We start from the raw sequence: 57671 nt of genomic DNA, 5'->3' as shown, positions 1-57671 counted from the left end.
GCACTGAAAGACGGCACCATTCACGCCGCCGGGCTGGATGTGTTTGAAGTCGAGCCGGTGCCGGCCGATGCGGAAATCCTCACGCTGCCGAACGTAGTCGCACTGCCGCACATCGGCTCTGCCACGCATGAAACGCGCTACGGCATGGCGCGCGATGCGGTCGACAACCTGATCGCCGCGCTGAGCGGTAAAGTGGAGAAAAACTGCGTTAACCCGCAGGTCCAGGCTTGATCCCACGGCTTTAGCCATTGCGCCTGCCGGTTGCGGGCGCTATGGTGGTCTTCCCCCTGATAACAATGTTTTTACCTCCTATGGCTTTTTCTCAGTTCGGCGACAAATTTACGCAACATTCCGGCATCTCTCGTCTGATGGAAGATATGGGCGAAGGGCTGCGCACGCCTGGCACGATCATGCTGGGCGGCGGTAATCCGGCGCAGATTCCGGCCATCAATGATTATTTCAGTCAGCTGCTGCTGCAGATGCATCAGGACGGCAAGCTGAACGAAGCGCTGTGCAACTACGACGGCCCGCGCGGCAAAGCGCTGCTGCTGGAGGCGCTGGCCACGCTGCTGCGCGAGGAGCTCGGCTGGCCGGTGACGCCACAAAATATCGCGCTCACCAACGGCAGCCAGAGCGCGTTCTTTTACCTGTTTAATCTGTTCGCCGGCCGCCGCGCCGACGGCAGCAAAAAGCGCGTGCTGTTCCCGCTGGCGCCGGAATACCTCGGCTATGCCGATGCCGGGCTGGAGGAGGATCTGTTCATCTCCGCCAAACCCAATATTGAACTACTGCCGGAAGGCCAGTTCAAATACCACGTCGATTTCGACCATCTGCCGCTGAATGATGAGACTGGCTTGATTTGCGTGTCGCGTCCGACCAATCCAACCGGCAACGTCATCACCGATGACGAACTGCTGCAGCTGGATGCGCTGGCACAGCAGCACGGCGTCCCGCTGCTGATCGATAACGCCTACGGCGTGCCGTTCCCCGGCATCATCTTCAGTGAGGCACGTCCGCTGTGGAACCCCAACACCATTCTGTGCATGAGCCTGTCGAAGCTGGGCCTGCCGGGCGCACGTTGCGGGATTATCGTTGCCGATGAGAGCACGATCAGTGCCATTGGTAACATGAATGGCATTATCAGCCTGGCGCCAGGCAGCATCGGTCCGGCGATTGCTACCGAGATGATTGTGCGTGGCGATCTGCTGCGCCTGTCGCAGGAAGTGATTAAACCGTTCTATCAGGCCAAGGTTAGCGAAACTATCGCGATTATTCGCCGCTATATCAGCGAAGATCGCTGCCTGATCCACAAACCGGAAGGCGCTATCTTCCTGTGGCTGTGGTTCCGCGACCTGCCGATCAGCACCGAAGCGCTGTATCAGCGTCTGAAAGCGCGCGGCGTGCTGATGGTGCCGGGCCACTTCTTCTTCCCGGGGCTGGAACAGGCCTGGCCGCACACCCATCAGTGCATGCGCATGAATTACGTACCGGACAGCGACAAGATTGAGCGTGCGGTACAGATTCTGGCGGAAGAGCTGGATAACGCCTGGAACGCTTAATTCGCGCTTAACGACAGCTGGCACCACTGCGCCAGCTGCTGAATCGCCTGTTCGACTTCGGCATTCCAGCCAAAACCGGCGTTGAGCCGGAAGCAGTGATCGTAGCGGTGATCGGTGGCGAAGATGTGCCCGGGCGCGATGCCGATGCCCGCGTTGCGCGCCTTGAGAAACAGCGCGCGCACGTTCAGCGCCTGTTGCGGCATCTCCACCCACAGCACGTAACCGCCCTCCGGATCCGACACACGCGTGCCCGCCGGGAAGTAGCGCAGCACCGCCTGGCGCATATGGTGGATCTGATTTTTCAGCTCGCGCCGCAGCTTGCGCAGGTGCGCATCGTAACCGCCGCTGCGCAACAGTTCGGCAATCGCCGCCTGCGACAGCACCGACGTGCCCATGCTGGTGGTGTACTTCAGCGAGGCGATTTTGCGCATGTACTTGGTGCTGTGCACCCAGCCAATACGGATGCCGGGCGCCACGGTTTTGGAAAAGCCGCTGCACAGGATGGCATTGGGGCTGAAGGCGCGCATCGGAAACGGCCGGCGCTCGCCGAAAGCCGTATCGCCAAAGATATCGTCCTCAATGATCACCACATCATTCTCATCGGCCTGGCGCGCGATATACGCCTTGTGCTCGTTGGGGATGCTTTTGCCCAGCGGATTATTGATGTTGTTGATGGTGAGATAGGCCTGCACCGCTTTACGCCGGAACAGCCCGGTGAGTTTCGCGACGTTGACGTAACCCTCCGGCCCGGCTTCCACTTCAATGACGCGCAGGTTGAGGTTGTGCAGCATCTGTAGCAGCACGAAGTAGCACGGCGACTCCACCGCCACGATATCGCCTGGCCGCGTGGTGGCGCGCAGCGCCAGCGAAATCGCCTCAATGCAGCCGTTAGTGACCAGGATGTCATCGGCGCTGATGTTGCAGCCATAATCCACCGCGCGCCGGGCAATTTCCGCCTTGAGCGGCGCATAGCCGGTGCCTTTCACCGTATTACCGAGCAGCGCCGGTTTGCTGTAACCCATCTGCCGCATCAGCAGGCCAATTTTTTTCACCGGATAGAGCGAGATGTCGCCGTTGGCCAGATCGAGCCGCACGCGGCAGTCCGATCCCAGCATCGCCAGGTGCAGTTCAGTTTGCTCATCCAGCGGCGCCACTTCGCGCGGCTGCTCGCTGAATACTGCCGGCACTTTTTTCTCTGTAGGACGCGGTGCGACAAAAAAGCCAGACTTCGGCCGCGCCACCGCGTAGTGCTCATCCTCCAGCGTGCGTAATGTTTTCAGCGCAGTGGTCATGCTGACGCGATACTGCGTCGCCAGCGTGCGCACCGACGGCAAACGGCTGTCGGGCGGCAGCGATCCGCTATGAATGGCCTGTTTTATCTGCTCAGCGATCTGACGGTAACGACTGCTCTGACTCTCCTGTTCCTGCGTTTCACCCGCCATCTGTTCCACCCCATATCGTGCTGATCTGTGCGTATTCATCAGATTACATTCAAAGTACTTTAGGCTGCATCTGTTAATTCAGCTTCACGCAGCACCTTCGTGGCCCGTTTTCCAGCCCGTTGTCGCCCGCACGGCAGCGGCGATTTTATTAGCCAAAGGATGAAGTGAAAAATGAATAATCTGTCCGCGATGATGAGTGAAATTGAAGAATACCTGACGCCCGCGATTCTCGATTCCGCCCAGCACTGTGCTCAGCGACTGCTCGCCGCCCTGCCCGATCCCGATCATCCCGAACGTAACCGCGTGCTGCTGGCCTATGGCGGCGGCAAAGACAGCAGCTATATGGTGGCCTACGTACGTTACATTCAGGGGTTAATCTGGCAACAGCGCAACAGCACGTTTCAGCTGCGCATCAGCACTAACCGCCATGCCGCCATGAACGACAGCGTGATGGAAAACATCGACCGCGTCTATCGCGCGCTGCGTATCCATGACGACGCGTTCACCGAGTGCCTGGTGACCGACGGGCTGCAGATTCGTCCCTTCGATCGCCATTTGCCGATGCCGCAGAGCGTGCGTCAGCAGAACCGCAACGATGTGCTGATGAATGGTCACCGCTTCCGTGCCGACGCGCGCTCCACCTTCTGTAACGCCTGCAACCTGAGCATGGTGAATTCGTTTGGCCTGGCGGCGCACTACGATGGCGGCGTCGATGTGATCATCACCGGCGATTCGCCGCAGGAACAGACCGCTTACCTTGCGTGGGCGCGCCACCTGTCAAAACTGTTTGATGCGCCAATGGCCGATAAATCGCGCGGCTTCAGCGGCTTTCTGCACACGCTTGACGGCGTGGCGGCGCGCTACTTCGCCGACATTTACGGCGCTGACCAGGTCACGCCGGCACATCGCATTACCTGGCAGCTGGCGCGCGACCCGCTGTTCTTCAACATCTATCAGGACACCGCTTATGAGGCTGGCGCGCACTGGGCGCTGCTGACCGAATTCATGCATTTCCGCTTCGACGAGCTGATGTTCAGCTTCTCCGAGTCGGACTGCGGCAACCCGACGTTAATGGCACATATTCGCGGTCTGCGTGCGGAGACGCTGTTGCAGCGCAGCTACGCCGAAGGCATTCGCGAATATGTGCGCTTTGCGCTCGGCCTGATGGTGCAGAAGGACTTTCCGCCGCAGCTGATCGATGAGATGGCCGCGCGCTATCAGGATGATGCCGCGATTGCCCGCGCACGCCAGCGCGCCGCGCAGTTCGCACTCGACGCTTTCGGCCTCAGTGAAACCCAGCTGGTATGCATGATCTATTCACCGTTTATCGCCGCCGGCCAGCAGCTGAAAGCCTGGCTGCTGCAGCTGCCGGCCGCGCCGGAGGAAGCCGCGGTGCGCGCCTTGCTGAGCGGAGAGAGCGAGGATGTGGCGCTGGCGCAGCAGCTCACGCAGCTGTCTGGCCTCAGCGTGGCGCAGATGCGGCACTGCTGGCGCAGCGCGGCGGTGAGTTCGCTGCTGGACGGCGCACGCGGCGATGCGCTGTCGCGCGTGTTGCGTTTCGACCCGCACAAAGCGGTGATTCAGGTTAAGAACGGTGCGTTACAGGACATCGTTACTGAAGTGATTTCCGGGCGTTAACCCGGTAAGGCGACGCGATGAGAAAGATTTTTCTGCAGATTGGCGCCACGCGCGACGGGCAAAATCCCTACTGCGCGGTGGCAAAACCCGAAGGCTATTTTACCGTACTGGCCGAAATGGGGGATTTTGTCGACTATCAATCGCTCAGCATCGCCCTGCCGTTCGATCTGATTGTGCGTCTCGATCGCCCGGAAAATCCGTGGGATGTCCTCAATGCCTGTCTGCACGCCGGTCTGCTGGAGCATCCACAGGTGGTGCTGGCCGGTTTTGAGGCTTACAACGCCAGCGCTGGCCGGGTGCGTGAACTGCTGGCCGGCCCGGATGCCGGTCCGGGCTTCATCCCGCCGGATAAATACGCACAGCGCATGGCGCTGCGCAAAGCCTGGCCGCGTTTTCCGCAGCCGGAGTTTCGCTTCTTTGCCTCACCGCTCAGCATTGGCGATGCGCGGGATGCGCTGCTTTATCCCTGCGTGATCAAACCGGTCGACGGCGGCGGCGGACTGGGCATCTGGCTGGTGGAAGAGGCCAGCCAGCTGGATGCGGTGATTGCCCGGCTGCTCGACACCATGAACTATGGCGGACGCGGCTTTACCGGCTTTATCGTCGAAAGCTGGCTGGCCGGCGACGAATATTCGCTGCAGGGCGTGGTGGAGAATGGACACGCGGTGGCGCTGACCTGCTGCCAGAAGGTGATTGAGCAGCATACCGAGGCCGACGGCTGTATCAGCTTTTACGAATCCGGCCATGTGGCGATGGCGGCGCAGCAGCTGCCCGCCGCCTTCACCAGCCTGATGAGCTTCTGCTGTGAAACCTTCGGCTACCGGCGCGGCGCGTTCCACATCGACTTTATTATGGTGAATGGCGAGCCGCACTTTCTCGAAATGGGCTTTCGCCTGTCCGGCATGGGCGTGGTGAACCTGGTGGAAGAAGTGACCGGCATCAACTGGGCCGAGGTGGCCTTTCAGGTTGAAGCCGGACGCGGCCTGCCTGAACTGCACTTCGCTTCACCGTCACAGGCCGTCGGCCGGCTGCGGTTGCGCCAGCGGCTGCAGTATGACGCCGCCGAGCGCTGGATTGCCGAGCACCAGCGCGGCCAGCTGTTGCCACCGCTCAATTTACCGGCGCTGGAGGTCTCGCCGCGCTCATCGCTGTACGCCGATCTGACGCGCCACGCCGGGATTCTCGCCACGCTGCGTCTGCCTGCCGCCAGTCGCGACGAAATTCTGGCGGTGTTTCACGCCCTTCTTGCTGTTCCCGCTTTGACCTCACGGAGAGATTTACTATGTGCAGAATGATTCTGGCACACGGCCAGTTTGACGCCGCTGCGGTACTGGACGCCGCACGCGCCATGAGCTGCGGTGAAACCGCCGCGCACGATGGCCCGATTAAACAACATCCCAACGGCTGGGGCTGTCTGTGGCTGGAGCACGGTCAGATCCGTACACTGCATGGCACCGGCACCTTTGCCGAAGCACTGCCAGGCATTGACGTCACGCGCATGCAGCACAGCCGCTTTCTGGCGGTGCACGTGCGTCACGCCACGCTCAGCAAAAACCAGGGCATTGCGTTCTCCCATCCGCTGCGGCGCACCAGCGGCACCACCCAGTGGTACATGATGCACAACGGCTTTTTGCCGACCGTCTATGCGCAGCTTGGCATGGCGCAGTCGCGCTTTGATTCCGCTGAATATCTGGAATATATCGTCGACCGCGTCACGCCCGCCGATTTCACCCGCGACTATCTGCGCGAAAAAATGGCCCGGGTGGCGCCGGGTGGCAGCGCGGCAAACGCCATTTTCGTCACCCGCGAGAAGGCCTGGGCGTGGCAATGGCATCCTGATGACACGCCTTACCCCGACTATTTCACCCTGCATCGTTGTCAGCAGAACAACAGCACCTTTATCTCCTCTGAACCTGTTTCAACACTGGGCACGGCGTCAGCATGGCACCGTATGAGCAACCATGAACTTCATGAAATTCCATTTGGAGAGTGAACCCATGGCCATTTTCAATCAGATTCGCGTCATTAACCCCAACATGTTCGTCGAAAGCACCTGGCTGGATGACATCGTCACCGCGCGCGTGCCGCTGCTGGTGCTGCGCAATTTCCTCACGCCAGAGGTGCGCAACGCGGTGGTGGCTGATCTCCAGCAGTGCCGCGAGCAGGTACGGGTTTCTCACTATCCAAATGGCGCGCTGACCACGCTCGGCCCGTATCTGGCGAAGCACACCGCCGCGCCGGAAAACTATTTCACCGAACTGCGCGACATCCAGCCGGCGCTGCCGGCCTCGCTGCACGCCCTGCGCGCGCAGATTTACCACTGGGTGCAGCATGCGCTGCGCCTTGAGAGTCTGCAAACCGCCACCGAACCGGCACTGGGTGATTACGCCGGCTCGATTGTGCGTTTCCACGCTGACGGCGTCGCTAATCCGCTGCATAACGACAACATCGTGCGCGATGCCGCTGGCAGCGGTCTGGCGGTGACGCACATTCTGCATCAGCTGAGCTGCGTCGTGTGCCTGCAGGAGTGCAACGCCGGCGGCGCGCTGCGCATCTTCAATAAGAAATGGCAGCCGGAAGACGAGCGCTTTAAAACGCCCGGCGAGCTGGGCTACCAGAGCGGCGTCATCGCCGGCAGCGAGACCTGTGAGTTCGCGCCGCGCAGTGGCGATATCTATCTGTTTAATCCCGCGTTTTATCATGAAATCGATCGCGTTGAAGGCGACACGCGCATCACCATGGGCTTTTTCTTTGGCCTGACCGACAAAAAAATGAAGCACGCCATTGCCTGGAGTTAATCCCGGCCTTAGACGAGGAAGACAGTATGACAACCTATGACAAAGTGATCGCGCTGCTGGATGCGCAGCAGGCCCGCTACCGCGTGGTGGAGCATGAGGCCATCGGCCAGACCGAGGTGATCAGCGCCATCCGCGGAAACGATCTCCAGCAGGCAGCCAAAGCGATGGTGCTGGAAGTCACCATGCCGGACGGCGCCGCGCCGCGCTATCTGCTGGCGATCGTACCCGGCGACTGCAAAATCAACTTCAAACACGCCGCGCGTGCCATTGGCGGTAAGAAGTCGACGTTTGCCACCCCTGAGCAGGCACAAGCGCTGACGCAGTGTGTGATGGGCGCGGTGCCGCCGTTTAGTTTTGATGACCGACTGGCGCTGCGCGTGGATGCGCGGCTGCGTGATGTCGGGACGCTGTGGTTTAACGCCGGTGCGCTGGACCGCTCGGTAGCTTTGGATGTGGATGATTATTTTCGACTGATCGGCGATGACTGCGGTGCAGAGATCGCCACACCGGTGACGGCAACCGCCTGATTGCCGCGCTGAGGAATGCGTATGTCCGTGAAAGATATGTTGTTAGCCCTGTGCGTCGTGGTGGCGTGGGGCGTAAATTTTGTGGTGATTAAGCTGGGTTTGCAGGGCATGCCGCCCTTTTTGCTGGCGGGACTGCGTTTTACGCTGGTGGCGTTTCCGGCGATCTTTTTCGTGCGTCGTCCGGCAATTCCGCTGCGCTGGCTGGTGGTGTATGGCATGACCATCAGCTTTGGTCAGTTCGCGTTTCTGTTCCTCGCCATCAAGCTTGGCATGCCAGCCGGGCTGGCTTCGCTGGTGCTGCAGGCGCAGGCATTTTTCACCCTGCTGCTCGGTGCGCTGCTGCTGGCAGAGAAGCTGCGCTGGAACCACATCGCCGGCATTCTGGTCGCCACGCTCGGCATGTTTATGCTGGCAACCGCCGGTATGGAGGGCCAGACAACCGCGGGCATCACGCTGACCACCATGATGCTGACGCTGGCGGCAGCGCTGTCGTGGGGGCTGGGCAATATCACTAACAAGATTATCCTGCGCAACCGCAAGGTGCCGGTGATGTCGCTGGTGGTGTGGAGCGCGCTGGTGCCGATTGCACCGTTCTTTGCCTGTTCGTGGTGGTTTGAGGGCGAATCCGCCATTGTCACCAGCCTGCTGGATATTTCGCTGCAGACGGTGCTGGCGCTGCTCTATCTGGCGTTTTTCGCCACCATCATTGGCTACGCCATCTGGGGAAATCTGCTCAGCCGCTACGAAACCTGGCGCGTGGCGCCGCTGTCGCTGCTGGTGCCGGTGGTCGGCATTCTCAGCGCCGCGCTGATCCTCGGTGAAACTCTGTCGGCACAGGAGATTCTCGGCGCGTCGGTGATCATTCTCGGGCTGCTGGTGAATGTGTTCGGCGGTATGGTGAGCCAGCGCCTGCTGGTACGTACCTGATGATGCAGCCATAAAAAAACGCCGCGTTGCAGCGGCGTTTTTCTTTACTTCGTTAGCCTTATTTCAGGATTTCAATCCGGCGTGGTTTCGCCTCTTCCGGGACGATGCGTTCCAGATCGATACTCAGCAGGCCCAGTTCGAGACGCGCATCGCGCACCACGATGTGATCGGCCAGCTGGAATTTGCGTTCGAAGTTACGTTCTGCGATGCCCTGGTACAGGTATTTACGTTCCTGCTGCTCTTCAGGGTGGGCGCCGCGCACCACCAGCATGTTGTCATGGGCGGTGATATCCAGTTCGCTCTGCGCAAAGCCGGCGACGGCAATGGTGATGCGATAGTGGTTTTCGTCTACCAGCTCGACGTTGTACGGAGGGTAGCCGCCGTTAGCCTGGTTTTGGTTGGACTCAAGCAGGTTAAACAGACGGTCGAAACCAATAGCAGAACGATAAAGTGGAGAGAGATCAAAGTTACGCATAATAAGACTCCTGATAATCAGCAAGTTTTGGCAACCTTCCACCATGGACAGGTTGTCCGGCCCGTCGGTGTCCCTGTCGGCGACCGCGTCGTGACCGTAGCTTAAGATGGGTGCGCTCAGGTCGCTTTCAAGGGGCAATGCGCTTTTTTTTGCAGCAATTCTGACGATATGGCATACACTCAGGGGACGCTTCGCCTGACGGGAAGGACATAACCACAGAGTTATGCGGATGTCAGGTGACACACTCCAGCCAGGGCCATGCCATGACTGTAGGGATGATGATGATGAAAATGATGAAACGCTTTCCACTCACCGGCCTGCTGGTCTGCTGCGCCTGTGCCACATCAGGCTGCTCCAGCGTGATGTCGCATACCGGTGCCAGCCAGGGTTACTACCCCGGCACGCGCGCCAGCGCAGAGATGCTGACCGATGACAATACCAGCTGGGCGATTAAACCGCTGGCGCTGATCGATCTGCCCTTCTCGGCGGTGATGGATACGCTGCTGCTGCCGTGGGATTACTTCCGCGCCGACGACGATAAAACCAAAGATTCGCCGCGCGAACGCGTGCTGCAGAGCGAGAAGATGGCTGGCACCCAGGCCAGCCTGGCCACCGCGGCGGCTATGCCGGCGGAATCGCACTGACGCAGAACAGCTGTCGCCAGCCGTCAACCTCGCGCATGTAGGCGATCTGCTTCCCGTCCGGCGACCACACCACCGCGTCGCCGCCCGGCGGTTGCGCGCTGCGCGCGGTAAGGCGCGTACACTGTCCGCTGGCTATCTCACAACGCATCACGCTGTTATCACAGATAAAGGCGATGGCTGCGCCGTCCGGCTGCCAGCTGAAAGCAGACTGAATGCTGCTGCGCAGTGAGGTGATCTGACGCGCCGCGCCACCGTTGGGTGAGACCGTCCACAGCTGCACAATACCCTGCTCGTCAGCCTGCAAAAAGGCGATCGCGCTGCCATCCGGCGCAGCGCGCAACCAGTGGCGCGGCTGCAGCGCCAGCCCTTTACTGTACGTGATCCGCCGCTGCTGCACGCCAGCCGGCGGTGCCGGCAGCTGCTCTGCCGTGCCCTGCAGCGGTGCATTGCCGGCTCTGGCATAGTCCGCCAGCGCCTCAGGCAGATCGACCACAAACACTTCCGGTACTTTTTCACTACTGGCATTGCGCGTATCGCCAATAAAGGCGATGGCCCAGCGCTGCCAGCTGCCGTCCGCTTTCTGATAGCCACGCTCACCGATCCAGCACTCTTCATAAGCGCGGTCAATCTGATCGCTGCCCGGTTGTGGATCGCGCCGGGTATGACTCACCAGCACGCAGTAGTGGCTGCCGTCATATTCGCGCGGATGCTGCTTCGGCGGGCACACCGGATGCAGCGGCACCGCCACGCCGACGTTGCGCAGGTCGTCACGCACATCGCGCTCATGCATCACGTGATCGTTATAGGTAAAGCTCAGCCGCGAGCCATCCGGACTGAACACATGCACGTGCGAGCCACCACGCAGCGCACCCGGCGTGTAGGGCGCGGTGATATCGCAGGCGTCGAGGTTCTCTGCGATGCCCTGCTGAACAATCACGCCGCGCCGGTGATGAAAGTCATAGTGCCAGTGCGCATCGGGATGCTCTGGCCCATGAATACAGACATAGCGCGGCGGCAGATCCGGACTCACGGTCACCACGCCGACGTGCGCGTCATCGCGCGCCTGATACAGCACCTCGACCGCGCCGCTGTGCACGTTGACGCGCTCAATGGTCAGGCTGGTAAACGAGGCGCCGGACGGCCGCACATCAAATGCCAGCCACTGGCTGTCGGCGGTCCAGACGTTGATATTGGTCAGCTGATGATGGCGCTGAGTAAAGGTGAGCTGTTTTTCTGACATGGGGCAACCTCAGATGTAACCGTTGCCGGACAAATTACGTGATGCCGTCCAGTTAAGCAAAAGCTGAGCAGCTAATGCGGGTGCGCAGGCATGCGCACCCGGAAGCTTAGCCCACGCGCTTCACATCCCCCACCAGCAGGATGTATGAGAGCGCGCCAATCAGCGCAACGGCGGAGATGTACACCAGCGCGGGCGCAAAGCCGTAATCCTGCGCCAGATACCCCACCACCAGCGGTACTGTGATGCCACCGAGGCCGCCGATAAAGTTAAACATGCCGCCGGTCAGGCCGATCAGGCGTACCGGCGCCAGCGACGAGACCAGCGACCAGGTGATGGACGCGAACCCGTTGCCGAAAAAGGCCAGCGCCATCAGCACCATAATCCACAGCGGATCGTTGGTGTAGTTTGCGCCCATAATGCAGGTGGAGATCAGCAGGCCGCAGATGATCGGCGTCTTGCGGGCAAAGCCGAGCGAGCGGCCGCTGCGCACCAGACGATCGGCCACCATCCCGGAGAGGATCACGCCAACAAAGGCGGCGAGAAACGGCACGGTAGTCATAAAGCCGGCCGTCAGCGCGGCAATATGTTTCTCCTGCGTCAGGTAGTTGGGGAACCAGGTAAGGAAAAACCACAGCGTTGAGGTCACTGCAAACTGGCCCAGATACACGCCGCACAGCTTGCGATGAAACACCAGTTTCCAGTCGGCCGCGGTGAGTTTAACGCGTGCTTTTTTCTCGCCGGGCGCATCGCCGTCGACCATCGCGCCACCGGCACGAATGTAATCCAGCTCGGCCTGATTGATGCCTTTGCTCTGGCTCGGCGCCTGATAAACCTTCATCCACACCAGCGACCAGATAATGCCAATCCCGCCGGTGATGATAAACACCCAGTGCCAGCTCAGCAGTTCCTGAATCCAGATCAGCAGCGGCGTGAGAAACGCCAGGCCGACAAACTGACCGGAGGTGTAAAAACCGACGGCCGAAGCGCGCTCCTGTTCCGGGAACCAGCTGGTAACCAGGCGATTATTGGTCGGGAAAGCCGGCGCTTCAAAAATACCGGTAATGGCGCGCAGACCTATCAGCGATAATAAGCCGCTGGCGAATCCCTGCAATAACGTCGCCACCGACCAGCCGAGAATAGCGATAAAATAGGTCAGGCGTGAACCTACGCGATCGAGAAACCAGCCGCCGGGAATCTGGCACAGCGTATATAACCAGGCAAAAGCAGAGAACACATACCCCATTTCTGCTTTGCTGATGCCAAATTCCTGCTGAATATGCGCCGAGGCCACGGCTAAATTAGCGCGATCGACATAACAAATGACTACCGTAATAAAAATCATCAGCAGCGTAATATAACGGCGACGCGTAGGTTTCGCCTGAACAGCAGAGAGATCCATGGTGTTTCTCCGTCAGGTGTCAGCTGGCAGACGTGCCGAAACACGCCGCAGCCAACGCAGGGTGAGGTTATCGAAGATAAAAGCCGCAGCAGCGGCAAACTGGCAGCGCGGTGAAAACAGGTTGAGCGCTACCCTGTGCCTTATATATTCCGCACATGGTTTAAATAGTCAGATGTTTAATCGCTTGGTAATCAGTGCTGTTATAAAGCGGTAAACGCAGCGACCGGGCGCAATACCACGGTTATTACCACTCGGCTACCGATCCATCCGGAAAGCGCCATAATGGGTTACGCCAGTCTGGCGCATTTTTACTGCGCGCAATCACCAGCTCTTCATTAATTTCCACACCGAGGCCGGGTTTATTTAACGGATAGAAATGGCCGTCATCCATTTTAAAATCATCTTTATTGATCACGTAATCGAGCAGTTCAGCGCCCTGATTATAGTGAATACCCATGCTCTGCTCCTGGAACACCGCATTACGTGACACGAAGTCGACATGCAGACAGGCAGCCAGCGCAATTGGCCCCAGCGGACAGTGCGGTGCCAGCGCCACGTCATAGGACTCGGCCATCGCCGCGATTTTGTAGCATTCGGTGATGCCGCCAGCGTGCGACAGATCCGGCTGCAGAATCGCCAGCCCACCGGCTTCCAGCACGCGCTTGAACTCGAAGCGGGAGAACATGCGTTCGCCTGCGGCAATCGGCAGGTGCGTCTGCGCCGCCAGGCGCGGATAGTATTCTGCCTGCTCGGCCAGCACCGGTTCTTCAATAAACAGCGGGCGATACGGCTCCAGCTCTTTGATCAGCACTTTGGCCATCGGCGCGCTGACGCGACCGTGGAAATCGAGGCCAAACTCAATGTCACTGCCAAAGGCTTCGCGGATCTGCGCTACGGTGTTAACAGCGGCATCGACCTGACGAGAATTGTCGATGATGCCCATCTCTTCACAGCCGTTGAGTTTGAAGGTGTCAAAGCCGATACCACGTAATTTCTTAATGCCATCAATCACTTCAGCCGGACGATCGCCGCCCACCCAGCTGTATGCTTTGATACTGTCACGCACCAGACCGCCCAGCAGCTGATACACCGGCACGCCCAGCGCTTTGCCTTTAATATCCCACAGCGCCTGATCGATACCGGCAATGGCGCTCATTAAAATCGGGCCGCCGCGGTAAAAACCGCCGCGATACATCACCTGCCACAGATCATTAATCCGCGCCGGATCCTGCCCAATCAGATATTCCGACAGCTCATGCACCGCCGCTTCGACGCTGCGCGCGCGCCCTTCAATCACCGGCTCGCCCCAGCCGATGATGCCTTCATCGGTTTCGATTTTCAGGAACATCCAGCGCGGCGGCAGGCGATAAGTGGTCAGTTTCGTAATTTTCATCGTACAGCGTCCTTATAGGCAGCAATAAATGCGCGGGCCTTCTCCACGGTGCGCGACAGCGGCTGACCGGCGCGATAGAGATCGCTGCCCAGGCCAGCCCCGACGCAACCGGCGGCGATAAATTCATGCAGGTTTTCCGGCGTAACGCCGCCCACGGCAAAGACCGGCACCTCCGGCGGCAGCACCGCTTTCAGCGCTTTGATGTAGCCCGGACCAAACGCCGACGACGGAAAAATTTTCAGCGCCTGCGCCCCAGCCTGCAGCGCGGTAAAGGCTTCGCTGACGGTGGCACAGCCTGCGGCAACCAGCATACCGTGCGCCACGGCCTGGCGAATCACCGCAGCATCGGTATTGGGCGTCACCACCAGCTTGCTGTTGAGCGCCGCCAGCTGATCGACCTGCGTCGCCTGCAGCACGGTGCCGGCACCGATCAGCGCTTTATCGCCGAAGGTTTGCACCATCGCGCCGATACTTTTCGCCCACTCAGGCGAGTTGAGCGGAATTTCAATCGCATCGAAACCGGCATCGATTAACGCCGCGACGTGCGCTTCAGCTTCATCCGGCGTGATGCCACGCAGAATGGCGATCAGCGGAAGTTTAGTGGGCCAGGACATGCGCAATACTCCTTATTCCGTGCTGGAAAGCGCGATCGCCCTCCAGCGTGACTGAATCTGTTCCGATAAAGGCCAGCGCCTGCTGATAACGCTGTGCCAGCGCGCTGCCGGCGATAATGACAATCGGCTGGCGGCTATGCGTTAACTGCTGCGTCATCTGCGCCACTTCATGGCCGATTAACAGGCCAGAGAGAAAATCACTGATATGGCGCCGATCGCGCGCGCCGAGCACGTGGGCGGCACGCACTTCAAACAGGCGCGCCAGAATTGAGCGGTCGTGGCTGCCAATCTGCAAACCGTCCCGGAACGCGTCCGGACTGGCTTCCTGCTCGGGTAAACCGGCGCCAATCAGCGACTGCTTCAGCAGTAAATGGTGCAGCTCGCCGGTCATCACGGTGCGGAAATCGATGACGCGATCCTGCTCCATCTGCACCCACTTAGCGTGCGTGCCCGGCATGACATACAGCGGCGCGGGCTGCAGCGTGACCGCGCCGAGCAGCTGGGTTTCTTCACCGCGCATTACGTTGTAGTTGTCGTCACGTTCGACGCTCAGTCCCGGCACAATCCACGCTTTTCCTTCCACGCAGGTCAGGCGATTGCTTAATGCATTGAGCGCCACCGGACAGGCGAGATAAGGCACTGCCAGCCAGCCAGCGTTGCTGCCCACCATACCGGCCATGATCACCGGGACTTCGGCCACCGGCCAGCCGTCGGTAATGGTGGCAAACACCTGAGCAGGCGTGCGGTCGCCGAGGCGCGTCACGCCCGCTTCCGAACGGCGCTCATCGACGCATTCACCGGCGCGGTAATACCAGGCGCGCAGGTTGGTGGAGCCCCAGTCAATGGCGATATAACGCGTCACAAAATCTCCTTGAGTCGGGCGGTTGAGCTGGCAATCATCGCCTTCGCCGCCTGTTCCGCCGCATCGCCATCCTGGTGGCGAATGGCATCGAACAGCGCTTTATGTTCGGCTAACGTGCGCGGCATGTTGCCGGAGTCCGCCATGTAGGTTTGCGCAAACACCGCTTTTTGCAGCTGGCTGATCGCCACATTGAGCTGCTGCAGCACCGGGTTATGCACCGAGGCCATCACCGCTTCGTGATAGCGGATATCTGCGTCGTTAAAGGCATCACGGTTGAGGTGGTTGGCCACCATCTCGTTGTAGGCCAGCTCAATCGCCGCCAGATCGGTCGACGTTGCCCGCTCGGCCGACCAGCGCGCAATCTGCGGTTCCACCAGCACGCGCACCTCGTTCATGGCCGCAATCAGGCGCGGATCGTGATCGTGCGCCAGCGCCCACTGCAGTACATCGCTGTCGAGATAGTTCCACTGGTTACGTGAAGTGACAAACGCGCCGCGATAGCGCTTCATCTCCATCAGGCGTTTAGCCATCAGGGAGCGATACACTTCGCGGATAATATTGCGCGAGGTTGAAAATCGCTCGCACAGCTCCGCCTCCGCCGGCAGCGCGGCGCCCGGCACATATTTTCCCGCAACAATCTCTTCACCCAGCGTCTGGATGATGCGCTCTGTTTTACTCAGTGGTTCCTGCGTCATCGTGTTCGATTCCATGAAAGGCGTGAGAAATCAGATTACTGCTTTCGTAGTGCAAAGCCCAATCCCTGACGCATCCTGTAGCGGCGATTGTAGTACCATATAGATTGTTTGTACTACAATGTGGATCACAAAACAGACAACCCATCGGCACACTGGCAGCAAAAAATTCAGCAGGGAAGTGACGGGCAGCAGAACGCCGCCCGCATCAAAGGAGGGTTACAGCACTAACTCTTCAATGGCGTGCGCGACGCCATCTTCCATATTGGTTTTCGTCACGAACTGCGCAATCTGCTTCACGGAATCAATCGCATTGCCCATCGCTACGCCGGTGCCGGCGTATTCAATCATCGCCAGATCGTTTTCCTGATCGCCAATCGCCATCACTTCTGACGGCTGCAGGCCGAGTTTCTCCGCCAGCATTTTTACGCCGTAGCCTTTGTTGACCAGCGGATTAAGGATTTCGAGATAGTAAGGTGCACTTTTCAGAATGGTATAACTGTCGCGGGCCCGCGCCGGTAAGGCGGCGATGGCTTTATCCAGTAGCTCCGGTTTATCGATCATCATCAGTTTCGGGAAGCGCGTCGCCGGGTCCATCTCTTCTACGGCGCGATAGCGCACCGGAATGCCAGTCAGGCTGGCTTCGTGAATGGTGTATTCACTGATGTCTTTATTTGGCGTGTAGAGGAAGGATTTGTCGAACGCCTGAAAATGTACCCCAAGGTCGCGCGCCAGTTGTTCCAGGTAGAGATAGTCATCAAAGCCAAGCGTCTTCTCAGCCACCACCTCACCGCTGTCCGCGCTGTGCGCCAGTGCGCCGTTGTTGCTGATGCAATACTGCCCCGGCTGGCGCAGATCCAGTTCCATCAGGTAGCGCTCCACACCAACAAACGGGCGTCCGGTGGCCAGCACGATCGACACACCTTTATCCCGCGCCCGGCCAATCGACGCTTTGACGCCCACCGTGATTTCGTGCTGCGGATTCAGCAGCGTGCCGTCCATATCGATCGCAATCAGTTTTATCGCCATAACGTCCTCGGTTAATTCAGGGTCTGGCTTTAATGCTAGCGCGATTCAGCTCACATTGACCAGTTAATCGGCAGCGGAAGATGCGTTGCGAACAAAGAGGTTGGTGCTCAGGAGGGAATTAATAACGGCAATTAAAACAAAAAACCCTTCCCGTTTGGGAAGGGTTTTGCGATATCAGATATCGATGTTGGCGGCTTTCAGCGCGTTCTCTTCGATGAAGGCGCGGCGCGGTTCAACCGCATCGCCCATTAGCGTGGTGAACAGCTGGTCGGCGGCGATGGCGTCTTTGATGGTGACGCGCAGCATGCGGCGGCTGTCCGGATCCATGGTGGTTTCCCACAGCTGATCCGGGTTCATCTCGCCCAGACCTTTATAGCGCTGCACTGACAGACCGCGGCGCGACTCTTTCACCAGCCAGTCAATCGCCTGCTCGAAGCTGGCAACCGGCTGACGGCGCTCGCCGCGCTCGATGTAGGCATCCTCTTCAATCAGACCACGCAGGTGCGCGCCGAGTGCACAGATTTTGCGGTATTCCGCGCCGTCAATGAACTCGCTGTCCAGCGGATAATCGGTATCAACGCCGTGAGTACGCACGCGCAGCACCGGCTCAAAGCGCTGCTGTTCGCGGTTTTCCCGCACCTGTGCCACATAGCTGCTTCCATGCGCTTCGCGCTCGTTCAGGTAAGCCACCAGGCTCTCCAGCCATGCGGTCACTGCCGTCTGATCGCTGAGATCGCTCAGGGTTGGATGATAAACCAGCGCGCGCAGCAGCGCAGACGGGAAGCGGCGCTCCATACGCTTGATCATCTTCTGGGTGCTGTTGTATTCCGCCACCAGGCTTTCCAGCGGCTCGCCGCCCAGCGCCGGTGCGCTGGCGTTGGTGTGCAGCGTTGCGCCGTCCAGCGCGATGGCAATCTGATACTGATCCATCGCGTCGTCATCTTTAATGTACTGCTCCTGCTTGCCTTTCTTCACCTTGTACAGCGGTGGCTGCGCGATGTAGACGTGGCCACGCTCGATGATTTCCGGCATCTGGCGATAGAAGAAGGTCAGCAGCAGCGTACGGATGTGCGAACCATCGACGTCCGCATCGGTCATGATGATGATGCTGTGATAGCGCAACTTGTCCGGGTTGTACTCATCGCGGCCGATACCGCAGCCCAGCGCGGTGATCAGCGTGGCGACTTCCTGTGAAGAGAGCATTTTGTCGAAACGCGCTTTCTCCACGTTAAGGATTTTACCTTTCAGCGGCAGAATCGCCTGGTTCTTACGGTTACGTCCCTGCTTGGCGGAACCTCCTGCAGAGTCACCCTCCACCAGGTAGATTTCAGACAGCGCCGGATCGCGCTCCTGACAGTCTGCCAGCTTGCCCGGCAGGCCCGCCAGGTCCAGCGCGCCTTTACGACGGGTCATTTCACGTGCACGACGTGCGGCTTCACGCGCACGCGCGGCATCGATAATTTTGCCGACCACAATTTTGGCGTCAGACGGATTTTCCAGCAGGTATTCGCTCAGCAGTTCGTTCATCTGCTGTTCCACCGCCGATTTCACCTCGGAAGAGACCAGCTTGTCTTTGGTCTGAGAGGAGAATTTCGGATCCGGTACTTTCACCGAAACTACTGCCACCAGGCCTTCACGCGCGTCGTCACCGGTAGCGCTGACTTTGGCTTTTTTGCTGTAACCTTCTTTATCCATGTAGGCGTTGAGCGTACGCGTCATCGCCGCGCGGAAACCGGCAAGGTGCGTTCCGCCGTCGCGCTGCGGAATATTGTTGGTGAAGCAGTAGATATTTTCCTGGAAACCGTCGTTCCACTGCAGCGCAACTTCAACGCCGATACCGTCTTTTTCGGTGGAGAAGTAGAACACATTGGGGTGAATCGGGTTCTTGTTGCGGTTGAGATATTCAACGAACGCTTTGATACCACCTTCGTAGTGGTAGTGATCGTTTTTATCGTCGCGCTTGTCTTCCAGGCGAATCGACACGCCGGAGTTAAGGAATGACAGCTCGCGCAGACGCTTCGCCAGGATTTCATATTCAAAATCGGTGACGTTGGTGAACGTATCGTGGCTCGGCCAGAAACGCACGCGCGTACCGGTAGCGTCGGTATCGCCGGTCACCGCCAGCGGCGCCTGCGGCACACCGTGCACGTAGGTTTGCTGATGCACTTTGCCGTCGCGACGAATGGTCAGTTCCAGCTTCTGCGACAGGGCGTTCACCACCGATACGCCGACGCCGTGCAGACCACCGGAAACTTTATAAGAGTTGTCATCAAACTTACCGCCGGCATGCAGTACGGTCATGATCACTTCGGCAGCAGAGACGCCCTCTTCCGGGTGGATACCGGTCGGAATACCACGGCCGTCATCCTGTACGGAGACAGAGTTGTCGGCATGGATGGTGACCACGATATCACTACAGTGGCCGGCGAGCGCTTCGTCGATGGCGTTATCCACGACCTCGAATACCATGTGATGCAGACCGGTGCCGTCATCCGTATCGCCGATGTACATACCCGGGCGTTTGCGTACCGCATCAAGCCCTTTCAGGACTTTGATACTTGAGGAGTCATAAGAATTCGACATCAACGTTTCTCGCTCATTTAATCTTCAGGTTGAACCGCTATTTTACCCTGTTCCACGCGGAACATCTTGCCCTTTTCGTCACTCATATCGATTACATGCTCGACACCAATGGCGCTGACAAACACCTGAGCCTGCGTGGCTTTCAGGCGTTCCGCCAGCAGGCGACGACGGGTGTCATCCAGCTCGGAGGCGAAGTCGTCAATCAGGTATAAACAGCGACGTCCGCTGCTGCGCGTCAGGTACTCGCCCTGCGCTAACCGCAACGCACACATCAGCAGCTTTAACTGACCGCGTGAGAGTAAATCTTCCACCGGCGTGCCTTCAGCACGAATCCGAAAATCGGCTTTGTGCGGACCGCTGGCGGTGTAGGTGAGCGCACGATCGCGCTCGAAGTTGCGCTCCAGCAGCTCGCCGAAGTCGCTCTCTTTGTCCCAGCCACGCTGGAAGGAGAAGCTCAGCGCAAACTCCGGTAAAAACTGGCTGCAGGTGACGGTGATTTCGCTGGCAATGGCTGCGCTGTATTCAGCGCGCCAGGCGCTGATCTGTTCTGCCAGCGGCACCAGCTCCTGATCCCATGGCCGGATCTGGCTGTAGCGCGCGACCTGGCGCAGCGCCGCGTTGCGCTGTTTCAGCAGGCGACGCAGATTGCTCCAGGCCAGAAAGAAACCGGGATAAGCATGAAAGCAGCCCCAGTCGATGTAGGCTCTACGGTATTTGGGGCCGCCGTTGAGCAAAGTAAACCCCTCTGGCGTAATCAGCTGCATCGGCAGCAGCTGCGCCAGCTCGGCGACTTTATGGCCGTCGCTGCCGTCGATGCGGACTTTGCTGTCGCCGGCGCGGTTTTTACTAAGGCCGACCGCCAGCTCGCGCTCGCTGCCTTCAATCCGCCCGTGCAATACAAACGCGTCCTGATCGTGACGAATTACGCGTCCGGCCTGCAAACTGCGGAATGCGCGGCCGTGGCCCAGTGTATAAATCGCCTCCAGCACGCTGGTTTTACCGCTGCCGTTGGCGCCCACAAGAAAATTAAAGCCCGGCGCCAGCGTGAGATCGGCCTGCTCGATATTACGAAAATCTTTAATCAGGAGGCGGGTTAAAGCCATGAATCAATCCAGCCAGAGGGGGTTGCCTAACATTAACAATCCAGGCCGTTGGCGGCGCAGGCAGTCTGGCCACGGCCAGCGCGCAGGCCCTGGGAGCATACTGAAGTATGTGACCAGGGGCGAGCACTGCCCGGGACCAGAATGGCAAGTAAGCCAGGCCGATATTTTCTATTACAAACGCATGGGCATCACGACGTAGGCCGCAGCCGGACTGGCTACATCTTCAATCTGCACGCTGGAAACCGAATCCGTCAGCAGCAGACGCACGTTTTCGCACTTCAGCGCGTTCAGCACATCCAGCACGTAGCTGACGTTAAAACCAATCTCCAGCTCGGTGCCGCTGTACGACACGTCCAGCATCTCTTCTGCTTCTTCCTGCTCCGGGTTATTGGCGGTGATGCGCAGCTGATTTTCGGTGATATAGATGCGAACGCCGCGGAACTTCTCGTTCGACAGGATTGCCGCGCGGGCAAAAGCCTGTTTCAGCAGATCACAGCCCGCTTCCAGTGCTTTGTCTGGATTCTTCGGCAACACGCGGCGATAATCCGGGAAACGGCCATCAACCAGCTTCGACGTAAAGATGAAATCGCCGACGTGCGCGCGAATGTTGCTGCTGCCAATCTGCACCTGCAGCGGCGTCTCACCGCCGTCCAGCAGACGGACCAGCTCAATCACACCTTTACGCGGTACGATCACCGAATGGTTCGGCAGCGCCTGTCCGACAGGCATCGAACAGACCGCCAGGCGATGGCCGTCAGTGGCAACGGTGCGCAGCTCTTCGCCTTCGGTCTCAAACAGCATGCCGTTGAGATAGTAACGCACATCCTGATGCGCCATTGAGAACTGCGTGGCTTCAATCAGGCGTTTAAGCGTGGCCTGCGGCAACGTGAATTCCACTTCGCTCTGCCAGTCGTCGAGATTCGGGAAGTCGCTGGCTGGCAGCGTCGACAGCGAAAAGCGGCTGCGGCCGGAGCGCACCAGCATGCGGTCACCTTCCAGCGTCAGACTGATCTCTGCGCCTTCAGGCAGACCACGGCAGATATCGAGAAACTTACGCGCCGGCACGGTCGTCGCGCCCGGTTCGTGCGGCTGGGTCAGCGCCACGCGCGCCACCATCTCCATCTCAAGATCGGTACCGGTCAGCAGCAGCGTGCCTTCATTCACCTGCAGCAGTAAATTTCCGAGGATCGGCAGCGTCGGGCGTCCGCCAAGCGGGCCACTCACCTGTTGCAGTGGCTTCAGCAACTGCTCACGTTCAACAATAAATTTCATATGCGTCAGGAAGATAATGTTCGAATGAGGTTAGAGAAATCTTCTTTGATGTCGTGGCTCTCTTCACGCAGCTGCTCGATTTTACGGCAGGCATGAAGCACGGTGGTATGGTCACGGCCACCAAACGCATCGCCAATTTCCGGCAGGCTGTGGTTGGTGAGCTCTTTGGCCATCGCCATCGCCATTTGACGCGGACGCGCCACCGAGCGCGAACGGCGCTTCGACAGCAAATCCGCCACTTTAATTTTGTAGTACTCGGCCACCGTCTTCTGAATGTTGTCGATGGTCACCAGCTTTTCCTGCAGTGCCAGCAGGTCGCGCAGCGCTTCGCGCACAAAATCGATGGTGATGGCACGGCCGGTAAAGTTGGCATTGGCAATCACACGATTCAGTGCCCCTTCCAGCTCACGCACGTTAGAGCGCAGACGCTTGGCAATAAAGAAGGCCACTTCGCCCGGCAGACGGATGTCGTTTTCGTCCGCCTTTTTCATCAGGATCGCGACACGCGTCTCCAGCTCAGGCGGCTCGATCGCCACGGTTAATCCCCAGCCAAAGCGTGATTTCAGACGATCTTCCACCCCGTTGATCTCTTTCGGGTAACGATCCGAGGTCAGGATGATCTGCTGATTACCTTCCAGCAGCGCGTTGAAGGTGTGGAAAAACTCTTCCTGCGAGCGCTCTTTATTGGCAAAGAACTGAATATCATCGATCAGCAGCGCGTCCACCGAACGGTAGTAGCGCTTAAACTCCTCGATGGCGTTGTTCTGCAGCGCTTTCACCATATCCTGCACGAAGCGTTCGGAGTGCATATAAACCACTTTGGCATTCGGCTTGCGCGCGATGATGCCGTTGCCCACCGCGTGCAGCAGGTGCGTTTTACCGAGGCCAGTGCCGCCATACAGGAACAGCGGGTTATAAGCGCCGCCAGGATTATCCGCCACCTGACGTGCCGCCGCGCGCGCCAGCTGGTTGGACTTACCCTCAACGAAGTTGTCGAAGTTGTGGCGGTTATTCACGTTCGAGCGGTAGGTCACATCAGCCGGTGCCGGAACCGAATCCCAGCTCGGGCGCAGCGGCTGTGCCGGTGCCGGACGATTCTCAGCCGGTGCAGGCGCGCTGACGCTGCTGGCCATGGCGGGTTGCGTAGCAGCCACCGGCGCAACCGGGCGCGTGCCGACCTCAAAACGCAGCAGCGGCACGTTCGCACCGCAGAATTCATTCAGCAGCCCATTGATACTATTGAGATATTTATCCCGAACCCAGTCGAGTACAAACCGATTTGGTGCATACAAGGCCAGCGTATTGTCGTTCAATTCAGCCTGCAGCGGACGAATCCACATGCTGAATTCGGTGGCAGGAAGCTCATCCTGCAAACGGGCAAGACACTGTTGCCAAAGCGTAAGTGACACGGCGGACTCCACTCGTACAAAATCGATAAGAATTTCAGGCGCTAATAATAGAAACTGTCTTTTTTGACACAGGCGGTCAGAAAGCGCCTGCGACCGCTATCCGCGGTAGTCATCCCCGGCGATCGCAAGGAGGATCGTCAGCGGAAGGGCGGATCATAGCGCAAAGCGCCTCAGAGATCTTCCCTTTCTACACAGTTTTGATCCATTTTATCCACAGGGTGTCCAGGCATGCATCAGTTTACGCCGTCTGCGGAAAAAGCGAGCGGGGATCAGGCTGAAAGCGAGAAATTTTCCACCGCGCTCGCATTTTTGCCGTTACGATCGGCGCGGCGATCGCAAGAAGATCCTGGACGATCCTTGCGCTTTCCTTTATAGCCCGTATAATTCCCCACCCGGCATTGGCGCGTGAAGCTTTGATGCCCGGAATTAGCGGGCTGTATCAGAGTTTTCAGGTCTCGCGCCCAGCGAAGTAAATTGACTCCGGACTGTACAATTATTACAATCCCGCCTCTTTATTAAAGACACATTGAGGCGTCGGTCGTTTTACTGGCCCGAAAACGCGTCACCCAGTGAAATTTTTCAAGTTTAGGTAGAAATCGCCATGAAACGCACTTTTCAACCGTCCGTACTGAAGCGCAACCGTTCTCACGGCTTCCGTGCTCGTATGGCTACTAAAAATGGTCGTCAGGTTCTGGCACGTCGTCGTGCTAAAGGCCGTGCTCGTCTGACCGTTTCTAAGTAATAAAAGCTAACCCTCGTGGTTAAGCTCGCATTTCCCAGGGAGTTACGTTTGTTAACTCCCGCTCATTTCACTTTCGTCTTCCAGCAACCTCTTCGGGCTGGCACGCCGCAAATCACCATCCTCGGCCGCCTTAATTCGCTGGGGCATCCCCGCATCGGTCTTACCGTCGCCAAGAAGCACGTGAAACGCGCCCATGAACGCAACCGGATCAAGCGATTGACCCGCGAAAGCTTTCGTTTGCGTCAACACGAGCTGCCGCCGATGGATTTTGTCATCGTGGCGAAAAAAGGGATTGCTGACCTCGATAACCGTGCACTGACGGAAGCGTTGGAGAAATTATGGCGTCGTCACTGTCGCCTGGCGCGCGGCTCCTGATCGCCCTGATACGCGTTTATCAACGCGCCATCAGCCCACTGCTGGGACCTCATTGCCGGTTCCATCCCACCTGCTCGCAGTATGGGGTGGAAGCTGTACGCCGCTTCGGCATGTTAAAAGGCAGTTGGTTGACGATTAAACGCGTATTAAAATGCCACCCTTTGAACCCGGGTGGCGACGATCCGGTGCCGCCAAAAACCTTTGATACCAGAGAACATTAACGATGGATTCGCAACGCAATCTCTTTCTCATCGCTTTTCTGTTCGTGTCTTTTATGATCTGGCAAGCCTGGCAGACGGACCACGCTCCGCAGCCACAGCAGACCCAGACCACGCAGAACACAAGCAGCGCAGCGGGTGATGCCGCCTCTTCCGGCGTGCCGGCTAGCGGCCAGGGCAAAACGATCACCGTTAAGACTGATGTCCTGTCACTCAACATTAATACCCGCGGCGGTGATATCGAGCAGGCACAGCTGCTGACTTACCCGGACAAACTGGGTTCAGACGCACCGTTCCAGCTGCTGGAAACCACCCCGGCCTTCGTTTATCAGGCGCAGAGCGGCTTAACCGGCCGTAACGGTCCGGATAACCCGAACAACGGCGCACGTCCGCTGTATACCGCTTCCCAGGATCACTTCGAGATGGCCGATGGCCAGACCGAGCTGCGCGTGCCGCTGAGCTGGACCGGTGAGAACGGCGTGGTTTACACCAAAACCTTCGTGTTCAAACGTGGCGAATTCGCGGTTAACGTCGACTACAACATCAATAACGCCTCGCAGCAGCCGCTGGAAGTGGCGATGTTTGGTCAGCTGAAGCAGACGATCGATCTGCCGAAGCATCGCGATACCGGCAGCAATAACTTTGCGCTGCACACTTTCCGTGGTGCCGCTTACTCGACCAGCGATGCGAAGTATGAAAAATACAAATTCGATACCATCGCTGATAACGAGAACCTGAACACCACCACCAGCAACGGCTGGGTGGCGATGCTGCAGCAGTACTTTGCGACCGCATGGGTGCCGCGCACTCAGGGTAACAATACGCTGTACACCAGCAATCTCGGCAATGGTGTGGCGGCAATCGGCTATAAGTCGGCGCCTGTGACCATCGCCGCCGGCGCGCAGCAGGATCTCGGTGCCACCCTGTGGGTCGGTCCGGAAATCCAGGACAAAATGGCCGCTATCGCGCCGCACCTCGATCTGACCGTGGATTACGGCTGGCTGTGGTTCATCTCTCAGCCGCTGTTTAAGCTGCTGAAGTTCCTGCACAGCTTTATCGGTAACTGGGGCTTCTCCATTATCGTTATCACCTTCATCGTGCGTGGCATCATGTACCCGCTGACCAAAGCGCAGTACACCTCGATGGCCAAGATGCGTATGCTGCAGCCGAAGATTCAGGCTATGCGTGAGCGTCTGGGTGATGATAAGCAGAAGCAGAGCCAGGAGATGATGGCGCTGTATAAGGCGGAGAAAGTGAACCCGCTGGGCGGCTGTCTGCCACTGGTTATCCAGATGCCAATCTTCCTGGCGCTGTACTACATGCTGTCCGGTTCCGTTGAACTGCGTCATGCTCCGTTTGTACTGTGGATCCATGACCTGTCCGCGCAGGACCCGTACTACATTCTGCCGGTCATCATGGGTATCACCATGTTCTTCATTCAGAAGATGTCACCGACCACCGTGACCGATCCGATGCAGCAGAAGATCATGACTTACATGCCGGTTATCTTTACCGTGTTCTTCCTGTGGTTCCCGTCAGGTCTGGTGCTGTACTACATCGTCAGCAACCTGGTAACCATTCTCCAGCAGCAGCTGATTTATCGCGGGCTGGAAAAGCGTGGTTTACACAGCCGCGACAAGAAGAAAGCGTAACGCCCGGCAACGCTGAGCAGGACGCAACATCTCCAGGGGCGGCATTTATGCCGCCCTGTTTTTTTTTGGAAGAAGGTACTTATGAGCCACAGTGACACTATTGTTGCCCAGGCGACGCCTCCCGGCCGTGGTGGCGTCGGTATTCTGCGTATTTCCGGTGGCAAAGCCGCTGAGGTGGCGCAGGCCGTGCTGGGCAAGCTGCCAAAGCCGCGCTACGCCGACTATCTGCCCTTTAACGATGCTGATGGCAGCGTGCTGGATCAGGGCATCGCGCTGTGGTTCCCGGGTCCGAACTCCTTTACCGGCGAAGATGTGCTGGAGCTGCAGGGCCACGGCGGTCCGGTGATTCTCGATCTGCTGCTGAAGCGCATTGTGGCGCTGCCGGGTGTGCGCATTGCGCAGCCGGGCGAGTTCTCGGAACGCGCCTTTCTGAATGACAAGCTCGACCTGGCGCAGGCTGAAGCGATTGCCGATCTGATTGATGCCAGCTCCGAGCAGGCCGCCCGCTCCGCCGTCAACTCGCTGCAGGGTGCCTTTTCACTGCGCGTTAATGCGTTAGTGGAAGCACTTACTCATCTGCGCATCTATGTGGAAGCGGCGATTGATTTTCCGGATGAGGAGATCGACTTCCTTTCCGACGGCAAAATCGAAGCGCAGCTGAATGCGGTGATCGGCGATCTCAACGGCGTCCGCGCCGAAGCGCGTCAGGGCAGCCTGCTGCGTGAAGGGATGAAAGTGGTGATTGCCGGTCGTCCCAACGCCGGGAAATCGAGCCTGCTCAACGCACTGGCTGGACGCGAAGCAGCGATCGTCACGGATATCGCCGGCACCACGCGTGACGTGCTGCGCGAGCACATCCACATCGACGGCATGCCGCTGCACATCATCGATACCGCCGGTTTGCGTGAAGCCAGCGACGAAGTGGAACGTATCGGCATTGAACGCGCCTGGCAGGAGATTGAGCAGGCGGATCGCGTCCTGTTCATGGTGGATGGCACCACCACTGACGCCACTGAAGCCGCCGCCATCTGGCCTGATTTCGTGGCGCGCTTACCAGCCGCGTTGCCAATTACGGTGGTACGTAATAAAGCGGACATGACCGGTGAAACGCTGGGCCTGACAGAAGTAAATGGCCACTCACTTATTCGCCTGTCGGCGCGCACCAGTGCTGGCGTCGATACGCTGCGCGAGCACCTGAAACAGAGCATGGGCTTCGCCGGCAATATGGAAGGCGGCTTCCTCGCGCGTCGCCGCCACCTGCAGGCGCTGGAGTTAGCAGCCACTCACTTACAGCAGGGCAAAGAGCAGCTGCTGGGAGCCTGGGCGGGCGAACTGCTGGCCGAAGAGCTGCGGCTGGCGCAGCAGGCGCTGAGTGAAATCACCGGCGAGTTTACCTCCGACGACCTGCTGGGCCGGATTTTCTCCAGCTTTTGTATTGGTAAATAGTCGCCGTCACAGGTCGCCATAAATGGCGCCCCTTATATCCCGATCATTCTCCTCCGGGTATGATGATCCCCGACTGATCATCGGGAAGTTGCTGGTGAGATGGGGGCGCCCCCTGGGCATAAAGCCTGCTTCGTAGATTCATCCCCGGCAACTTAACTCCCGCCTTCAAGACCGGACGGTATCCTGTGCCCCGAGCACGCATCCATAAGGATGGTCATGGCGGTTTCCCTGTGCTGTTAAGGAGAATCTATGCAAACCCGTATGCCTGTCGGCATTGATGTTGCCTCCGGAAAGTTTGATGTGGCCGTCTGGAAAGGCGACACGTCTTACAAAACCAAAGTCTTTCCCAACACCCCTAAGGGCTTTATCGCCCTGAAAAAATGGCTGGAGCCGTTCGGCTGCTGCCATATCTGCATGGAGGCTACCGGCGCGTACAGTGAGCCGCTGGCCACCTTCCTGCACGACGAAGGCTATGATGTCAGCGTGGAAAATCCCGCGCGCATCAGGCGCTTCGGACAGGCGGAGCTGAGCCGTAACAAGACGGATAAAGACGATGCGCGCATGATAGCGCGCTACTGTAAACTGCACGGCCCGTCGCTGTGGCAGCCGGCGCCGCTGAATGAACGCAGGCTGAAGGCGCTGGTGAAGCGCCTGACGAATCTTCAGGAAATGCGGCAGATGGAAGAGAACCGGCTGGAGGTCTCGGATGCGGTGGTGCAGCCCTCAATCCGCGTGGTCATTGCGGCGCTGGATGCGCAGATAGACGAAACGAAGCGGGCAATAAACGACCATATCGACAATGATCCGGGCCTTAAAAAGAACAGGGAACTGCTGGAGTCCATCCCGGGCATCGCGGGCGTGCTGAGCAGCACGATGCTGGCGTATCTGGGGGACATGTCGAGGTTCAGCAGCAGCAAGGCGCTTGTGGCGTGGGTGGGTCTGAATCCGATGCGGCAGGAGTCCGGTGAGTGGAAGGGCAAAAGCAGGATATCGAAGATGGGCAACAGCGCGATGCGCAAGGCCCTGTACATGCCTGCGATAGTGGCGATGAAGTGGAATCCGGCGGTGAGTGCGCTGAAGAAACGGCTGGATGCGGGTAAGAAAACGGGAAAAGTCGTGGTGTGCGCGGCGATGAAGAAGCTGCTGCAGCTGGCTTATGGCGTGCTGAAATCGGGTCGTCCGTTCGATGCCGAAATATGTCTTGCCAGGTAACCGGCAAGACGGTATCTACAGGGGATTCATGTGATGCTGTAGGGTGCGCATTTAGGCGCACCGGAATCGCTACCAACATACATCTTTGTTATTTGGCGCGCCCTCGCCTTTGTCGTATAACGGTTGAGGGTCGCCGCGTAAACGCAGCGGCCCCATCCATTATTCATGCTAAAAATCAGGCGCAGGTTGTTGCCTGAACAGGAGAGAAACATGAGTACACCGCTCGACAGCGTGGCGCTGAATGCGCTGTTTACTGAAGCCCGCACCCATAGCTACTGGCAGGATAAACCGATTTCGCAGGAGGTGCTGAAGCAGCTCTATGCGCTGACGGCGCTGGGGCCGACCTCAGCCAACTGCTCGCCAGGCCGCTTTGTGTTCGTGACGTCTCAGGAAGGTAAAGAGAAGCTGAAACCGGCGCTCTCCTCAGGCAATGTGGATAAGACTATGGCGGCACCGGTGACGGTGATTGTGGCGTGGGATCCGACCTTTTATGAAGCACTGCCAAAACTGTTCCCGCATGGCGATGCACGCAGCTGGTTTACCAGCAGCCCGGATTTGGCCAAAGAGACCGCGTTTCGCAACAGCAGCCTGCAGGCGGGCTATCTGATTCTGGCGGCCCGCTCGCTGGGACTGGATGCCGGCCCGATGTCCGGTTTTGATCCGGCTAAAGTTAACGCCGCGTTCTTTAGCGAAAATAACTGGCAGGTCAATTTACTGATCAACCTCGGCTATGGCGAAGCCAGCAAGCTGCATCCGCGCCTGCCGCGTCTGAGCTTTGACGAAGCCAGCAAATTTGCCTGATGCGTTAAGCCGCGCAGCCGCCCGACGCGCGCGCTGCGCCATGACTTAGCCCAGCGAGTGAAAACCGCTGTTGAAGTAGACCATCGGCGCTGTCGCTTCGCCCGGCAGCGCAATACCCACGATACGCGCCAGCAGCACGCTGTGGGTGTTCCACTCCACCGTTTTTTCCAGCTGACAATCGAAGCTCACCAGCGCATCAGCCAGCACGGGCGCGCCCGTATTAAGGGTTTGCCATTCACCGCTCTGGAAACGCTCAGCGCGGCGCGTCGGCGAGCTGAATTGCGCGCACAGGTCATCGTGCTGCTCGCGCAGAACGTTCACGGCAAAGTAGCCCGCCTGCAGAATGGCATCGTGGCTTGATGCGCTGCGGTTAACGCAGACCAGCAGGCTGGGCGGTTCCGCTGCCAGCGAGCTGACCGAGGTGGCGATCAGCCCGAACTTTTCTCCGCTGGATGAGGTGGTCACCAGCGAGACACCGGCAGTGAGACGGCGCATGCCGTGACGAAATTCATCCAGCGAGATCGATTCCTGGCGAGCAAGAGAGGTAACAGACATAACAACTCCGACGTGCATGGTTTGCGATGCGCACGATTGGCAGATAGGTGAATAATTTAAGCACTTCATTGTGCAGCTCTTTCCTGTCCAAATCCTACACCACATCCGCCGCTTCGGCACCCCATCCGACACCAATGTGCAAAAGCCTCATATTCAATTGCAGCTCATGGCAATGAGATTCGCCTCGTCCTTATCTGAATTTACTGGCTATCCAGCGTAAGCGGGATGCAAACCCATGAGAAAATTCTTACAATAGCCCTGATGATTATCCGACCATTTTCACGGAGCGACAGATGGCTAGTCATTTTGTTCGTTGGGTGGTTAACCCGCCCCTCACCCCAGAGACCATGCGGGTTCCACAGGATGTGATGACCAGCGCCGGGCACCTGCCTGATAAGCGCCGCGGCCGCTTTCTTGCCGCACGCGCGCTGCTGGCCCAGCTGATGCTGCGCGTCTATGGTATTCGTGACCTGCCGCCGCTGATCGCCAGCAGCAGCGGTCGCCCCTGCTTTGCCGATCCTAATCTGCCTGACTTCAGTATCTCCTATGCCGGTAACATGGTCGGCGTGCTGCTGGCGGAAGAAGGCGGGCGCGCTGGCCTGGATATGGAAATCGTCCGGGCGCATAGCCGTCAGGCGCAGGATGCCCTCACGCAGGGGCTGTCATCGGGTGAAAAGGCGTGGATTAACGCCCAGCAGGATTTTATGGAAGCGGTGACGCAGATCTGGACGCTACGCCAGAGCATCCTCAAACTGACCGGCGAAGCCAACAGCGGTATTGATGCGCTGCGGCTGCATCCGGCGGCCGGCCGGCTGCGATCCAGCGTCTATCCCGATATTCAGGCGGTGTGTGATGCCGAGCCGACGCTGGTGTGGTCCTGCGCGCTGTCGCCCGGCACTGAGCGTTTACGGCTGTGGGAGATTGATGCGCAGCAGCAGTGGCAGTCGCTGCGCGATGTGGAGATGAGCAAACCCAACATCGGGCCGCGCACCCTGCGCCTCACCAGCCTGCCCGGCGAGCGTGTCGCCAGTCAGCCGGAAGTCAGGCATCCCGGATAACCAGGCCGCACCCGCGGCCTGTTGCGTTTAGTGCGCGTCGATAAAAGCGATTTTCAGCACAAACAGCAGCGCCACCACCACCACGCACGGGCTGATTTCACGCCAGCGTCCGGTGCCGAGTTTCATCACGCAGTAAGAAATAAAACCGAGCGCAATACCTTCGGTGATCGAGAAGCTGAACGGCATCATCGCCGCCGTGACAAACGCCGGCACCGCTTCGGTGAGATCGTCCCAGCGCACGCGCGCCAGCGAAGCCGTCATCAGTACGCCGACATAAATCAGCGCGCCGGCCGCCGCATAGGCGGGCACCATAGCAGCCAGCGGCGACAGGAACATCACCAGCAGGAACAGGATGCCGGTCACTACCGCCATCAGGCCGGTACGGCCACCAATCGCCACGCCGGATGAGCTTTCGATGTACGCCGTCACCGAAGAGGTGCCGATCAGCGAACCGGTGACGGAGCTGATGCTATCCACGTACAGCGCCTGTTTCATGCGCGGAAAAGTACCTTTCTCATCGGTCAGGCCCGCTTTATCAGTTACGCCAATCAGCGTACCGGATGAGTCAAACAGATTGACCAGCATGAAGGCGAAGATCACGCCCGCCATGCTCACGTTGAACGCGCCTTTGATATCGACCTGGCCGACCACCGAGGTGATGGCCGGCGGCGCGGCGAACAGCCCGGTAAACTTCACGTCGCCCAGCAGCAGACCGATCGCGGTGGTCACTACAATAGAAACCAGCACCGCCGCGTGGATGTTGCGCGACGCCAGAATCGCAATGATAAAGAAGCCGAGCGCGCCGAGCAGCACGTTGTGCGAGGCCAGGTTGCCGACGGTCACGATGGTGTCCGCGTTGGGCACAATAATGCCGGCGTTTTTCAGCCCCATCATGGCGATGAACAGACCAATACCGGCGGTGATGCCCACGCGCAGGCTGAGCGGAATATTGGCGATCATCCAGTAGCGTACGCGCAGCAGCGTCAGGATCAGCAGCCCCAGCGCGCCCCAGAAGATCGCGCCCATACCAACCTGCCACGAGTAGCCCATCGCACCCACCACCACAAAGGCAAAGAAGGCGTTGAGGCCCATGGCCGGTGCCAGCGCCACCGGCAGATTGGCCACCAGCCCCATCAGGATGCTGCCGAACGCAGCAATCACGCAGGTGGTAACAAACACCGCCTGGGTGTCCATGCCTGCGGCACCAAGAATCTGCGGGTTAACGAAGACGATGTACACCATCGTCAGGAAAGTAGTGAAACCGGCAATCACTTCGGTGCGCGCGGTGGTTCCGTGTTCCTGCAGCCTGAAAATACGCTGCAAAAGGCCCTGCTCGTTCATTTCGCTGTTCCGATGAAAAATTTATCGCCGCGTATCCTATAGACTTTAGCGCCGCAAAACACTGATTTTTCGCAACCGGTTGCCTGGGGTCGCTTTCTGCGCTGAGTGCGCTAGAGTGACAGCTTATTGTTTACTAAAAGGATGAGGCGCGATGTCAGTTGAATGTATCTTTTTTGATTGCGATGGCACGCTGGTCGACAGCGAAGTGATCTGCACGCAGTCCTACGTCAACACCTTTGCCCGTTACGGTATCGAACTCTCGCTGCAGCAGATGTTTGAGCAGTACAAAGGGGTGAAGCTTTACGACATCATCCGCGATGTGACGGCACAGCATCAGGTGACACTGCCGCTGGCTGAGGTGGAGAGTGCCTACCGCGCGGAAGTGGCGCGCCTGTTTGATCTTGATCTGCAGCCGATTGCCGGCGCCAGAGCGCTGGTGGAGCGCGTGAAGGTGCCGATGTGCGTGGTGTCGAACGGTACGGTGAAGAAGATGGAGCATTCGCTGGGGCTGACCGGCATGCTGCCGTATCTGAGCGGACGCCTGTACAGCGGCTATGACATTAATCACTGGAAGCCGGATCCGGAGCTGATGTATCACGCGGCGGAACAGATGCAGGTGCCGATTGAAAAGTGCATTCTGGTGGATGATTCAGAGGCTGGCGCGCGGGCTGGCATCGCCGCTGGCATACCGGTGTTTTACTACTGTGCCGATGCACACAATCCGGTGATTGATCACCCGCTGGTGACGCGTTTTGACGATATGGCGCAGCTGCCAGCGCTGTGGCGTGCACGTGGCTGGGATCTGGTCAGGTAAGTGCGCGCAGCCCCCTCATCCCAGCCTTCTCCCGCCAGCGGGAGAAGGGGCCGATCGAGCGGGTGTTAAGGTGAAGCACGGGTTTGTAAAACCGCACTGAACGGTTCCCTCTCCCGTTTGCGGGAGAGGGTTAGGGTGAGGGGAAAAAATCACCCAATCGCGCCCAGCGAATCCTCATTGCCCTGGCTTTTTGGCAGCAGGAACAGCGTAGCGACAATATCCAGCAGGTAAATCAGCGCCAGCAGCGTAATCGCAGCGGTGAAAGAAATATGCGTGGCCAGCATGCCGATCACCAGCGGACCGAAACCGCCGACGCCGCGGCCGAGGTTGAACAACACATTCTGCGCGGTGGCGCGCGCCTGCGGTGGGAAAGTGTCCGAGATCAGCGCGCCGTAGCCGCCAATCATGCCGTTAACAAACATCCCCATGATGGCACCGGTAAACAGCATCACCGTCGGGTCGCGCAGCTGGGCGTAAACCACCACCATCGCCACGGCACCAAACTGGTACAGCAGGAAAATCTTCCAGCGCGCAAAGCGGTCCGCCAGCACGCCGAACAGCCAGATGCCGAACGTCATGCCCACCACCGTAACGGCCGTCCACAGGCCGGATTTGGTCAGTCTGAAGCCGAAGCTGGAAGAGAGATAACTTGGCATCCAGATCATCAGGCCGTAATAGCCAAAATTCTGCACCGAACAAAGAATCAGAATGCCGAGGCTGGCTTTGCTGGTGGCGCGATCGGCAAACAGCAGTTTAATGCGCGCGGAAAAGGAGAGATGCGGGGCTTTTTCCACATGGCGGGTGAAGGCTTCCGGCTCGCCCATGCTGCGGCGAATCACAAACGACACCAGCGCCGGCAGCAGGCCAACCAGGAACATACCGCGCCAGCCAATCACGCTCAGCAGCGGCGGCGTGATAAAGGCCGCCAGCAATACGCCGAGCTGCCAGCCGATACCGACCCACGCCGAGGCGCGGTTACGCTTCTCCTTCGGCCAGGCTTCGGCAATCAGCGCCATGCCGATGCCAAATTCACCGCCCAGTCCCATGCCGGCCAGCGTACGATACGCCAGCAGATCCCAGTAGCCCTGCGCCACGGCGCACAGCCCGGTGAACAGTGAGAACATCAGGATCGTCACGGTCAGAATGCGGATGCGGCCGTAGCGATCGCTCAGATGACCAAACACAATGCCGCCGACCACCGCGCCGATCAGCGTCCAGGTCACCAGCGAACCGGCCTGCGACGCATCCAGCGCCAGCGACACGCTGATCGCCGGCAGCATAAAGCCCAGAATTAGCAGATCAAATCCATCCATGGCATAGCCGCTGACGGCAGCCACCATTGCTTTCGCCGGCGTAACGGCGGTTTTGTTGTTATTTGCAGAGGACATAAAACAGCACCTGGCAGAAAAATGTGCGCCAAGTATAAAGAGAGCGGCAGGTTGAGAACAGGCAGAAATCAAGCGCACTGCCTGTCAGCCTCAGCGCTAACAGGCAGTCATCACGTCAATCAGGAGGGTTTATTGCTGCCGTCGTCGCCCGACAGCAGTTCATCCAGCTTGTCACCGCCAACGTGACGGAAATCCTGACCTTTCACGAAATAGAAGATAATTTCGCAGATGTTCTGGCAGCGGTCACCGATGCGCTCGATGGCGCGCGCGCAGAACAGCGCGGTGAGCACGCTGGGAATGGTGCGCGGATCTTCCATCATGTAGGTCATCAGCTGGCGCACAATGCCTTCGTACTCTTTATCCACCTTTTTGTCTTCGCGGTAGATCTTGATGGCTTCGTTGAGATCCATGCGCGCGAAGGCATCCAGCACGTCGTGCAGCATCTGCACGGTGTGATGCCCGAGCGACTCAAGGCTCACCAGCAGCGGCAGGTGCTGCTGACCGAACTTCTCCAGCGCGGTACGGCTGATCTTCTCCGCCACGTCGCCGATGCGTTCCAGCTCCGAAATGGTTTTGATGATCGCCATCACCAGACGCAGGTCGCTGGCGGTAGGCTGACGCTTGGCGATGATGCGCACACAGGCTTCATCGATCTCCACTTCCATCATGTTGACCTTCTGGTCACCATCGATCACCCGGCGCGCCAGTTCGCCATCCTGGTTATGCATCGCGGTGATGGCATCGGTAAGCTGCTGCTCCACCATGCCACCCATGATCATCACCTGAGTACGAATGTGCTCCAGCTCCGCGTTGAACTGACCGGAGATATGTTTGTTCAGATTTAAATTATCCATGTTTCTCTCCTGAATCAGCCGTAACGACCGGTGATGTAATCTTCTGTCTGCTTCTGCGCTGGCTTGGTAAACAGCGTGTCGGTGTCGCTGAACTCAATCAGCTCGCCCAGATACATAAACGCCGTGTGATCGGAACAGCGCGCCGCCTGTTGCATGTTGTGGGTCACGATGACCACGGTGTAATCCTGCTTCAGCTCGGTGATCAGCTCTTCGATGCGTCCGGTAGAGATCGGATCCAGCGCCGAACATGGCTCATCCAGCAGCAGCACTTCCGGGCGAATCGCGATGCCGCGCGCGATGCACAGGCGCTGCTGCTGACCGCCGGAGAGACTGTAACCGCTCTGGTGCAGCTTGTCTTTGGTTTCATTCCACAGCGCGGCTTTGCTCAGCGCCCACTGCACGCGCTCGTCCATATCGGCACGCGACAGCTTCTCAAACAGCCGCACGCCAAAGGCGATGTTGTCATAAATCGACATCGGAAACGGCGTCGGCTTCTGGAACACCATGCCGACGCGCGCGCGCAGCAGGGCGATATCCTGATGCGATGCCAGAATGTTGTCGCCATCCAGCAGAATTTCACCCTCAGCACGCTGCTCCGGATAGAGCGAGTACATTTTGTTGAAGGTGCGCAGCAGGGTGGATTTGCCGCAGCCCGACGGACCGATAAACGCCGTCACCTGGTTTTTGGCGATATCCAGATTAATGTTCTTCAGCGCGTGGAACTTACCGTAGTGGAAGTTCAGATTGCGCACCTGAATTTTACCGGCAGAAGGAGTTGCCATACTCATTGCTCATCTCTCATGTGCAGCGCCGCCGAAGCCGCGCCGGAAAATTAGTGTTTGCCTTTGGCGAAAATCACGCGCGCCACGATGTTCAGCAGCAGCACGCACAGCGTAATAATCAGCACACCGGCCCACGCCAGACTCTGCCATTCGGCAAACGGGCTCATGGCGAATTTGAAGATGGTCACCGGCAGGTTGGCCAGCGGCTGCATCATGTCGGTGCTCCAGAACTGGTTCGACAGCGCGGTGAACAGCAGCGGTGCGGTTTCACCGGCAATGCGCGCAATCGCCAGCAGCACACCGGTAATGATGCCGGAGACCGAGGCTTTCAGCGTAATCGCCGAGATCATCTTCCACTTTGGCGTGCCCAGCGCATAAGCCGCTTCACGCATGCTGTCCGGCACCAGCCGCAGCATGTTCTCGGTGGTACGAATCACGATGGGCACCTGCAGCAGCGCCAGCGCTATCACACCGGCCCAGCCGGAGAAGTGCTGCATCTGCGCCACCACGATGGTGTACACGAACAGGCCGACCACAATCGACGGCGCGGACAGCAGGATGTCGTTAATGAAGCGAATCACTTCCGCCAGCCAGTGCTTGCGGCCATATTCTGCCAGGTAGATACCCGCCAGAATGCCCAGCGGCGTGCCAAAGAAGGTGGACCAGAAAATCAGCAGGCCGCTGCCCGCCAGGGCGTTCGCCAGACCACCGCCCGCGGTGTTGGGTGGCGGCGTGGATTCGGTAAACAGCGTCCAGCTCAGGCCGTCGATCCCTTTCGTGACGGTGGTGAACAGAATCCAGATCAGCCAGAACAGGCCAAACGCCATGGTCAGCAGCGAGAGCGTCAGGGCAATTTTGTTTTTGGTGCTGCGCCACGCCTGCATTTTACGGCGCGAGGCTTCCAGCTCGGCGCGCGCCTGCATTTCAATTGCTGTCATGAACGGGCTCCTTCACTCTTCGCCAGACGCAGGATCATCAGTTTGGAGATCGCCAGAACGATAAAGGTAATCACGAACAGAATCAGGCCCAGCTCCATCAGCGCCGCCACGTGCACGCCGGATTCGGCTTCGGCGAACTCGTTCGCCAGCGCTGAGGTGATACTGTTGCCGGGCATAAACAGCGACGCGCTGTCCAGCTGGTAGGTATTACCGATGATAAAGGTGACCGCCATGGTTTCGCCCAGCGCGCGGCCGAGACCCAGCATCACGCCGCCGATCACGCCGTTTTTGGTGAACGGCAGCACGATGCGCCAGATCACTTCCCAGGTGGTGCAGCCGATGCCGTAGGCCGACTCTTTCATCATTACCGGCGTCTGTTCGAACACATCGCGCATCACCGAGGCGATGTAAGGGATGATCATGATGGCGAGGATCACGCCCGCCGCCAGAATGCCGATGCCGAAAGCCGGACCGGAGAACAGCGCGCCGACGATCGGGATATTTGCCAGCACCTCGCCAACCGGCGTCTGGAAATACTCCGCGAACAGCGGAGCAAAGATAAACAGGCCCCACATGCCGTACACGATGCTGGGAATGGCCGCCAGCAGCTCAATCGCGGTACCCAGCGGACGGCGCAGCCAGTTTGGCGCCAGTTCGGTCAGAAACAGGGCGATACCGAAACTCACCGGCACCGCGATGATTAAGGCAATCAGTGAGGTTACGAGGGTGCCGTAAATCGGCACCAGCGCACCAAATTCTTCGTTTGGCGCATCCCAGATTTTGGTCCACAGAAAGGAGAAGCCAAATTTCTGGATGCTCGGCCAGGAGGAGAAAATCAGGGAGACGATAATGCCACCCAGTAGCAGTAACACGATCAGCGCGGAGAGCTTCACCAGCGCGCCGAATATCATGTCGCCCTGCTTGCCCGGTGCTTTAAACGTCGGCTTAGTGGCAGCCATAGAATTCTCGATCTCAGAGGGTAATCAGGGCGGCAACGAGGCCGCCCATCAGGCTGGCCAGCGCGGGCGCTGGCCGGGTCATACATTTACTGGTACAGCGCTTTACCGGAACTGTCTTTGATGTTGGCTTTCCAGGCAGCACGAATCTGATTCGCTACGCTCTCTGGCAGCGCTGCGTAATCCAGCGCCGTAGCCGTTTTGCTGCCGCCTTTGTACGCCCAGTCAAAGAACTTCAGCACTTCACTGCCCTTCTCCGCATTCGCCTGCTCTTTGTAGATCAGGATGAAGGTGGTTGAGGTGATCGGCCATGCATCGTTGCCTTTCTGGAAGGTCAGATCCTGGGCAAAGGTTTTGCTCCAGTCAGCGCCTTTGGCGGCGTTAGCAAAGCTGGCTTCGCTCGGTGCCACTGGCTTGCCATCGGCATCAACCAGTTTGGTGTAAGTCAGGTTGTTCTGTTTGGCGTAGGCGTACTCTACGTAGCCAATCGAGCCTGGCAGACGCTGTACAAACGCGGCCACGCCGTCGTTACCTTTACCGCCCAGACCGGTTGGCCAGTTGACGGTGTTGCCTTTACCGATTTTGCTGTTCCAGGTCTCGTTCACTTTAGACAGGTAGCTGGTGAAGACGAAAGAGGTGCCGGAACCATCCGCGCGGCGCACCACGTTGATGTTGGTGTCTGGCAGCTTCACGCCCGGGTTCAGTTTGGTGATCGCCGGATCGTTCCACTTTTTGATGGTGCCGAGATAGATGTCGCCGACCGTTTTACCGTCGAGCGTCAGCTCACCGGATTTAACGCCGGGAATGTTCACCGCCAGCACCACGCCACCGATCACCGTCGGGAACTGGAACAGGCCATTTTTCTGCAGATCTTCTTCTTTCATCGGCGCATCGGACGCACCGAAATCCACGGTTTTGGCAATGATTTGCTTCACGCCACCCGAGGAACCAATACCCTGATAGTTGATTTTGCTACCGGTGGCTTGCTGATACTCTGCGGCCCACTTGGCATAAACCGGTGCCGGGAACGTCCCGCCTGCGCCTGTCAGGTCGGTGGCTGCAAAAGCAGAAACCGCGCTTACTGCGAAGGTGGCGGCGAGAATTCGGGCTACGGTGCTACGCATCAGTGTCATGTTCCCTCCAGGGGATTAAAAATCAGGCTTGACGCCGTTTTAGTAAGAGTCATTGATTGCTGCTGGAGGCAAAATAGGACAGTTTGATGACAGTGAAATGTACGAATTGTGACAGTTATATGACAGCCGGGTCGGCTGGCTAATCAGAGGTAATTAATGAAAACCACCGTGCTGCCAGTAAAGTTACCGGGACTGGGGGTTGTTGAGGAGAGCGTCGAAATCAGCGTGAACGGCGTTGTCACGTTAGCCCGCACTAATTGCGGTTTATTCAGGCTCCCGTTAGCCAGTGATAACAGCGTACTGATGTTGTTGCTCAGTTTGAGGATATTGATCCCACCGGCAAGCGCAAAACTGATATTCACATCACGGTTGCAGAAAAGCGAGAAGTTAACGCTGGCTTTGGTGCCATTAACGGCGGCCGGGGCCAGCGTACCATGATTAATATTCAGCGCGGCTCCGCTTACCGAACAGGATACCGGCACCACCGGAATGTTGACGCAAGGTGCCCAGGGCGCAACCATTCCGGAATAGTCAGTTACGGTCGCGGAGGCTGTCACAAAACTGCCGCAGTATGAACTGTAATAACGGGTATCTGAGTTACGCAGAAACTTGCCACCCCGACCATTAAAACGGATAAAACGTTCAGCCACCGAGGCCAGGCTCTCGCCCTGATCAACGTAAATTTGCGGCCCGCCCGCAGCGCTGAATACGGTGCCATGCCCGATAAACCAGGCGCTGACACCGATGCCTGCTGCGCAGGTTCTCTCTGAAGAGTTACAGCGGGCATAGCCGGATATCATACCGACATCCACCACTGACCAGGTAATTTCAACCTGGCTTGCGTTGACCCAGCGAATGCCATCCACGCGCGGGGCTTCCATCGCTTGCGCTGAAAAGAACAGCAGCAGGCCAGCGAAAAAAGCCAGATAGCGGAAAACAAGCCCTGTTAGCATTGGTCTAATCCTGTGGTTGCGTCAACGCCGATCATCTACTGGTACTCAACCACCAGCGCAGCAAAAGCAGAAAAGTCACCGCTGGTTAACACCGCGGCGTTTTTTTTCACCGGTACCACCTGAATGACGGGCAGCGCAGGAAAGGTAAACGGCAGCCAGTTATTCAGTGCCAGGGCATTTTCGCCATTTTTACCGCTTAATATCTGAATCGCCAAATCACGCTGGCTGGTCGCCAGCAAAGCAGAATTAAATGCGCTTCCGGTGCCACTGATTTGTACACGCATACTCTTATCGGGATTATTGCTACAGGTTAACGTCCAGGAGACAGGTTTTCTGTAGCTGTCGCCATTGATTTGGGAAATAACCACTGAACCAAACTCCACCATAATTGGCTTTTCGCCGTTAATCTGACATAACGGCGGCTCGATAAGTTTTCCACTGAAGTTAGCCTGCACGCTGAAAGCAGCCACTGCGTTATACTTCAGCATAGCGGGCAGCAATAGTGCCATTAACCACGTACGTTTCATTTATTGCAGTTCCACTACCAGTGTTGCCGCTGAAGTAAAACTTCCACCCGTTAAACTGCTGCTGTTATCTTTCACCGGGACGGCCGTAATAACCGGCAGCGCGGGATAAGTAAAGTTTACCCAGCTGGTATTAATATTTAACCTTTCAGCGTTAGACTTAAAAAACGCAATACCTAAACCGCTGACTGATGCGCGTAACGCACCGCTATCAAAGCTGGCTGCATTCCCCTGTAGCTGGAGTTTAAGCGCATTAGAGGGAAGATTAGTGCAGGAAAGCGTAAATGACACAGGTTGCTGATACGCTTTCCCATCTATTTTATCGGTGCGCACATCGCCGAAATTAACACTAATCGGCATACCATTATTTATTTTACAGTCGGCAGGTACCATCACGTTACCGGAAATATTCACACTGAATGACGATGCCAGTGCATCGGATAAAAGCATCAGACACAAAAAAGTAAATATGAAATAACGCGCCATAAATTCCTACATGCAGAGAACGAGTTTGGCTTGCTACATGCATCAGAAAGCTTATGACTGAAAGGTTAAATTAAAGTTAAACAAAACAGAAGTGAAGGACAGCCAGCGAATTATGAAAGTTGATTTCACATATCAGGGAAAAATTAATTCACAACGTTCACAGAATTCACGATTAATTTAATCGGAACAACAATGAGTTAAAAAACCCGGCCTGTTTCCAGACCGGGCTACGCTTATTCCACCGTAACCGATTTCGCCAGGTTACGCGGCTGGTCGACGTCGGTGCCTTTGATCAGCGCCACGTGGTAGGAGAGCAGCTGCAGCGGCACGGTGTAGAAGATTGGGGCAATGACCTCTTCGACGTGCGGCAGCGGGATGATTTTCATGCCTTCGCTGTCGCTGAAACCGGCATCCTGGTCGGCAAACACATACAGCAGACCGCCGCGCGCGCGCACCTCTTCGATGTTGGATTTCAGCTTCTCCAGCAGTTCGTTGTTCGGTGCCACCACAATCACCGGCATATCGGCATCAATCAGCGCCAGCGGACCGTGTTTCAGCTCGCCCGCCGCATAGGCTTCGGCGTGGATGTATGAGATCTCTTTCAGCTTCAGCGCCCCTTCCATGGCAATCGGATACTGATCGCCACGGCCGAGGAACAGCGCGTGATGCTTGTCAGAGAAGCCTTCGGCGAGATTCTCGATCACTTTATCCTGCGCCAGCATCTGTTCAATGCGGCTCGGCAACGCCTGCAGTGCATGAACAATCTCATGCTCGGTGTCAGCGCGCATGCCGTGCAGACGGCCCAGCTTCGCCACCAGCATCAGCAGTACCGTCAGCTGAGTGGTGAATGCTTTGGTCGAGGCCACGCCAATTTCGGTGCCGGCTTTAGTCATCAGCGCCAGGTCTGACTCACGCACCAGTGACGAACCGGCCACGTTGCAGATGGCCAGCGAACCGAGATAGCCCAGCTCTTTGGACAGGCGCAGCGCTGCCAGCGTATCGGCGGTTTCACCGGATTGCGACAGGGTGATCAGCAGGCTGTTTTTACGCACCGCCGATTTGCGATAGCGGAATTCGGAGGCGATTTCCACGTCACACGGGATGTTGGCCAGCGACTCAAACCAGTAACGCGACACCATGCCGGAGTTGTAAGAGGTGCCGCAGGCGATGATCTGGATATGTTCCACCTGGCTCAGCAGCGTTTCCGCATTAGCGCCCAGCTCGCTGAGATCAACAATGCCGTCATGGAAGCGGCCGGCCAGCGTGTTTTTGATGGCGTTCGGCTGTTCGTAGATCTCTTTCTGCATGTAATGGCGGTAAACGCCTTTATCGCCGGCATCGTACTGCGCATTGGATTCGATCTCCGCGCGCTGTGCCTGGTTACCGTGGCGATCAATAATCGTCACTTCGCGGCGGGTAATTTCGGCAATATCCCCTTCTTCGAGGTAGATAAAGCGGCGGGTCACCGGCAGCAGCGCCAGCTGATCGGAAGCGATAAAGTTTTCGCCCACGCCGCGGCCAATCACCAGCGGGCTGCCGGAACGCGCAGCCACCAGCACCGACGGATCGCGGCTGTCCATGATCACCATGCCATACGCCCCGCGCAGCTGCGGGATCACCCGCAGTACCACTTCGCGCAGTGTACCGCCCTGTTTCTGCTCCCAGTGCACCAGGTGCGCCACCACTTCGGTATCAGTTTCGGAGGCAAAGCGGTAACCGCGTGCGATCATCAGCTCACGCAGCGGTTCGTGGTTCTCAATGATGCCGTTGTGCACAATAATAATGTGCTCTGAGACGTGCGGATGCGCATTGGCTTCCGACGGCTCACCGTGCGTCGCCCAGCGGGTGTGCGCGATGCCGGTTCCGCCAATAAGCGGCTGCTGCTCCGCCGCTTCTGCCAGATTGGCCACTTTACCCAGACGACGCAACCGCGTCATGTGGCCCTGGCGATCGACAACCGCCAGACCGGCAGAGTCATAACCGCGATACTCAAGACGACGCAGCCCTTCCAGCAGAATTTCTGCGATATCACGCTGCGCTACTGCACCAACAATTCCACACATAGTAATTTCCTGACGTCATGGCTTTCGGCCATTGCGTTGTCATCTGACCTGATTGTTCCCCGAGCCTTGTAGAGAGTGGGGGATAGCCCTTCATATTCCAGGTTGCAGGTGCGTTAGCTGCCTGAAAGCCGGTATATTTCGGGTTTTTAATACCGGGCCGATCTTTGCCAGCCCTTACATTTATTTTTTCTTAACCGGACGCTGCCAGCCAGACTTCTGATTTTGCTCTTTGCGGTTATAGACCAGATCGGCAGCGGTAACGTCTTTCATCACCGTCGTGCCGGCTGCGATGGTGGCGCCCGCCGCCACGCTGACCGGGGCCACCAGCTGGGTGTCCGAGCCTACAAACACGTTGTCACCGATAATGGTTTTAAACTTGTTGGCACCGTCGTAGTTGCAGGTGATGGTGCCGGCACCGATATTCACGCCCGCGCCAATCTCCGCATCCCCGAGATACGACAGATGGCCGGCCTTAGAACCTTTACCCAGCGTCGCTTTTTTCATCTCGACAAAGTTGCCGACGTGCGCCTGTTCAGCCAGTTCGCTGCCCGGACGCAGGCGCGCAAACGGCCCGACAGTGCAGGCGGCGGCCAGCGTGGCATCTTCAATCACCGAATAAGGGCTGATTTCGCAGTCATCTGCAATCACGCTGTTTTTGATGATGCAGCCAGCGCCAATTTTCACCCGATGGCCCAGCGTGACGTTGCCTTCAATGATCACGTTGGTATCAATATCGACATCACGACCGTGCTGCAGCGTACCGCGCAGATCGAAGCGCGCCGGATCGCGCAGCATGACGCCAGCCAGCAGCAGCTTTTCTGCCTGCTCACGTTGATAAGTGCGCTCCAGAGTGGATAGCTGCAGACGATTGTTCACGCCGTCGGTTTCGCTGATACGCGCCGGGTGCACTGCGTTGATCACGCGGCCTTCCTGATGCGCCATGGCGATGATATCGGTGATGTAGAATTCGCCCTGCGCATTGTGGTTGTTGAGCTGCGCCAGCCAGCGCTTCAGGTCGGCACCGTTGGCGATCAGGATGCCGGTGTTGATCTCCTGAATCTTCAGCTGTTCGGCTGACGCATCTTTTTGCTCCACGATGCCGGTGATGGTGCCGTTTTCGCGCACGATGCGTCCGTAGCCGGTGGGGTTATCCAGCACCACGGTGAGCAGCCCGATGCCGCCAGCGGGTTTGGCGTCGCGCAGACGCTGCAGGGTTTCCTGGGCGATCAGCGGGACATCGCCGTACAGCATCAGGATATCTTCGTCATCGGCGAAGAACGGTGCCGCCTGCTGCATGGCATGGCCGGTGCCGAGCTGTTCCGCCTGCAACACCCAGTTCAGCGGGTTATGCGCCAGTTTCTCCTGCAGCAACTCACCGCCGTGGCCGTAGACCAGATGCACATGCTGTGCGCCGAGGCCGGTAGCGGCATCAATAACGTGTTGCACCATCGGTTTACCTGCCAGGCTGTGCAGCACCTTAGGCAGATCGGAATACATGCGGGTGCCTTTGCCAGCGGCGAGGATCACCACGCTCATTGCGCTTGTCGACATAACTATCCTGACTCAATTTAGCTTTCGAAAGTGTAAGGTTTACCCCTGAGATTACTACATTTTTCTCCGTGCGAAATTAGCGGAAGAGGATGAGCGGCGGCGAGTGGCCAGCACGGGTCGCCGCGGAGGGCATAAGGTAAGGGCGTTGCGCCATTTTCGGTCGCCATAAATGGCGCCCCTTATATCCCGATCATTCTCCTCCGGGTATGATGATCCCCGACTGATCATCGGGAAGTTGCTGGTGAGATGGGGGCGCCCCCTGGGCATAAAGCCTGCTTCGTAGATTCATCCCCGGCAACTTAACTCCCGCCTTCAAGACCGGACGGTATCCTGTGCCCCGAGCACGCATCCATAAGGATGGTCATGGCGGTTTCCCTGTGCTGTTAAGGAGAATCTATGCAAACCCGTATGCCTGTCGGCATTGATGTTGCCTCCGGAAAGTTTGATGTGGCCGTCTGGAAAGGCGACACGTCTTACAAAACCAAAGTCTTTCCCAACACCCCTAAGGGCTTTATCGCCCTGAAAAAATGGCTGGAGCCGTTCGGCTGCTGCCATATCTGCATGGAGGCTACCGGCGCGTACAGTGAGCCGCTGGCCACCTTCCTGCACGACGAAGGCTATGATGTCAGCGTGGAAAATCCCGCGCGCATCAGGCGCTTCGGACAGGCGGAGCTGAGCCGTAACAAGACGGATAAAGACGATGCGCGCATGATAGCGCGCTACTGTAAACTGCACGGCCCGTCGCTGTGGCAGCCGGCGCCGCTGAATGAACGCAGGCTGAAGGCGCTGGTGAAGCGCCTGACGAATCTTCAGGAAATGCGGCAGATGGAAGAGAACCGGCTGGAGGTCTCGGATGCGGTGGTGCAGCCCTCAATCCGCGTGGTCATTGCGGCGCTGGATGCGCAGATAGACGAAACGAAGCGGGCAATAAACGACCATATCGACAATGATCCGGGCCTTAAAAAGAACAGGGAACTGCTGGAGTCCATCCCGGGCATCGCGGGCGTGCTGAGCAGCACGATGCTGGCGTATCTGGGGGACATGTCGAGGTTCAGCAGCAGCAAGGCGCTTGTGGCGTGGGTGGGTCTGAATCCGATGCGGCAGGAGTCCGGTGAGTGGAAGGGCAAAAGCAGGATATCGAAGATGGGCAACAGCGCGATGCGCAAGGCCCTGTACATGCCTGCGATAGTGGCGATGAAGTGGAATCCGGCGGTGAGTGCGCTGAAGAAACGGCTGGATGCGGGTAAGAAAACGGGAAAAGTCGTGGTGTGCGCGGCGATGAAGAAGCTGCTGCAGCTGGCTTATGGCGTGCTGAAATCGGGTCGTCCGTTCGATGCCGAAATATGTCTTGCCAGGTAACCGGCAAGACGGTATCTACGGGGTGATTGTGCGGTTTTGGACAGCATGCGCATTTATGCGTACCGACATTTGGTCGCCATGAATGGCGCCCCTACGGGGTGATTGTGCGGTTTTGGACAGCGTGCGTATTTATGCGCACCGACATTTGGTCGCCATGAATGGCGCCCACTAGCATAGCTATTCGTAGGGTGCGCATTTATGCGCACCGGCAGCAGGCAAAAAAAATGCCAGCCCGGGGGCTGGCATTTCGTGACGCATAAAGCCTGATTACATCGCTTTTTTGGTCAGCTCGATGACGCGCAGTTTCGCGATAGCTTTCGCCAGCTCCGCAGAGGCCTGAGCATAGTCCACGTCGCCGTGGCTGCTGTTCATGTGCTCTTCTGCTTTACGTTTCGCTTCCAGCGCGCGCGCTTCGTCGAGGTCTTCACCGCGAATTGCAGTGTCGGCCAGAACGGTCGTGCTGCCCGGCTGTACTTCCAGCACGCCGCCAGAGAGGTAGATATACTCCTCTTCGCCGTGCTGTTTAACGATGCGAATCATACCAGGCTTGATGGCAGTCAGCAGCGGGGCGTGGCCCGGGTAAATACCCAGCTCACCTTCGCTACCTGACACCTGGATACGCTGCACCAGACCGGAGAACATTTGCTGCTCCGCGCTGACCACGTCCAGATGATAAGTCATAGCCATACCACTCCTCCTGGGAAACCGTTATTACAGTTTCTTCGCTTTTTCGACAGCTTCTTCGATCGCGCCGACCATGTAGAACGCCTGCTCTGGCAGGTGGTCGAATTCGCCTTCCATGATGCCTTTGAAGCCACGGATGGTGTCTTTCAGCGTCACGTATTTACCCGGAGAACCGGTGAAGACTTCTGCTACGAAGAACGGCTGAGACAGGAAGCGCTGAATCTTACGCGCACGTGCCACCAGCAGTTTGTCTTCTTCAGACAGCTCGTCCATGCCGAGGATGGCGATGATGTCTTTCAGCTCCTGGTAACGCTGCAGCAGCGACTGAACGCCACGCGCGACGTCGTAGTGCTCCTGACCGACGATCAGCGGATCCAGCTGACGGCTGGTAGAGTCCAGCGGGTCAACGGCCGGGTAGATACCCAGTGACGCGATCTGACGGCTCAGCGTAACGGTTGAGTCTAAGTGAGCAAAGGTGGTTGCTGGTGATGGGTCAGTCAGGTCATCCGCAGGAACGTAAACGGCCTGTACGGAGGTGATTGAACCGGTCTTGGTGGAGGTAATACGCTCCTGCAGCACACCCATCTCTTCAGCCAGCGTTGGCTGATAACCTACCGCCGATGGCATACGACCCAGCAGTGCAGAAACCTCTGTACCGGCCAGGGTGTAACGGTAGATGTTGTCGATGAACAGCAGAACGTCACGGCCTTCATCACGGAATTTTTCCGCCATGGTCAGACCGGTCAGTGCTACGCGCAGACGGTTACCCGGCGGCTCGTTCATCTGGCCATACACCAGCGCTACTTTGTCGATAACGTTGGAGTCAGTCATTTCGTGGTAGAAATCGTTACCCTCACGAGTACGCTCACCCACGCCAGCAAAGACCGAATAACCTGAGTGCTCAGCCGCGATGTTACGGATCAGCTCCATCATGTTTACGGTTTTACCCACACCCGCACCACCGAACAGACCGACTTTACCGCCCTTCGCGAACGGACACATCAGGTCGATAACCTTGATGCCGGTTTCCAGCAGTTCCTGCGAGTTTGACTGATCTTCATAAGAAGGCGCTGCGCGGTGAATAGAGGAAACCTCTACAGCGCTGCCGTCTTCTTCTTTCAGGTCGCCTTTCATGTCGATTGGCTCACCCAGCACGTTCATGATACGGCCGAGTGTTGCTTTACCAACCGGAACCTGGATAGGTTTTTTCAGGTCGGTGACTTCCAGACCGCGCTTCAGGCCGTCAGAAGAACCCATGGCGATGGTACGCACCACGCCACCGCCCAGCTGCTGCTGAACTTCCAGCACCAGACGAGCATCACCATTTTTTACCTCGAGAGCGCTGTATACCTGCGGTACCGCGTCCTGAGGGAATTCGACGTCAACTACGGCGCCGATAATCTGGACAATCTTTCCAGCTGCCATCTTGAATCCTCTACCTAATACGAGAATATCCGGCCGCGCTCGCGCGACGGGATATATGCCTGGTTAAACCGCGGAGGCTCCCGAGACGATCTCGGTAAGTTCCTGAGTGATGCTGGCCTGACGAGCTTTGTTGTACACCAACTGCAGCTCTTTGATCAGGTTTCCGCCGTTATCGGTTGCCGCTTTCATGGCCACCATACGTGCAGCCTGCTCACTGGCCAGGTTTTCCACCACACCCTGATAAACCTGCGATTCGACATAACGACGCAGCAGGGTATCCAGCAGCGCTTTCGGATCGGGTTCGTACAGGTAATCCCAGGTCTTCGCCTTCATCTCTTCTTCACCTTCCGCTGGCGGTAACGGCAGCAGTTGGGTAATGGTCGGAGTCTGAGACATGGTGTTATTAAACTTATTGCTGACGATATACAGCTTGTCGATGCGGCCTTCATCATAAGCCTGCAACATCACTTTTACCGGGCCGATCAGGTCGGACAGCGCAGGCTTATCGCCCATGCCGGTAACCTGAGCCACGACGTTGCCACCTACAGAGCCGAAGAAAGAAACGCCTTTGGAACCGATAATCGCCAGATCGCTCTGCACGCCTTTATCAGACCAGCCTTTCATTTCTGCCAGCAATTTTTTGAACAGGTTAACGTTCAAACCACCACAAAGCCCGCGGTCAGTCGAAACGACCAGGTAGCCGACGCGCTTAACGTCGCGCTCATCCAGGTAAGGGTGCTTGTATTCCAGATTACCCAGAGCAAGGTGACCAATCACTTTGCGCATGGTATCTGCATACGGACGGCTGGCCGCCATGCGTTCCTGCGTTTTACGCATTTTGGAGGCGGCGACCATTTCCATCGCTTTGGTGATCTTCTGCGTGTTTTTCACGCTTCCGATCTTGGTACGTATTTCTTTTGCGCCGGCCATTAGCTTCTCCTCAAAGCCTTGCGGCCTGCCTTTTCAGACAAGCCGCCAGACATTACCAGGACTGGGTTGCTTTAAACGTTTCGAGGAGGCCTTTCAGCTTCTCTTCGATTTCGTTGTTGTAGTTACCCGCCTGGTTGATTTCAGCCATCAGCTCCGCGTGTTCGCGATCGGCGAACGCCAGCAGAGCGGCTTCGAAGCTGCCGATTTTCGCCAGTTCAACGTCGTTCAGGAAGCCGCGCTCGGCAGCGAACAGTACCAGACCCTGTTGTGCAACAGACATCGGTGCATACTGTTTCTGCTTCAGCAGCTCGGTCACTTTCTGACCGTGGCTCAGCTGTTTGCGCGTTGCATCGTCCAGATCGGAAGCGAACTGAGAGAACGCTGCCAGTTCACGATACTGTGCCAGCGCGGTACGGATACCACCGGACAGTTTCTTGATGATCTTGGTCTGTGCAGCACCACCAACACGGGATACCGAAATACCCGGGTTAACGGCTGGACGAATACCGGAGTTGAACAGGTTCGATTCCAGGAAGATCTGACCATCGGTAATCGAGATTACGTTGGTCGGAACGAACGCAGAAACGTCACCCGCCTGGGTTTCGATGATCGGCAGCGCGGTCAGAGAACCGGTCTGGCCTTTCACTTCACCGTTGGTGAAACGCTCAACGTAGTCAGCGCTTACGCGTGATGCACGCTCCAGCAGACGAGAGTGGAGGTAGAACACGTCGCCCGGGAATGCTTCACGACCCGGCGGACGGCGCAGCAGCAGAGAAATCTGACGGTAAGCAACAGCCTGCTTAGACAGGTCATCATAGACGATCAGCGCATCTTCACCGCGGTCACGGAAGTATTCACCCATCGCGCAACCGGCATACGGAGCCAGGTACTGCAGCGCAGCGGATTCAGAAGCGGAAGCGACAACCACGATGGTGTTAGACAGCGCACCGTGCTCTTCCAGCTTACGTACCACGTTAGAGATGGTAGAGGCTTTCTGACCGATCGCGACGTAGACACACTTGATGCCAGAATCGCGCTGGTTGATGATGGCGTCGATGGCCATCGCAGTTTTACCGGTCTGACGGTCACCGATGATCAGCTCACGCTGGCCACGGCCGATTGGAATCATCGCATCGACAGATTTGTAACCGGTCTGAACAGGCTGGTCGACTGACTGACGGTCGATAACGCCTGGTGCAATCACTTCAACCGGTGAGAAGCCATCGTTGTCGATAGCGCCTTTACCGTCGATCGGTGCACCCAGGGTGTTAACCACGCGGCCCAGCAGGCCACGGCCAACCGGCACTTCCAGGATACGGCCAGTACACTTCACCTTCATGCCTTCGGCGAGGTCAGCGTACGGACCCATCACTACTGCACCTACAGAGTCACGCTCGAGGTTCAGTGCGATAGCGTAACGGTTGCCCGGCAGAGCAATCATCTCACCCTGCATTACATCGGCCAGGCCGTGTACGCGGATGATACCGTCACTTACAGAAACAATAGTACCTTCGTTGTGAGCTTCGCTCACGACATTGAACTGAGCAATGCGCTGCTTGATCAGTTCGCTGATTTCGGTGGAATTCAGTTGCATATGCTCCAGTCCCCTTAAGACTGCAAGACGTCTGCCAGACGGTCAAGACGGCCGCGCACGCTGCCATCAATCACCAGGTCACCCGCACGGATAACCACACCTGCCATTACAGACTTATCAATTTTGCAATTCAGCTTAACTTTGCGTGACAGACGTTTTTCCATCGCGGCGCTGATTTTACTCAGCTGGCTGTCACTCAGCGCACTGGCGGAGATCACATCAACTTCGGCTGTCGCTTCATAAGCGTCACGCAGTTGAATGAACTGTTCCAGTACCGCTGGAAGCGCTGTCAAACGTCCGTTCTCCGCCATAACCTTAATCAGGTTCTGAGCGTGTTCATCAAGTTGATCACCACAGACTGCGTTGAAAGAAGCAGACAAGGCTTCCGGTGCTAATGCACCGGAAAGGAGTTCTGCCATCTGTTCGTTGCGAGCCACTTCTGCGGCAAACGCCAGCATGGTCTGCCAGCGGTCGATACTTTGATGCTCAACAGCAAAGTCAAAAGCTGCTTTGGCGTAGGGGCGAGCTACAGTAATCAGATCAGACATCAGCCCCTCCCTCCTTACAGTTCAGCGACCAGTTTATCAACGATGTCGCTGTTAGCAGCTTCATCCACGGAACGTTCGATGATCTTCTCGGCGCCAGCTAAGGCCAGCAGCGCGACTTGCTTACGCAACTCTTCACGTGCACGTGAGCGCTCGGCTTCGATTTCTGCCTGCGCCTGAGACACGATGCGGTTACGTTCAGTCTCAGCTTCAGTTTTGGCTTCGTCCAGAATCTGGGCACGGCGTTTGTTCGCCTGCTCGATAATGACCTGAGCTTCTTCTTTGGCTTTTTTCAGCTGGTCGGTCGCATTGGCCTGCGCGAGATCCAAATCTTTCTTCGCGCGTTCAGCAGAAGCAAGGCCTTCAGCAATTTCTTTCTGGCGCTTTTCGATGGCAGCCATAATCGGCGGCCATACGTACTTCATGCAGAACGCGACAAACAGGATGAACGCGATGGCCTGGCCGAGGATTGTTGCATTAATGTTCACAGCACAATGCCTCTTATTAAGTTAACTTGCTCTGCCGCTATCAGCGATAAACGGCAGAATCCGTTCCTCATCACACTGCGTGCCATGAGTGAACCACGGCTACAGGCTTTAGGCGACAGCAAACATCACGTAGAGACCCAGACCAACAGCGATCATTGGGATTGCATCCACCAGACCCATTACAACAAAGAACTGCGTACGCAGCAGAGGAATCAGATCCGGCTGACGCGCTGCGCCTTCCAGGAATTTACCTCCGAGGATGCCGATACCGATCGCAGCACCGATTGCCGCCAGACCCATCATCACAGCGGCAGCCATGTACAGCAGATCCATATTCAGGTTTTCCATGACAGTCTCCAGTTTGTTTCAGTTAAAAGCTAAGTTGTTGAGATAAAAATCAATGCTCTTCAGATGCCATCGACAGATAGACAATCGTGAGGACCATGAAAATGAAAGCCTGCAGCGAAATAATCAGGATGTGGAAAATGGCCCATGGCACATTCAGCACCCACTGCGACCACCACGGCAGCAGACCGGCAATCAGGATAAAGATCAGCTCACCCGCATACATGTTGCCGAACAGTCGCAGACCGAGCGAAACCGGTTTAGACAGCAGGCTAACACCTTCAAGAATCAGGTTGATGGGGATGAAGATCGGGTGATTAAAAGGCTGCAGCGTCAGCTCTTTGGCGAAGCCACCTACACCTTTCATTTTGATGCTGTAGAACAGAATCAAAATAAATACGCCCAGCGCCATAGACAGCGTGATGTTCACGTCTGCAGACGGCACGACGCGCAGCGCCGGCAGGCCCAGATAGTGCTCGCCGATAAACGGCAGCAAATCGATAGGCAGCAGATCCATGAAGTTCATCAGGAAGACCCAGACGAAAATCGTCAGAGCCAGCGGGGCGATAACTTTACTCTTACCGTGGTACATGTCGCGGACGTTGCTATCAACAAAGCCAACGACCAGCTCGATAGCCGCCTGCATTTTCCCTGGCACACCGCTGGTGGCACTTTTCGCCACTTTACGGAACAGCACCAGGAACACCAGTCCCAGTACAACAGAGAAAAACATGGAGTCCAGGTTTAACGTCCAGAACGTTGCTGGCGCGTCGTGTGCATTCACCAGCTCGAAAGTACGCAGGTCCATCTGAAGATGTGTCAGATGATGACCTATGTATTCCTGCGGCGTTGAGATCTCTCCTGCGGCCATGATGCCTCTTACCCTTTGTTGTTAATTACAGCCGGCGCGACGATTTGTACCACCAGCACCGATAACCAGGTGATTGCGAGTGGCCAGAAGACCGCTCCAAATCCACCTAACGCCACAACGAGAAAAACAACGGTGGCAAACACCTTGAGCACTTCACCAAAGGCGAAGCTCCAGGCGACACGCCCTTTTGCCGGAGTTTGATCCTGCAGGCGCCAGGCTAAAAACATAAACAGTACGTTTGGAAGCCAGGCTGCCGCACCACCCGCGATGGCAGAGGCGCCCCAGGTGACATCTTTCAGGGCAAATAGCGCACCGATTACGACAAAGGTCACCAGCTGGATCACCAGCACGGTTCGGGCTAATTTCACACTGTAAAGAGACACTGACATGACGCTTAACTCTCCTGCCCCGAACGGGGTATGTCGCGTGTCGTATAAGACTGCCTTTACTCTTTTGAGTCAAGCAGCAAAAGCCGTGCAAATTATACGGGCCGCACCTGCGATTTCAATCGGTAAGTAGCGAAAAGGTGAACAATTATTTAAATTTCTTTCTGGAGGGCTATTTTTCAAAACATCCGCTTCGGCCTGCCTGACGAAACAGGCTTGAAATTGCCCGGCAGACTTGCTTTTAAAGCGTGCTTCAGATCACATTATAAGCACCCCCGGCAGCGATAATTTGCTTTTTAACCCCTGCCGCGCAATTAATCAAACCCGTAATTTACTTTTCTATCAGTGAGATAGAATTATTGTTCCAGGATTAGCGCCAGATTTTCGATAAAAACACTCTATTGACATCACCCACCGCAATAAAAACGTAAAACTGATATTACGTCCGCCGATTTATTGCAGAGTTATATTTTCCGCCGTGATTATTCGGCACAGTAAATACAGCGGTTAAAGTGATGTAACTGATAATGAAATGTGAATTATTCGTTAAATGTAACAGAGGTTTTCGGATAATTTCCGCGGCGGATGTTAACCTGCTTCCCCTGCCCTGTTGAATAAAAGCGTTTATCGTGACGCGTTCAACCGCTGTTTTTTTAGCCGGCTGCTGCGCTAAGCCAAACGGCATGAATCACGATAAATCCACACCGTTTGCGCGACTATTGCCGCCTGATCACCACCAGATGACGCTCACCTTCCAGTTCCGGCACCCGCAGTGGCTCAATTTTTTCGATGGCGAAGCCGGCAGGCAGCGCGGCAATTTCGTCATCCGGCCTGACGCCTTTCAGTGCATAGAAGTGGCCTGTCGCGCCCGGCAGATGATGACACCAGTTCAGCATGTCCTCCAGCGACGCGAAGGCGCGGCTGATCACCCCGTCAAACGGCGGCTCAGCCGGGAACTCTTCCACCCGGCTCTGCACCGGCGTGACGTTAGTAAGCCCTAACTCATGTTGCACCTGACGCAGGAAACGCACGCGTTTCCCGAGGCTGTCCAGCAGCGTAAAGTGCGCCTGCGGGCGGACAATCGCCAGCGGGATCCCCGGCAGGCCCGGTCCGGTACCGACATCAATAAAGCGCTCACCCTGCAGGTGGGGTTCTACCACGATGCTGTCGAGAATGTGGCGCACCAGCATCTGCTGCGGATCGCGCACCGAGGTCAGGTTGTAGGCTTTATTCCACTTGTGCAGCAGTTCGACATAACCCACCAGCTGCTGTTTTTGCTGATCGGAGAGGGAAATGTTTGCCGCTTGCAGCAGCCGGGAGAGTTTATTAATCACGACGAGAATTCCATTAACAGGGGCGAGCATGCCCGCCCCGGGGGTCGATCAGGCGCTTTTACGCAGCAGGCCCTGTTTTTTCAGGTAAATCAGCAGAATTGAAATTGCCGCCGGCGTGATGCCGGAAATACGCGATGCCTGGCCAATGGAAGTCGGTTTGTGGTCGTTGAGTTTGGCGATCACTTCATTCGACAGTCCATTCACCTGGCGATAGTCGAGGTCGGCCGGGAGTAAGGTGTTTTCATTGCGCTGCTGGCGATCGATCTCCTCCTGCTGACGCGCGATGTAACCTTCATACTTCACCTGAATCTCTACCTGCTCTGCGGCCTGCTCATCCGCCAGCGCCGGACCGTAGCTCGGCAGCAACATCAGCAGTTCGTAGGTCATCTCCGGACGACGCAGCAGATCTTCCGCGCTGGCTTCTTTGGTGAGCGGCGCGCTGATTACCGTGTTCACTTCGCTGACGTTTTCAGACTTCGGATGCACCCACAGGTCACGCAGACGCTGACGCTCCTGCTCAATCGCTTCCAGCTTCTGGTTATAGCGAGCCCAGCGCGCGTCGTCGACCAGGCCGAGTTCACGTCCGGTTTCGGTCAGGCGCAGATCGGCGTTATCTTCACGCAGCATCAGACGATACTCGGCGCGCGAGGTAAACATGCGATACGGCTCTTTGGTGCCCAGCGTACACAGATCGTCGACCAGCACGCCAAGATAGGCCTGATCGCGACGCGGCGCCCAGCCCTCTTTGTCCGCTGACTGACGCGCAGCGTTAAGGCCGGCCAGCAGCCCCTGCGCCGCCGCTTCTTCATAACCGGTGGTGCCGTTGATCTGGCCGGCAAAGAACAGGCCGTGGATAAATTTACTCTCCAGCGTCGGCTTGAGATCGCGCGGATCGAAGAAGTCGTACTCGATGGCGTAGCCCGGGCGCACGATCTTCGCGTTCTCCAGACCTTTCATCGAGCGCACGATCTGCATCTGCACATCAAACGGCAGGCTGGTGGAGATACCGTTCGGGTAGATTTCGTTGCTGGTCAGCCCTTCCGGCTCAAGGAAAATCTGATGTGCGTTACGATCGGCAAAGCGCATCACTTTGTCTTCAATCGACGGGCAGTAGCGTGGCCCGATCCCCTCGATGATCCCGGCATACATCGGGCTGCGATCGAGGTTATTGCGGATCACTTCATGTGTCTGCTCATTGGTGTGGGTTATCCAGCATGGCACCTGCTGCGGATGCTGTCCGGCATGGCCCATAAACGAGAACACCGGCATCGGGTCATCCCCGTGCTGCGGCGTTAGCACCGAAAAGTCGATGGTGCGGGCATCGATACGCGGTGGCGTACCGGTTTTCAGGCGGTTTACGCGCAGCGGCAGCGCACGCAGACGTTTAGCCAGCGGAATCGACGGAGGATCGCCTGCCCGACCACCGCTGTAGTTATCGAGGCCGATGTGGATTTTGCCGTCCAGGAAAGTGCCCACCGTCAGAACGACGGTTTTCGCCCGGAACTTCAGGCCCATCTGGGTCACGGCGCCGACAACGCGATCGTTCTCCACAATCAGATCATCAACCGCCTGCTGGAAGATCATCAGGTTCGGCTGGTTTTCCAGCGCAGTGCGTACCGCCTGGCGATACAGTACCCGGTCTGCCTGTGCACGCGTGGCACGCACCGCCGGGCCTTTGCTGGCGTTTAGTATCCTAAACTGAATACCGGCCTGATCGATCGCGCTGGCCATCAAACCGCCTAAGGCATCCACTTCCTTAACCAGGTGTCCTTTCCCGATGCCACCGATCGCCGGGTTACAGGACATTTGTCCCAGCGTATCAATATTATGGGTGAGTAACAGGGTTTGCTGACCCATTCGGGCAGCGGCCATCGCGGCTTCTGTGCCCGCATGACCACCACCGATTACGATGACGTCAAAAGGATCTGGATAAAACATGAAGTGGGTCCTCGTTAGTGTTCGGACAGGGATCGTTGCCCTGGGCGGTGGATTCTACTGAAATTCTGTTCAGGGCGAAAGTCGCGGGATCCTGCGGTTTAAAAGAAAGGATCTTAAGTCTTTTATATGATCTCTCTGTTAGATCTCTTATTAGGATCGCCCCTGTCTGTTGATAACCCGGAAAAGCGCTGTGGCAACAGGGGATTAGCGAGGATCGTTTACTGTGAATGATCGGTGATCCTGATCCGTATAAGCTGAGATCAACTTTGCTACTTATACACAGCGTAAAAAAGCATCAGCGGTTGTTCTTTGGATAACTACTGG

Annotated in this window: 56 protein-coding genes (1 of these 56 running past the window's edge); 19 read left to right on the top strand and 37 right to left on the bottom strand. The window is 57.4% G+C overall.

Translation table 11 applies throughout. From position 1 onward, the window contains the following. Positions 1-231: the final stretch of a glyoxylate/hydroxypyruvate reductase GhrB gene (gene ghrB, locus AC6I8F_RS00280; RefSeq protein ID WP_058758185.1), read on the top strand. Its footprint begins 744 nt before the window's first position; only the last 231 of its 975 coding nucleotides appear in the window; the start codon falls outside the window, past its left edge; it ends in the stop codon at positions 229-231. Positions 232-311: 80 nt separating this feature from the next. Further along, positions 312-1559: a valine--pyruvate transaminase gene (locus tag AC6I8F_RS00275; RefSeq protein WP_104094311.1), complete on the top strand. Its 1248-nt coding sequence runs from the start codon at positions 312-314 to the stop codon at positions 1557-1559. Here the strand turns inward: AC6I8F_RS00275 and AC6I8F_RS00270 are convergent. After that, positions 1556-3001 (bottom strand): aminotransferase-like domain-containing protein, encoded by a 1446-nt coding sequence (locus tag AC6I8F_RS00270; protein WP_498006466.1) that lies wholly within the window; start codon positions 2999-3001, stop codon positions 1556-1558. The genes AC6I8F_RS00275 and AC6I8F_RS00270 overlap by 4 nt on opposite strands. A gap of 171 nt (positions 3002-3172) precedes the next feature. On the opposite strand from AC6I8F_RS00270, the gene AC6I8F_RS00265 reads away from it, so the two are divergent. From AC6I8F_RS00265 to AC6I8F_RS00240, 6 genes are read left to right on the top strand one after another with little or no spacing between them, the layout of a single operon-like run. Further along, positions 3173-4639, top strand: coding sequence for a hypothetical protein (locus AC6I8F_RS00265; RefSeq protein WP_498028379.1), 1467 nt, complete (start codon positions 3173-3175; stop codon positions 4637-4639). Between the two features lie 17 nt (positions 4640-4656). Continuing rightward, positions 4657-5934, top strand: coding sequence for an ATP-grasp domain-containing protein (locus tag AC6I8F_RS00260; RefSeq protein ID WP_498028378.1), 1278 nt, complete (start codon positions 4657-4659; stop codon positions 5932-5934). After that, positions 5922-6632 carry a class II glutamine amidotransferase gene (locus AC6I8F_RS00255; RefSeq protein WP_058758189.1) on the top strand — a complete coding sequence of 237 codons (711 nt, stop codon included), beginning with the start codon at positions 5922-5924 and terminating at the stop codon, positions 6630-6632. Before AC6I8F_RS00260 ends, AC6I8F_RS00255 begins: the two co-directional genes overlap by 13 nt. A 4-nt stretch (positions 6633-6636) precedes the next feature. Next, positions 6637-7437 (top strand): 2OG-Fe(II)-dependent halogenase WelO5 family protein, encoded by an 801-nt coding sequence (locus AC6I8F_RS00250; protein ID WP_159377278.1) that lies wholly within the window; start codon positions 6637-6639, stop codon positions 7435-7437. A gap of 26 nt (positions 7438-7463) precedes the next feature. Next, positions 7464-7964: a YbaK/EbsC family protein gene (locus tag AC6I8F_RS00245; protein ID WP_058775617.1), complete on the top strand. Its 501-nt coding sequence runs from the start codon at positions 7464-7466 to the stop codon at positions 7962-7964. Between the two features lie 21 nt (positions 7965-7985). Then, a complete protein-coding gene (locus tag AC6I8F_RS00240; RefSeq protein ID WP_021506902.1) occupies positions 7986-8891 on the top strand; it encodes an EamA family transporter in 906 nt (301 codons plus the stop codon). Positions 8892-8949: 58 nt separating this feature from the next. Here the strand turns inward: AC6I8F_RS00240 and ibpA are convergent, their stop codons facing one another. After that, a complete protein-coding gene (gene ibpA / locus AC6I8F_RS00235; protein WP_010617843.1) occupies positions 8950-9366 on the bottom strand; it encodes a small heat shock chaperone IbpA in 417 nt (138 codons plus the stop codon). 284 nt (positions 9367-9650) lie between these two features. Between ibpA and AC6I8F_RS00230 the strand changes: the two genes are divergently transcribed. Then, entirely contained in the window at positions 9651-10010 is a 360-nt protein-coding gene (locus AC6I8F_RS00230; RefSeq protein ID WP_040679624.1) for a YceK/YidQ family lipoprotein, read from the top strand. Here the strand turns inward: AC6I8F_RS00230 and AC6I8F_RS00225 are convergent. From AC6I8F_RS00225 to dnaA, 11 genes are all read right to left on the bottom strand, one after another. Then, positions 9988-11250: a YidR family protein gene (locus AC6I8F_RS00225; protein WP_498028377.1), complete on the bottom strand. Its 1263-nt coding sequence runs from the start codon at positions 11248-11250 to the stop codon at positions 9988-9990. The two genes, AC6I8F_RS00230 and AC6I8F_RS00225, sit on opposite strands and share 23 nt — an antisense overlap. Positions 11251-11356: 106 nt before the next feature. Continuing rightward, on the bottom strand, positions 11357-12649 hold the full coding sequence (locus AC6I8F_RS00220; RefSeq protein WP_315659360.1) for an MFS transporter: 1293 nt from the start codon (positions 12647-12649) through the stop codon (positions 11357-11359). A gap of 244 nt (positions 12650-12893) precedes the next feature. Then, on the bottom strand, positions 12894-14042 hold the full coding sequence (gene dgoD, locus AC6I8F_RS00215; RefSeq protein WP_021506906.1) for a galactonate dehydratase: 1149 nt from the start codon (positions 14040-14042) through the stop codon (positions 12894-12896). Then, complete coding sequence (locus AC6I8F_RS00210) at positions 14039-14656, bottom strand: 2-dehydro-3-deoxy-6-phosphogalactonate aldolase (RefSeq protein WP_059010260.1); 618 nt, start codon at positions 14654-14656, stop codon at positions 14039-14041. Before AC6I8F_RS00210 ends, dgoD begins: the two co-directional genes overlap by 4 nt. Beyond that, positions 14640-15518 (bottom strand): 2-dehydro-3-deoxygalactonokinase, encoded by an 879-nt coding sequence (locus AC6I8F_RS00205; RefSeq protein WP_498028376.1) that lies wholly within the window; start codon positions 15516-15518, stop codon positions 14640-14642. The genes AC6I8F_RS00210 and AC6I8F_RS00205 overlap by 17 nt, the downstream gene beginning before the upstream one ends. Continuing rightward, the gene (locus tag AC6I8F_RS00200) at positions 15515-16213 is read right to left on the bottom strand and encodes a FadR/GntR family transcriptional regulator (RefSeq protein WP_058770730.1); all 699 of its coding nucleotides are present in this window, start codon (positions 16211-16213) and stop codon (positions 15515-15517) included. The genes AC6I8F_RS00205 and AC6I8F_RS00200 overlap by 4 nt, the downstream gene beginning before the upstream one ends. Before the next feature lie 216 nt (positions 16214-16429). Next, complete coding sequence (yidA, locus tag AC6I8F_RS00195) at positions 16430-17239, bottom strand: sugar-phosphatase (protein WP_498028375.1); 810 nt, start codon at positions 17237-17239, stop codon at positions 16430-16432. Positions 17240-17413: 174 nt separating this feature from the next. After that, the gene (gene gyrB / locus AC6I8F_RS00190) at positions 17414-19822 is read right to left on the bottom strand and encodes a DNA topoisomerase (ATP-hydrolyzing) subunit B (protein ID WP_058758200.1); all 2409 of its coding nucleotides are present in this window, start codon (positions 19820-19822) and stop codon (positions 17414-17416) included. A 17-nt stretch (positions 19823-19839) separates the two neighbouring features. Continuing rightward, the gene (gene recF, locus AC6I8F_RS00185; protein ID WP_136546224.1) at positions 19840-20925 is read right to left on the bottom strand and encodes a DNA replication/repair protein RecF; all 1086 of its coding nucleotides are present in this window, start codon (positions 20923-20925) and stop codon (positions 19840-19842) included. Positions 20926-21096: 171 nt separating this feature from the next. Then, positions 21097-22197 (bottom strand): DNA polymerase III subunit beta, encoded by a 1101-nt coding sequence (gene dnaN / locus AC6I8F_RS00180; RefSeq protein ID WP_010617831.1) that lies wholly within the window; start codon positions 22195-22197, stop codon positions 21097-21099. Between the two features lie 5 nt (positions 22198-22202). Further along, positions 22203-23606, bottom strand: coding sequence for a chromosomal replication initiator protein DnaA (gene dnaA, locus AC6I8F_RS00175; protein ID WP_031279599.1), 1404 nt, complete (start codon positions 23604-23606; stop codon positions 22203-22205). Positions 23607-24207: 601 nt separating this feature from the next. Here dnaA and rpmH point away from each other — a divergent pair. The 7 genes from rpmH to AC6I8F_RS00140 all read left to right on the top strand — a co-directional run bounded on the left by rpmH (position 24208) and on the right by AC6I8F_RS00140 (position 30052). Then, the gene (gene rpmH / locus AC6I8F_RS00170; protein WP_000831330.1) at positions 24208-24348 is read left to right on the top strand and encodes a 50S ribosomal protein L34; all 141 of its coding nucleotides are present in this window, start codon (positions 24208-24210) and stop codon (positions 24346-24348) included. Positions 24349-24363: 15 nt separating this feature from the next. Then, positions 24364-24723, top strand: a complete 360-nt coding sequence (gene rnpA, locus AC6I8F_RS00165) for a ribonuclease P protein component (protein ID WP_040679622.1) — start codon at positions 24364-24366, stop codon at positions 24721-24723. Beyond that, entirely contained in the window at positions 24687-24944 is a 258-nt protein-coding gene (yidD, locus tag AC6I8F_RS00160; RefSeq protein ID WP_071813586.1) for a membrane protein insertion efficiency factor YidD, read from the top strand. Before rnpA ends, yidD begins: the two co-directional genes overlap by 37 nt. 2 nt (positions 24945-24946) lie before the next feature. Next, the gene (gene yidC, locus AC6I8F_RS00155) at positions 24947-26593 is read left to right on the top strand and encodes a membrane protein insertase YidC (RefSeq protein WP_021506916.1); all 1647 of its coding nucleotides are present in this window, start codon (positions 24947-24949) and stop codon (positions 26591-26593) included. An 81-nt stretch (positions 26594-26674) separates the two neighbouring features. After that, positions 26675-28039 carry a tRNA uridine-5-carboxymethylaminomethyl(34) synthesis GTPase MnmE gene (gene mnmE / locus AC6I8F_RS00150; RefSeq protein ID WP_498028374.1) on the top strand — a complete coding sequence of 455 codons (1365 nt, stop codon included), beginning with the start codon at positions 26675-26677 and terminating at the stop codon, positions 28037-28039. Positions 28040-28288: 249 nt separating this feature from the next. Beyond that, the gene (locus tag AC6I8F_RS00145) at positions 28289-29251 is read left to right on the top strand and encodes an IS110 family RNA-guided transposase (protein ID WP_021312959.1); all 963 of its coding nucleotides are present in this window, start codon (positions 28289-28291) and stop codon (positions 29249-29251) included. Positions 29252-29461: 210 nt separating this feature from the next. Next, positions 29462-30052, top strand: coding sequence for a malonic semialdehyde reductase (locus AC6I8F_RS00140; protein WP_021506918.1), 591 nt, complete (start codon positions 29462-29464; stop codon positions 30050-30052). A 45-nt stretch (positions 30053-30097) separates the two neighbouring features. Here AC6I8F_RS00140 and AC6I8F_RS00135 read toward each other — a convergent pair whose 3' ends face one another. After that, positions 30098-30607 (bottom strand): flavin reductase family protein, encoded by a 510-nt coding sequence (locus tag AC6I8F_RS00135; RefSeq protein ID WP_031279601.1) that lies wholly within the window; start codon positions 30605-30607, stop codon positions 30098-30100. A 293-nt stretch (positions 30608-30900) separates the two neighbouring features. Between AC6I8F_RS00135 and AC6I8F_RS00130 the strand changes: the two genes are divergently transcribed. Beyond that, complete coding sequence (locus AC6I8F_RS00130; RefSeq protein ID WP_031279602.1) at positions 30901-31665, top strand: 4'-phosphopantetheinyl transferase family protein; 765 nt, start codon at positions 30901-30903, stop codon at positions 31663-31665. A 27-nt stretch (positions 31666-31692) separates the two neighbouring features. On the opposite strand, the gene AC6I8F_RS00125 is transcribed toward AC6I8F_RS00130, so the two are convergent. Beyond that, positions 31693-33006 carry an NCS2 family permease gene (locus AC6I8F_RS00125; RefSeq protein ID WP_058770726.1) on the bottom strand — a complete coding sequence of 438 codons (1314 nt, stop codon included), beginning with the start codon at positions 33004-33006 and terminating at the stop codon, positions 31693-31695. A 151-nt stretch (positions 33007-33157) separates the two neighbouring features. Here AC6I8F_RS00125 and yieH point away from each other — a divergent pair, with 151 nt between their 5' ends. After that, complete coding sequence (gene yieH, locus AC6I8F_RS00120; RefSeq protein ID WP_058758205.1) at positions 33158-33820, top strand: 6-phosphogluconate phosphatase; 663 nt, start codon at positions 33158-33160, stop codon at positions 33818-33820. 149 nt (positions 33821-33969) lie between these two features. Here the strand turns inward: yieH and AC6I8F_RS00115 are convergent, their stop codons facing one another. From AC6I8F_RS00115 to glmU, 11 genes are all read right to left on the bottom strand, one after another. After that, the gene (locus tag AC6I8F_RS00115; protein WP_498028373.1) at positions 33970-35208 is read right to left on the bottom strand and encodes an MFS transporter; all 1239 of its coding nucleotides are present in this window, start codon (positions 35206-35208) and stop codon (positions 33970-33972) included. A 119-nt stretch (positions 35209-35327) separates the two neighbouring features. Then, positions 35328-36062: a phosphate signaling complex protein PhoU gene (gene phoU / locus AC6I8F_RS00110; RefSeq protein ID WP_021506924.1), complete on the bottom strand. Its 735-nt coding sequence runs from the start codon at positions 36060-36062 to the stop codon at positions 35328-35330. A 14-nt stretch (positions 36063-36076) separates the two neighbouring features. Continuing rightward, on the bottom strand, positions 36077-36850 hold the full coding sequence (gene pstB, locus AC6I8F_RS00105) for a phosphate ABC transporter ATP-binding protein PstB (protein ID WP_021506925.1): 774 nt from the start codon (positions 36848-36850) through the stop codon (positions 36077-36079). A gap of 44 nt (positions 36851-36894) precedes the next feature. Beyond that, a complete protein-coding gene (gene pstA, locus AC6I8F_RS00100) occupies positions 36895-37782 on the bottom strand; it encodes a phosphate ABC transporter permease PstA (RefSeq protein WP_021506926.1) in 888 nt (295 codons plus the stop codon). Beyond that, a complete protein-coding gene (pstC, locus tag AC6I8F_RS00095) occupies positions 37779-38741 on the bottom strand; it encodes a phosphate ABC transporter permease PstC (protein WP_498028372.1) in 963 nt (320 codons plus the stop codon). The genes pstA and pstC overlap by 4 nt, the downstream gene beginning before the upstream one ends. An 86-nt stretch (positions 38742-38827) precedes the next feature. After that, a complete protein-coding gene (gene pstS / locus AC6I8F_RS00090) occupies positions 38828-39871 on the bottom strand; it encodes a phosphate ABC transporter substrate-binding protein PstS (protein ID WP_127833474.1) in 1044 nt (347 codons plus the stop codon). A gap of 143 nt (positions 39872-40014) precedes the next feature. Further along, complete coding sequence (locus AC6I8F_RS00085) at positions 40015-40824, bottom strand: MrpH family fimbial adhesin (protein WP_498028371.1); 810 nt, start codon at positions 40822-40824, stop codon at positions 40015-40017. A 35-nt stretch (positions 40825-40859) separates the two neighbouring features. Then, the gene (locus tag AC6I8F_RS00080) at positions 40860-41351 is read right to left on the bottom strand and encodes a fimbrial protein (RefSeq protein ID WP_064511395.1); all 492 of its coding nucleotides are present in this window, start codon (positions 41349-41351) and stop codon (positions 40860-40862) included. Further along, complete coding sequence (locus AC6I8F_RS00075) at positions 41352-41834, bottom strand: fimbrial protein (RefSeq protein ID WP_058775623.1); 483 nt, start codon at positions 41832-41834, stop codon at positions 41352-41354. It lies immediately after the preceding gene. 233 nt (positions 41835-42067) lie between these two features. Further along, positions 42068-43897, bottom strand: coding sequence for a glutamine--fructose-6-phosphate transaminase (isomerizing) (gene glmS, locus AC6I8F_RS00070; protein WP_498028370.1), 1830 nt, complete (start codon positions 43895-43897; stop codon positions 42068-42070). A gap of 180 nt (positions 43898-44077) precedes the next feature. After that, on the bottom strand, positions 44078-45448 hold the full coding sequence (glmU, locus tag AC6I8F_RS00065) for a bifunctional UDP-N-acetylglucosamine diphosphorylase/glucosamine-1-phosphate N-acetyltransferase GlmU (protein ID WP_159377273.1): 1371 nt from the start codon (positions 45446-45448) through the stop codon (positions 44078-44080). 396 nt (positions 45449-45844) lie between these two features. Here glmU and AC6I8F_RS00060 point away from each other — a divergent pair, with 396 nt between their 5' ends. Beyond that, positions 45845-46807 carry an IS110 family RNA-guided transposase gene (locus AC6I8F_RS00060; protein ID WP_021312959.1) on the top strand — a complete coding sequence of 321 codons (963 nt, stop codon included), beginning with the start codon at positions 45845-45847 and terminating at the stop codon, positions 46805-46807. Between the two features lie 267 nt (positions 46808-47074). On the opposite strand, the gene AC6I8F_RS00055 is transcribed toward AC6I8F_RS00060, so the two are convergent. The 11 genes from AC6I8F_RS00055 to mnmG form a co-directional block, all read right to left on the bottom strand. After that, positions 47075-47494: a F0F1 ATP synthase subunit epsilon gene (locus AC6I8F_RS00055; protein ID WP_021508191.1), complete on the bottom strand. Its 420-nt coding sequence runs from the start codon at positions 47492-47494 to the stop codon at positions 47075-47077. Positions 47495-47518: 24 nt separating this feature from the next. Next, complete coding sequence (gene atpD / locus AC6I8F_RS00050) at positions 47519-48916, bottom strand: F0F1 ATP synthase subunit beta (protein WP_021508190.1); 1398 nt, start codon at positions 48914-48916, stop codon at positions 47519-47521. Between the two features lie 63 nt (positions 48917-48979). Beyond that, positions 48980-49846: a F0F1 ATP synthase subunit gamma gene (atpG, locus tag AC6I8F_RS00045; RefSeq protein WP_021508189.1), complete on the bottom strand. Its 867-nt coding sequence runs from the start codon at positions 49844-49846 to the stop codon at positions 48980-48982. Positions 49847-49898: 52 nt separating this feature from the next. Next, the gene (gene atpA / locus AC6I8F_RS00040) at positions 49899-51440 is read right to left on the bottom strand and encodes a F0F1 ATP synthase subunit alpha (RefSeq protein ID WP_021508188.1); all 1542 of its coding nucleotides are present in this window, start codon (positions 51438-51440) and stop codon (positions 49899-49901) included. A gap of 14 nt (positions 51441-51454) precedes the next feature. Next, positions 51455-51988 (bottom strand): F0F1 ATP synthase subunit delta, encoded by a 534-nt coding sequence (gene atpH / locus AC6I8F_RS00035; RefSeq protein WP_021508187.1) that lies wholly within the window; start codon positions 51986-51988, stop codon positions 51455-51457. Between the two features lie 14 nt (positions 51989-52002). Next, positions 52003-52473, bottom strand: coding sequence for a F0F1 ATP synthase subunit B (gene atpF, locus AC6I8F_RS00030; protein ID WP_021313757.1), 471 nt, complete (start codon positions 52471-52473; stop codon positions 52003-52005). Between the two features lie 108 nt (positions 52474-52581). After that, on the bottom strand, positions 52582-52821 hold the full coding sequence (atpE, locus tag AC6I8F_RS00025; protein WP_003849523.1) for a F0F1 ATP synthase subunit C: 240 nt from the start codon (positions 52819-52821) through the stop codon (positions 52582-52584). A gap of 49 nt (positions 52822-52870) precedes the next feature. After that, complete coding sequence (gene atpB, locus AC6I8F_RS00020) at positions 52871-53689, bottom strand: F0F1 ATP synthase subunit A (RefSeq protein WP_031279833.1); 819 nt, start codon at positions 53687-53689, stop codon at positions 52871-52873. Between the two features lie 8 nt (positions 53690-53697). Then, entirely contained in the window at positions 53698-54078 is a 381-nt protein-coding gene (atpI, locus tag AC6I8F_RS00015) for a F0F1 ATP synthase subunit I (protein ID WP_021508185.1), read from the bottom strand. A 713-nt stretch (positions 54079-54791) separates the two neighbouring features. Beyond that, complete coding sequence (gene rsmG / locus AC6I8F_RS00010; RefSeq protein WP_058758219.1) at positions 54792-55409, bottom strand: 16S rRNA (guanine(527)-N(7))-methyltransferase RsmG; 618 nt, start codon at positions 55407-55409, stop codon at positions 54792-54794. 48 nt (positions 55410-55457) lie between these two features. Next, a complete protein-coding gene (gene mnmG / locus AC6I8F_RS00005) occupies positions 55458-57347 on the bottom strand; it encodes a tRNA uridine-5-carboxymethylaminomethyl(34) synthesis enzyme MnmG (protein ID WP_498028369.1) in 1890 nt (629 codons plus the stop codon). Positions 57348-57671 lie beyond the last annotated feature (324 nt).

It is taken from the genome of gamma proteobacterium symbiont of Axiagastus rosmarus (assembly GCF_059730925.1).
This window is presented reverse-complemented; position numbering and strand designations above follow the sequence as displayed.

Coding starts and splice junctions, on each gene's coding strand:
- AC6I8F_RS00275 (WP_104094311.1), top strand. CDS start 312: ATGGCTTTTTCTCAGTTCGGCGACAAATTTACGCAACATTCCGGCATC.
- AC6I8F_RS00270 (WP_498006466.1), bottom strand. CDS start 3,001: ATGGCGGGTGAAACGCAGGAACAGGAGAGTCAGAGCAGTCGTTACCGT.
- AC6I8F_RS00265 (WP_498028379.1), top strand. CDS start 3,173: ATGAATAATCTGTCCGCGATGATGAGTGAAATTGAAGAATACCTGACG.
- AC6I8F_RS00260 (WP_498028378.1), top strand. CDS start 4,657: ATGAGAAAGATTTTTCTGCAGATTGGCGCCACGCGCGACGGGCAAAAT.
- AC6I8F_RS00255 (WP_058758189.1), top strand. CDS start 5,922: ATGTGCAGAATGATTCTGGCACACGGCCAGTTTGACGCCGCTGCGGTA.
- AC6I8F_RS00250 (WP_159377278.1), top strand. CDS start 6,637: ATGGCCATTTTCAATCAGATTCGCGTCATTAACCCCAACATGTTCGTC.
- AC6I8F_RS00245 (WP_058775617.1), top strand. CDS start 7,464: ATGACAACCTATGACAAAGTGATCGCGCTGCTGGATGCGCAGCAGGCC.
- AC6I8F_RS00240 (WP_021506902.1), top strand. CDS start 7,986: ATGTCCGTGAAAGATATGTTGTTAGCCCTGTGCGTCGTGGTGGCGTGG.
- ibpA (WP_010617843.1), bottom strand. CDS start 9,366: ATGCGTAACTTTGATCTCTCTCCACTTTATCGTTCTGCTATTGGTTTC.
- AC6I8F_RS00230 (WP_040679624.1), top strand. CDS start 9,651: ATGAAAATGATGAAACGCTTTCCACTCACCGGCCTGCTGGTCTGCTGC.
- AC6I8F_RS00225 (WP_498028377.1), bottom strand. CDS start 11,250: ATGTCAGAAAAACAGCTCACCTTTACTCAGCGCCATCATCAGCTGACC.
- AC6I8F_RS00220 (WP_315659360.1), bottom strand. CDS start 12,649: ATGGATCTCTCTGCTGTTCAGGCGAAACCTACGCGTCGCCGTTATATT.
- dgoD (WP_021506906.1), bottom strand. CDS start 14,042: ATGAAAATTACGAAACTGACCACTTATCGCCTGCCGCCGCGCTGGATG.
- AC6I8F_RS00210 (WP_059010260.1), bottom strand. CDS start 14,656: ATGTCCTGGCCCACTAAACTTCCGCTGATCGCCATTCTGCGTGGCATC.
- AC6I8F_RS00200 (WP_058770730.1), bottom strand. CDS start 16,213: ATGACGCAGGAACCACTGAGTAAAACAGAGCGCATCATCCAGACGCTG.
- yidA (WP_498028375.1), bottom strand. CDS start 17,239: ATGGCGATAAAACTGATTGCGATCGATATGGACGGCACGCTGCTGAAT.
- gyrB (WP_058758200.1), bottom strand. CDS start 19,822: ATGTCGAATTCTTATGACTCCTCAAGTATCAAAGTCCTGAAAGGGCTT.
- recF (WP_136546224.1), bottom strand. CDS start 20,925: ATGGCTTTAACCCGCCTCCTGATTAAAGATTTTCGTAATATCGAGCAG.
- dnaN (WP_010617831.1), bottom strand. CDS start 22,197: ATGAAATTTATTGTTGAACGTGAGCAGTTGCTGAAGCCACTGCAACAG.
- rpmH (WP_000831330.1), top strand. CDS start 24,208: ATGAAACGCACTTTTCAACCGTCCGTACTGAAGCGCAACCGTTCTCAC.
- yidD (WP_071813586.1), top strand. CDS start 24,687: ATGGCGTCGTCACTGTCGCCTGGCGCGCGGCTCCTGATCGCCCTGATA.
- yidC (WP_021506916.1), top strand. CDS start 24,947: ATGGATTCGCAACGCAATCTCTTTCTCATCGCTTTTCTGTTCGTGTCT.
- mnmE (WP_498028374.1), top strand. CDS start 26,675: ATGAGCCACAGTGACACTATTGTTGCCCAGGCGACGCCTCCCGGCCGT.
- AC6I8F_RS00145 (WP_021312959.1), top strand. CDS start 28,289: ATGCAAACCCGTATGCCTGTCGGCATTGATGTTGCCTCCGGAAAGTTT.
- AC6I8F_RS00140 (WP_021506918.1), top strand. CDS start 29,462: ATGAGTACACCGCTCGACAGCGTGGCGCTGAATGCGCTGTTTACTGAA.
- AC6I8F_RS00135 (WP_031279601.1), bottom strand. CDS start 30,607: ATGTCTGTTACCTCTCTTGCTCGCCAGGAATCGATCTCGCTGGATGAA.
- AC6I8F_RS00130 (WP_031279602.1), top strand. CDS start 30,901: ATGGCTAGTCATTTTGTTCGTTGGGTGGTTAACCCGCCCCTCACCCCA.
- AC6I8F_RS00125 (WP_058770726.1), bottom strand. CDS start 33,006: ATGAACGAGCAGGGCCTTTTGCAGCGTATTTTCAGGCTGCAGGAACAC.
- yieH (WP_058758205.1), top strand. CDS start 33,158: ATGTCAGTTGAATGTATCTTTTTTGATTGCGATGGCACGCTGGTCGAC.
- AC6I8F_RS00115 (WP_498028373.1), bottom strand. CDS start 35,208: ATGTCCTCTGCAAATAACAACAAAACCGCCGTTACGCCGGCGAAAGCA.
- phoU (WP_021506924.1), bottom strand. CDS start 36,062: ATGGATAATTTAAATCTGAACAAACATATCTCCGGTCAGTTCAACGCG.
- pstB (WP_021506925.1), bottom strand. CDS start 36,850: ATGAGTATGGCAACTCCTTCTGCCGGTAAAATTCAGGTGCGCAATCTG.
- pstA (WP_021506926.1), bottom strand. CDS start 37,782: ATGACAGCAATTGAAATGCAGGCGCGCGCCGAGCTGGAAGCCTCGCGC.
- pstC (WP_498028372.1), bottom strand. CDS start 38,741: ATGGCTGCCACTAAGCCGACGTTTAAAGCACCGGGCAAGCAGGGCGAC.
- pstS (WP_127833474.1), bottom strand. CDS start 39,871: ATGACACTGATGCGTAGCACCGTAGCCCGAATTCTCGCCGCCACCTTC.
- AC6I8F_RS00085 (WP_498028371.1), bottom strand. CDS start 40,824: ATGCTAACAGGGCTTGTTTTCCGCTATCTGGCTTTTTTCGCTGGCCTG.
- AC6I8F_RS00080 (WP_064511395.1), bottom strand. CDS start 41,351: ATGAAACGTACGTGGTTAATGGCACTATTGCTGCCCGCTATGCTGAAG.
- AC6I8F_RS00075 (WP_058775623.1), bottom strand. CDS start 41,834: ATGGCGCGTTATTTCATATTTACTTTTTTGTGTCTGATGCTTTTATCC.
- glmS (WP_498028370.1), bottom strand. CDS start 43,897: ATGTGTGGAATTGTTGGTGCAGTAGCGCAGCGTGATATCGCAGAAATT.
- glmU (WP_159377273.1), bottom strand. CDS start 45,448: ATGTCGACAAGCGCAATGAGCGTGGTGATCCTCGCCGCTGGCAAAGGC.
- AC6I8F_RS00060 (WP_021312959.1), top strand. CDS start 45,845: ATGCAAACCCGTATGCCTGTCGGCATTGATGTTGCCTCCGGAAAGTTT.
- AC6I8F_RS00055 (WP_021508191.1), bottom strand. CDS start 47,494: ATGGCTATGACTTATCATCTGGACGTGGTCAGCGCGGAGCAGCAAATG.
- atpD (WP_021508190.1), bottom strand. CDS start 48,916: ATGGCAGCTGGAAAGATTGTCCAGATTATCGGCGCCGTAGTTGACGTC.
- atpG (WP_021508189.1), bottom strand. CDS start 49,846: ATGGCCGGCGCAAAAGAAATACGTACCAAGATCGGAAGCGTGAAAAAC.
- atpA (WP_021508188.1), bottom strand. CDS start 51,440: ATGCAACTGAATTCCACCGAAATCAGCGAACTGATCAAGCAGCGCATT.
- atpH (WP_021508187.1), bottom strand. CDS start 51,988: ATGTCTGATCTGATTACTGTAGCTCGCCCCTACGCCAAAGCAGCTTTT.
- atpE (WP_003849523.1), bottom strand. CDS start 52,821: ATGGAAAACCTGAATATGGATCTGCTGTACATGGCTGCCGCTGTGATG.
- atpB (WP_031279833.1), bottom strand. CDS start 53,689: ATGGCCGCAGGAGAGATCTCAACGCCGCAGGAATACATAGGTCATCAT.
- atpI (WP_021508185.1), bottom strand. CDS start 54,078: ATGTCAGTGTCTCTTTACAGTGTGAAATTAGCCCGAACCGTGCTGGTG.
- mnmG (WP_498028369.1), bottom strand. CDS start 57,347: ATGTTTTATCCAGATCCTTTTGACGTCATCGTAATCGGTGGTGGTCAT.